The sequence below is a fragment of the Pseudomonas sp. MYb13 genome (genome assembly GCF_002980075.1).
GTDB lineage: Bacteria > Pseudomonadota > Gammaproteobacteria > Pseudomonadales > Pseudomonadaceae > Aquipseudomonas > Aquipseudomonas lurida.
This window is the reverse complement of sequence record NZ_PCQI01000003.1, coordinates 458,123-515,044: the sequence shown is the minus strand read 5'-3', so window position 1 is coordinate 515,044 and position 56,922 is coordinate 458,123. Positions and strand designations below refer to the sequence as shown.

Sequence of the window (56,922 nt, the reverse complement as noted above, 5' to 3'; positions counted from 1 at the left end):
CAACGGCAGGCCGGACTCGTCGGCGAGCAGCTTGGCGAATTCATCCGGGTGCTTGACCGCCCAATCGCGGGCCTTTTCATACGCGCCGAGTACTTTGGTGATGGTCTGCGGATGCGCCTTGGCGAACTGCTCGGTGACGCTGACCACGCCATAGCTGTTGAAGTCCTTGTTGCGGTACAGCAGGCGCGAACCGGCCTGGATTTCACTGGCGGCCATGTGCGGGTCGAGGCCGGCCCAGGCGTCCACGTCACCTTTTTCCAGGGCGGTACGACCGTCCGGGTGTTGCAGGTGCACCAGTTCCACATCGTCCTTTTTCAGCCCGGCCTTTTGCAGGCTGCGCAGGGTGAACAGGTACGGGTCGGTGCCCTTGGTGGCGGCGATTTTCTTGCCTTTCAGGTCGGTGACGCTCTTGAACGGCGAATCCTTGCGGACCACCAGGGCGGTCCATTCGGCGCGGCTATAGACGTACACCGACTTGATCGGGCTGCCATTGGCGCGACTGAGCACGGCAGACAGGCTGGCGGAGGAGGCGAAATCCACGCCGCCACTGTTGAGGTATTCCAGCGAGCGGTTGCTGCCCTGGCTCAATACCCAGCCCACCTTGGCGTGCGGCAAGGCCTGTTCCAGCCAACCGAAATGCTTGAGCACCAGGCTGACGGGCGAGTAATAGGCGTAGTCGAGATTGACTTCGGCGGGGTCGGTTTCAGCGGCATGGGCCAGTGGTTGCAGGCACAGGGCGAGGGCGCATGCGCCGAGTAAGCGTTGGGTGAAGGGTTTCATGGAACAGCTCCGGCAAGGCATTGAGAGAAGGCTTTTCTTATATTCAGAAAATTAAATGGCATGTTCCATCATGCTTTTCAGGAATATGCAGTCTCTGTGCCACCTGGCTCGGGCGTGTGTTTTCGGGGGTTTAGGCAAATAAAGCTGTAGCGGGAGAGGGCAAACTGTTGATCAGCTGTCGGTGGTGCAACAGCTTGCATATATCTATAAAGAATAAATAAAGAGTTATATATTCCTTTTAATGTCTTTGTGGATGGCGCATTTTGGGGGCCTGCGCATTCGTGCGGATTGACCCAACAGCCAAAAGGAAAGCCGACATGACCATTAAAGCGATCAACGTGCGCAACCAGTTCAAAGGCGTGATCAAGGAGATTCTGCTAGGGGAAGTGGTGTCGGAAATCGATGTGCAGACCGCGTCTGGCATCGTCACTTCGGTGATCACCACCCGTTCGGTGCGCGATCTGGAATTGAAAGTGGGCAGTGAAGTGATTGCCTTCGTGAAATCGACGGAAGTGTCCATCGCCAAGTTGTGAGCACACCTTGATAGGCGCAAGCCTTGGACTTTTTCCGACCTGAGCCCCCGGGTGGGTGAAGGCTCGGGTGTGTCCTGCAGCCAGGCCGCCGCCGGCCAGGTGTCGGATTTCTGTACGGCCTTGCTCGGCGCCCCCGGGTCGCACATTGGCGCGCCTGCTGTTGCTGGTTATGGCGATCAGCAAGAACAGTAACAGCAGGGTTTCGGCACTCGTTGCGAGACGTAGTGAGTCAGGCCTGGCGGTTGCGCAGGGCGCGTTCCATGCGTTGCAGGCCTTCTTCCAGCATCGACCGTGGGCAGCCGAAGTTCAGGCGCACGAACTGCTGGCTGTCATCACCGAACTCGATACCGGCGCTCAACCCGACCTTGGCCTGTTCCAGGAAAAACTGCTGCGGATCGTCCAGGCCCAGGGCGCTGCAATCCAGCCAGGCCAGGTAAGTGCCTTGTGGCGCATGCATGACGACACCGGGCAGGCGTGCCTGCACGGCATCGAGCAGGTAGTCACGGTTGTCTTGCAGGTACTGCACCAGCGCATCGAGCCATTCGCCGCACTGGCTGTAGGCGGCGCGGGTGGCTTCCAGGCCCAGGGGGCTGACGCTGTCGACCATGCCGCAACGCGCATGGTTGAAGCGTTCGCGGATCTCGGCGTTCTGTACCACGGCGAAGCAGGTCTTCAGGCCAGCCACGTTATAGGCCTTGCTCGCTGACATCAGGGTGATGGTGCGTTGGGCGATCTCGGGGCTGAGGCTGGCGGTGGGGATATGGCGGCGGCCGTCGAAGCACAGTTCGGCGTGGATTTCGTCGGAGATGATCAGCGTGCCGTTTTCCAGGCAGGCGTTGGCCACGGCCAGCAGTTCTTCCCGGGGGAAGACTTTGCCCACGGGGTTGTGCGGGTTGCTCAGCAGCAGCGCGCCGGCGCCGCTGAGTGCCTGGCGCATGGCCGGCATGGGCGTGAGGTATTCACCGTCGACCCGCTCGAAGGGGACCTCGATGCGCGGCAGGTTCCAGTGCCCGGGCGCCAGGCGAATCGGCCGGTAGTTGGGGGTTTGCAGCACCACCGCCTGACCCGGCTGCACAAACGCATGCAGCGCCATGTTGAAACCCGGCTCGACGCCAGGCAGGAACAGCAATTCATCCGGCTGCACGCGCCAGGCGTACTTGTTCCACAGATCGGCAATGATCGCCTCGCGTACATCCGGGCCGGCGACGCTGTAGCCCAGCACCTGCTGGTCCAGGCGTGCATGCAAGGCCTGCAGCACGGCGGGTGGGGCGGCGATGTCCATGTCGGCGATCCACATCGGCAACACGTCGTGCGGGTAACGGTTCCACTTGGTGCTGCCGGTGCCGAGGCGTGGGTGGATCGTGTCGAAATCAAAACTCATGGGGGGCTCGTATCAGGGTGTCAGGCGCAGGAATGGCGCTGATTCTAGCGCTATTATTTTTATAGGCCAGAGCTGATTGAGGCCGACAGTTGCCGAGGCGCCTGAGATCAACAGCAAAAGCGGATCAAAAGCAGCTTCGTCTGATGGATAGAGAACCCACTGTGGGAGATTGACAGTAAGAAACCGGTCAGCTCCAAGGCCACCGTGCTTGGTGGAGAGATCAATCACCTGCCTGCTTTTCTGTGGGAGCTGGCTTGCCTGCGATGCAGGCGACTCGGTCCATCAGGTACACCGGGTTGATGCTATCGCAGGCAAGCCAGCTCCCACCTTTGAACCGAGATCGATGCTAAGAAATCGGTCGGCACTGAGGCCGCCGTGCTTTTGATTTTGATCTCAGCCGCCGTGCGCCATGGATAGCGGGCGGCGGCGGCTCCACAAATCACTGTCGGATTATGGGCACACCGAGCCTGAAGCGAGGTGCCGAGTGTTGTGGCAAGAGCGTGTTGGTTACTTTTGCGCTGTTCAAAAGTGACCCGTCGTAAGGGCGGAACCAACCCCATTCTCCACACTCATCCAACCCCACAAGCAATAGGCCATCTATTCAGGCGCTGGTAGCGCTCCGCCGGTCAGCGCTTGACCGGCGTCGGCAGGGTCACGAGGTTGACGTAGCCATCCCAGAATTTCTTCTGGTCCACGCCGAACACCACCGTGGCCTTCTGCGTGCCTACCGGCGCGCCTTTCTGGTAGCCCAGTGCGCGGCCGTAGTCGGCGCCAAACGTGGCGTCTACATCCACCCACAAATCGCGGGATTGCGTGACGATCTGCGGGTCGACCAGGTACAGCGCCGGCAAGCTGTCCCAGGTGAAGCTGTGGTAGCTCGGGTCCTTGTCGAACAAGGGCCCGAATTCATGCGTGTACAGGTCGGCAATCGCGCCTTTCTGGGCGATCACGCGCTGGTACACCGACTTGTCGAAGGTGACTTTCTCGCACACATCATTGGGGAAGATCACGTGTTCGATAGGCGAGCGCAACACGATCTTCGCCGCCTCCGGGTCGAACCACCAGTTGAACTCCGCCGCCGGGGTGGTGTTGCCCGGAATCTCCAAGGCGCCCCCCATGTACACGATGCGCTTGATCAACGGCACGATGTCCGGCGCCGAGCGTATCGCCAGGGCGACGTTGGTCAGCGGGCCGACGGCGAGGATCGTCACCTGGTGCGGGTTGGCGCGCACGCTGTCGACAATGAACTGCGCGGCGGTCTCCTTGCGCAGTTTCGTGTGCGTGGCCAGGCCGTCCGGTGGCGCGACCAACTGTGAGGGTGAAGTGGGGCGCGGGTTTTTGAACGCCCCCGGCCAGCCGGAGCCGAACAGGGCTTTTTCTGCCTCGTAGGTGGCGTAGTCATGCAGCAGTGGGTAGGCGGCGCCGGAGTAGACGCCCACCTCTTTCTCCACGCCCATGCGTTCCACGGCCTTGAGGGCGTCGACCTGTTCCTGGTCGACCCAGGCGTTGCCGCTGACCAGGGTCATGCCCAGCAGTTCGATGCGTTTTTGCGCATGCAACTGGGCGAGCATGATGAAGGCCTGGCCGTCATCGTTGAGCACATTGAAGTCGGTATCGAAGATGACCTTTTCCGCCGCCTGCGCGGTGCCGGCACACAGGCCGACCGCGACAAGCAACGCACAGCGTTTCAAGAAGCCTTGCATGGTGATTCATCCGAATAAATTGTTGTTATCAACGGTTCACCAGTTTCGCCGGCAAGGCGATCACCAGGAAGCTGCTGAGAATCAGGCAGCCAGCAAAAAACCACAAGGCGCCAGCGCTGCTACCTGTGACGTCGATCGCAACGCCCATCAACGAGTTACTCACCAGCCCGGCGATATTCGCCAGCGAGCAGGCCAGGGCAAAGCCGGTGGCCGCCGCGGTGCCTTTGAGGAAGGTCGCCGGCAGGCTGAAGAACACGGGCACCGCGCCGATGATTGCCGCCGAGGCAATCGCGAACAGCGCCACGGTGGCCGCCACGTTGTGGGTAAAGAAAGTGCTGGTGGCCATGGCTGCCGCGCCGATGAAGAACGGCACGATGATGTGCCAGCGGCGCTCGCGGTGTTTGTCGGAGCTGGCGCCGATCAGCAGCATGCCAAGCAGTGCGGCGACACTTGGCAGCGCGGTGAGCACGCCGATGTGGAAGGTGTCGGTCACTCCGGCATTGCGGATGAAGGTCGGCATCCAGAAGCCCATGGCGTAGGCGCTGAGCAGGATCGAAAAGTCGATACCGCCGAGCATCCAGACCTTGAGGTTAAAGAAACCGTCGCGAAAGCTGTGCTTGCTGCCGGTGCCGTCGGCGTCATCCTTGCGCAATTCGTTTTCCAGCAGGGCCTTTTCCTCGTCCGAGAGCCACTTGGCTTGCTGGTAGGTGTTGGGCAGTGCCCAGAAGGTCAGCACGCCCAGTAACACGCTGGGCACCGCTTCGATCAGGAACAGCCATTGCCAGCCGCGCAGCCCGCCCATGTGGTCGAAGTGCCCCATGATCCAGCCGGACAGCGGGCCACCGATCACACTGGACAGTGGCAGGCCGATCATGAACAGCGCGATGATGCGCCCGCGTCGGTGAGTGGGGAACCAGGTGGTCAGGTAATACAGGACACCCGGCAGAAAGCCTGCCTCAGCCGCGCCGAGCAGAAAACGCAGGATGTAGAACTGGGTGGTGGAGGTGACCAGCATGGTGCAGGCCGAAAGCAGGCCCCAGGTGATCATGATGCGCGCGATCCAGATCTTTGCGCCGACCCGTTCCAACACCAGGTTGCTGGGGACTTCGAAGAGGATGTAGCCGACAAAGAACAGGCCGGCACCGAGGCCGAACGCGGTTTCGCTGAACTGCAATTGGTCGAGCATCTGCAGTTTGGCGAAGCCGATGTTGATGCGGTCGAGGTAGGCGGCCAGGTAGCAGAAGCACAGGAACGGAATCAGCTTCCAGGTGATCTTGTGGTAGAGCGTATTGACCGGGTCGGCGACGGTGGTCGCGGGCGCTGCATTCGCAATGGGCATTGGGTGTCTCCTGGCGGTGACTTATGGTTTTTATACAGCCGCTGTGTTCCAGCACTTCGGAGTGCTGTAGAAGCGACTTCCAAAGGCAGTGTCAGAAGACTGAGGCGGGGCTGCTGGAGGCAATCCATAGGGAAAACCGCGCTTCTATGGGGGCTGGCGTGCCTGCGATGGCATCGACGCGGTGTATCGGTTACACCGCAGCGTCTGCATCGCGGGCAAGCCCGGCTCCCATGGGGGGCGGTTACCAGCTTTGAATGCGTTCCAAGGCCGCGCCTCAGTTTTGTACAAGCCCGCGCTCTATGGCGCGGTTCTCAGTCGCGTCTTATTGCTCCCTGAATTTGCGCATCGCCTCCTGCTTGCTCACCACGTCGCCATACTTGCTGTCGATATCGAACAAGTTGGCTTCATGGGGGGCCGGGTGCCGGTCGCCGACGCATTCGCGCACGACGATGGTGCGAAACCCGTGTTGCACCGCATCCACCGCCGTGGCGCGGATGCAGCCGCTGGTGGAACAACCGGCCAGTACCACGGTATCGATGCCCTGTGCATGCAGCATCGGCGCCAGGCTGCTACCAAAGAATGCGCTGGCGTATTGTTTGGTGATCACCACTTCATCGACCTGGGGCAACACTTCGGCACAGAACGCGGCCAGTGGATTGCCTTCGACCATGTCTTTCATCACCGGGGCCTTTTTCACCCAGATCCCACCATCCGCGAAGTGGCCGGGATGGTAGCGGATATTGGTGTGGACGACCGCAATCCCGTGCTTGCGGGCAGTGGCCAGCAGCTCCACGCTTTCAGCCACGGCCGTGACCACGCCCGGCGCGAACAGCGGCGCGCCTTTGGTGGTGTAGCCCTGCATGAAGTCGATCATCAGCAGCGCGGCCTTCTTGCCAAAGCCGATGCGGTTGCCCCATACGCCCTGGTAGTTGGCGTCGGCGGATTGTTCGCTCATCGTTTCACTCCCCTCAGTAGGCGCCGGAAAGCAGGGCGCCAGCGCCCGGAACGATGGGTTCCAGGTCCAGGGCCTTGAGCATGGCGTAGGTGGTGGCGATGGCGGCGGTGAGCACCGGTTTGCCGGTTTGCGCCTCGACCTTGGCTACCACGGGCAGCGACTGCATCTGCACGCAGGCGGACAGCACGATCACATCGACGCCCTCCAGGTTCATCCCGGCGATGATGGCCGGCAGGTTGGCCGGGTCGTGACGGGCCACCTCGAGGTTGTCGGGGATCTCGAGGGCGCGCCAGTCCACCACCTCGAAGCCCTCTTCGCGAATGTAGTTCACCACCAGTTCGGTCAGCGGTTTCATGTACGGCGCGACAATCGCGATGCGCTTGGCGCCCATGACCTTCAGGCCTTCGATCAAGGCGCCCGCACTGGTGATCACCGGGGCGTTGGCATCGTTGTCGGCGGTGGCTTTGCGCAAGCGTTGTTCGGAGTTGCGGTGATAACCCAGCCCCATGGCCATGATCGCCACCAGGCACGCATAGCCCAGCACATCGACCTTGGCGTCGGACAGTTCGACGGCGCAACGGTCGGACTCGCCGTCCATGGCCGCCAGTTCTTCCTTGCGCACCTGCTTCATGCGCATGCGGCTGGAGTGAAAGGTAAAGCGCTCGGGGCGGATCGCCTGGCGTGCGGTGAGCATCGCCGGGATCTCGGTTTCCATGGTGGTGTTGGAACTCGGCACGATCTGGCCGATACGGTAGGGCTTCTGCATGGTGGTCTCCATGATTATTGTTCGAGGAAGTCGCCGAGGGCGTGGAAGAAACCGTCGAGGTCATCCCACGGAATCATGTGCCCGGCATTCGGCACGCGCGCGACCTGGATGCCCGGTTGCAGGTCCTGGATCTCGGCAATGTCTTCATCGAGGATCACGCCGCCGCGCCCGGCCACCATCAACAGGGCAGGGGCCTTGAGGTGGGGCAGGTCCTGGTGGAAGTCCACCGTGTGGAAGTCATTGAAGGCGCGCACGATGGCGGGCTCATAGCAGGTGTGCAGCCATTCGGCGCGCAGTTGCAGTTGCTCTGTGGTCCAGGTTGCGCAGAAGGCGCGCATCGCCTCGGCGTCCATGCCGACCTGGGATTGACGGATCGAGTCGACGTACCAGGGCAGTTTGCTCGGGTATTCGCGGCGGCCCGGGCCGGACACCGGCGGGTCGATCAGCACTACGCGGTTGACGCCCTGGGGATGCAGCACGGCGCTGCGCACGGCAAAGCGTGCGCCCATGGAGTGGCCGACCAGGTGGTAGCGTTGCAAATTCAGCGCATCGGCAAACGCGCCAATGTCTTCGGCGCAGGTGTCCGCACTGTAATCGAGGTCGGGGCCGGTCGATGACAGGCCGCGACCGCGCACATCCAGCACATAGGTATCGAACTGCGCGCCAAGGCGCTCGGCCACGAAGCCCCAGGTGATCGCCGGGCTGGTGATGCCGGGGATCAGGATCAGTGCGGGGCCCTTGCCGCCGTAACGCAGGTAATGTTGGCGAATGCCATTGGCCTGCACGTTGCCGCCGTAGAGGAAGGTGCTCACGCGGCCACCCCCGATTTCAGTTCCTGGGCATACAGGTCATAACCGTAGACCCAGGCCGGGTCTTCCTGGGTGCGCAACCAGGTGTTGGCGTTGGACACTGCCTGTACGCGGGACGCACGTTCCTTGCGGTTGGCCTCATACAACTGGAATGCGGTGCGATAGTCGCTGATGCCGGTTTCCTGCAGGCAGCGGGTGAGCATTGCCGCGTCTTCGATGGCCATGCCGGCGCCCTGGGCCATGTGGGGTTTCATTGGGTGGCAGGCGTCACCGAGCAACACCAGGCGGCCTCGGCTCCACAGCGGCAACGGGTTGCGGTTGCGCAGCGGCCATTTGGTCACGCTTTCGGTGGACTCGATCAGGGCCTGGACGGTGGGGTGGTAGCCCTTGAAGGCGTCGAACATCTCTTCGCGGCTGCTGTCGACGAACGCGCCCTGGAAGTCCCATTCGGCATGGGGCACGCCGGTGACGTAGTAGTACTCGTCGCGCTTGCCGGTGGTGTAGTAGACCATCATGTGGCGGTCTTCGGTCCACCACTTGATGCAGTCCTCGAACTTCAGGTCGTACTTGGCCAACTGGTCGCCGCGGATCAGTGCGCGGTGCGCGACCCAGCCGCTGTACAGCGGTTTTTCCACGCCCAGCAGTTCTTCGCGGATCTTGGAGTTGATGCCGTCGGCGCCGATCACGATGTCGGCATAGGTGACCATGCCGTCTGCGAAGGTCAGGCGCACCTGGGTGTCGGTTTCTTCGAGGGTTTCCAGGCGCTTGTTGAAGTGCAGGGTGCCCGGCTTGAGGGTCGACATCTGCAGCGCGTGCAGGTCGCCACGGTGCACGGTGATATAGGACGCGCCGTAGCCAGTAAGCGGGATACGCGAGAGGTAGTCGCCGGTTTCACCGCACCGGCTGAACCAGTGCTCGGGGTGCGAGCCCATCAGGTCAAGCTGCTTTTCGATGCCCATGCGGCGGAAGATTTTCATGATGTTGGGGCCCATGTGGATCCCCGCACCCAGCCGGGAGAACGCCGGCGCCTGCTCATAGACATCCACGTCGAAACCAGCTTGTTGCAACAGCGTGGCAGCGGCGGCGCCGCCGAGGCCGGCACCGACGATGGCGATTTTCTGAGTGCTTCCCATGGGGCGTGTTCCTCTCTCTTTTTGATTTTTGGCGGCGTCTGTCCGCAAGGTTTTTAAAGTGTATACGCTCATTTTTTCAAATGGGAAGCCCGTGAGCACAAATTTATTTTTTGGCCATATTTATCCCGTGTAACGTGATGTAGCCAATAAATACGAGGCTTGTTTCGATAGGTAACGTTTTGGCGCGCCGCTTGCAGTCTGCCTGCAATTCGGGTCTTATCATTATTAAATGGCGTATACGCTATAAAAATGCACTAGAGTGAAGCGCAGTGCTTGAACTTGGTGCAGGCCCACAGGAGACAGGAAAATGCCGGTAAGCGATTGCGAACTGACCCAGATGTTTGAACACGTGTTGACGCTGTCCAAGGTCGACCCGACCCAGAGCGTTGCCGTGCTCAAGAGCCATTACTCCGACCCACGCACCGTGCGGGCCGCGATGGATGCCGCACAGCGCCTGGGGGCCAAGGTGTATGCGGTGGAGTTGCCGTCGTTTAACCATCCGCGGGCGATGGGCAATGACATGACCGCCTACTGCGGCGACACTGCGCTGACCGGCAACATCGCGGCCCAGCGCGCCCTGGAGGCCGCCGACCTGATCGTCGACACCATGATGCTGCTGCACTCCCCGGAGCAGGAGCAGATCCTCAAGACCGGCACGCGCATCCTGCTGGCCGTCGAGCCACCGGAAGTGCTGGCGCGCATGCTGCCCACCGAAGAAGACAAGGTGCGCGTGCTGGCGGCAGAACAGTTATTGAAAAAGGCGCGCTCGATCCATGTGAAGTCCCGTGCCGGCAGCGACTTCCGTGCCGCGCTGGGGCAATACCCGTCGGTGACCGAGTACGGGTTTGCCGATGAACCGGGGCGCTGGGACCATTGGCCGAGTGGTTTCCTGTTCTCCTGGCCTAACGAAGAAACCGCCGAAGGCGTGCTGGTGTTGGACATCGGCGACATCCTGCTGCCGTTCAAGACCTACACCCGGGAGAAGATCACCCTGGAGATCGAGAAGGGCTTTATCACCAGCATCCATGGCGGTTTCGAGGCCGAGTACCTGCGTGACTACATGAAGTACTTCAACGACCCCGAGGTGTACGGCATCTCTCATATCGGCTGGGGCCTGCAGCCACGGGCGCAATGGACCGCCATGGGCCTGCACGACAAGAACGATGGCATGTGCATGGACGCGCGGGCGTTCTATGGCAACTTCCTGTTCTCCACCGGGCCGAATACCGAAGTGGGCGGGACGCGCAAGACGCCGTGCCACATGGACATTCCGCTGCGTAATTGCGATGTATACCTGGATGATGAAGCGGTGGTCATTGCTGGCGATGTGGTCGCCCCAGCGGCGTCCCGGGCACGCTGAATAAACCCGGTGGGCGCTGGCTTGCCTGCGATGAGGGCGTATCAGCCAGAGCAGTGGTTGCTGATGTACCGCTATCGCAGGCAAACCAGCACCCACCGATTGACCGTGCTTTTTCAGTGAGAAACTTGAGTCCGTTCCGTAAGCCCGCCATCATGCTTCCCCATCGCTAGCCACCCACCGAGCTTCGCCGTGCCTGATTCCTACGTCTTTTCTGAACAAGTTGGCCACCTGCTGCGCAAGGCGTACCAGCGCCACCTGGCGATCTTTCAGCAGAATGTCGGCGACTCCCAGCTCACCGCCGTGCAGTTCGTGACCCTGTGTGCGCTGCGCGATCACGGTGCAAGTTCGCTGACTGAACTGGTCAAGGCGACGGCGGTGGACCAGGCGACCATTCGCGGGATTGTCGAGCGGCTCAAGGCCAAGGAGCTGATCAGCCTCGAACCGGACCCGCAGGACAAGCGCAAAGTGGTGGTGGACCTGTCCCCCGAAGGTGCCGAGCTGGTTGCCCAGACCGCGCCGCGCGCCGCGCAGATCAGCGAATTGACCATGAGCAACCTCAACCCCGCCGAACGGGTCGCGGTGCTGTTCCTGTTGCGCAAGATGATCGACGACCCGCAGGAATAAGCGCGACTGGCACCGATTTTGCTCTGATTTGATGTAGTAGGCACTTCACTCGTCAAGTGTGTCGTGAGACCCCAGGTCCGCGACGCTTTTTTTTGACTGTTTCATGTAGTGTCCACTTCACCAACTGTTACGGGCGAAGCGAATGATCAGCCAGCACATCACGGTAGCGCTTCAAGTCAACGGGCATGTCAGCGACGTCAGCGCCATGGCGGACACGCCGCTGCTGCTGGTGCTGCGCAATGACCTGCAACTCAATGGCCCCAAGTACGGCTGCGGCCTGGGGGAGTGCGGTGCGTGCACCGTGATCATCGATGGGGTGGCTGCACGCTCCTGTGTCTTTCCACTGTCGGGTGCGGTGGGACGCGAAATCGTCACGCTCGAAGGCCTGGGTACGCGACAAGCGCCGCATCCCGTGCAACAAGCCTTTATCGATGAGCAGGCTGCGCAATGCGGCTATTGCCTCAACGGCATGATCATGACCACCAAGGCCTTGCTCGACCGTAACCCCAACCCCAGCGAAGCCGAGGTGCGCAACGAGCTGTCGGGCAACCTCTGCCGTTGCGGCACCCATATCGAAATCCTGCGCGCCGTGCTGCGTGCCGCCCGCCTGATGACCGTGGATTGATGACCATGACAGACACACCGCTTTCCCGTGACCAGTGGCTGGCCAAGGCCGGCGTCCTGTTGATCGTCGATGACGTGCTGCCGCCTTCGGGGCCGGTGGCCAAGGGCGGTACGCCCACTGTGAAACCCAAGGAACTGGGGCTGTTCATTGCGGTGAATGATGACGGGCTGGTGTATGCGTTCAACGGCCATGTGGACCTGGGCACCGGCATTCGTACCGCGTTGGCGCAGATCGTGGCCGAAGAGCTGGACCTGGCGATGGATCAGGTGAAGATGGTGCTCGGCGACACCGAGCGCGTGCCGAACCAGGGCGCGACTATCGCCAGCGCCACGTTGCAGATTTCCGCGGTGCCCCTGCGCAATGCGGCAGCCGAGGCGCGGCGGTTTCTACTGGCGCGGGCAGCGGGGCGCTGGGGTGTGAGCACCGCCAGTCTGACGGTGGATGCCGGTGTGATTCAGGCGGCGGACGGGCGCACCACCACCTACTGTGAGCTGGTCAGCGGCCAGCACGACCAATTGCGCATCAGCGGTGACGCGCCGTTGAAGGCCGTCGAGGACTATCGCCTGGTGGGCAAGGGCGCAGCACGGGTGGACATCCCCGGCAAAGCCACCGGTGAGCTGACCTATGTGCATGACATGCGCGTGCCGGGCATGCTCCATGGTCGGGTGATTCGCCCACCCTATGCCGGGCTCGATTGCGGGGATTTTGTCGGTAATAGCCTGCTGAGCGTGGACGAATCCTCTATCGCGCACATCCCCGGCGTGGTCGCGGTGGTGGTGATCCGTGACTTCGTGGGCGTGGTGGCGTTGCGTGAGGAGCAGGCAATCAAGGCCGCACAAGCCTTGCGGGTGCACTGGAAGCCCTGGAATAACGCCTTGCCGGACATGAGCGATGTCGAGCAAGCCATCCGGGACAACCCCCGTGTGCGCCGCACCGTTCTCGATCAGGGCACTGTCGATGAGGCCCTGGCCAATGCCAGCCAGCGCATGCCACGCAGTTACCTGTGGCCGTACCAGATGCATGGCTCGATCGGCCCTTCCTGTGGCGTGGCGGAGTACTCGCCGGCCGGCAGCCGGGTGTGGTCGGGCAGCCAGAACCCGCACCTGCTGCGCGCCGACCTGGCGTGGCTGCTGGAGTGCGAAGAAGGCCTGATCGATGTGATCCGCATGGAGGCTGCTGGCTGTTACGGGCGCAATTGCGCCGACGATGTGTGCGCCGATGCCTTGCTGTTGTCCCGTGCGGTCGGCAAGCCAGTGCGCGTGCAACTGACCCGCGAGCAGGAACACCTGTGGGAACCCAAGGGCACCGCGCAATTGATGGAGGTGGACGGCGGCCTCAACGCCGATGGCAGCATTGCCGCCTACGACTTTGAAACCAGCTACCCCTCCAACGGCGCGCCGACCCTGGCGCTGTTGCTCACCGGGCGCGTCGAGCCGGTGGCGGCGATGTTCGAGATGGGCGACCGCACCTCGATCCCGCCCTACGACATCGACAATGTGCGCGTGACCATCAACGACATGGCGCCCATTGTGCGCGCCTCGTGGATGCGCGGCGTATCGGCCTTGCCCAACACCTTTGCCCACGAGTCCTATATCGACGAACTGGCCTTCGCTGCCGGCGTCGACCCGGTGGAATACCGCCTGCGCTACCTCAAGGACCCGCGGGCCATCGACCTGGTGAAGTCCACCGCCGAACGCGCCAACTGGGCACCGCGCACCGCGCCGATGCAAACCGCCAACGAAGGCCCGCTGCTGCGTGGCCGCGGCTTTGCCTACGCGCGTTATATCCACAGCAAGTTCCCCGGTTTCGGCGCGGCTTGGGCGGCCTGGGTGGCGGACGTGGCCATCGACAGGCAGACCGGCGATGTGTCGGTAACGCGCGTGGTGATCGGCCATGATTCGGGAATGATGATCAACCCGGCCGGGGTGCAGCACCAGATCCACGGCAATGTGATCCAGTCCACCAGCCGTGTGCTGAAGGAGCGGGTAACGTTTGAAGAGTCGACGGTGGCGAGCAAGGAGTGGGGCGGCTATCCGATCCTGACCTTCCCCGAAGTACCTAAGATCGACGTGATGATGATGCCGCGCCAGGACCAACCGCCCATGGGCGCCGGCGAGTCGGCCTCAGTACCCAGCGCGGCGGCGATCGCCAATGCGATCTATGACGCCACCGGCATTCGTTTTCGCGAGTTGCCGATTACCCCGGAGCGGGTGCTGGCGGCGCTGAATGCCGCGACGCTGGGTGAGCCTGCCAAGTCGCCGCAAAAGCGCCGCAAGTGGTGGTTCGGCGCGCTGTTCGCCACCTTGGGCGCGGTGCTGGCGACGGCCTGGCCGTTTCACAATGAGATCGCACCCATTGCACCGCCCAGCGCCGGCACCTGGTCCAAGGCCACCCTGGAACGCGGGCGTTTGCTCGCAGCGGTGGGGGATTGCGCGGTATGCCACACCGCGCCCGGTGGCGCGACCAATGCCGGTGGGTTGGCCATGGAAACGCCGTTCGGCACGCTGTACAGCAGCAATATTACCCCGGACGTGAAGACCGGGATCGGCGCCTGGTCGTACCCGGCCTTCGAGCGGGCGATGCGCGACGGTATTGGCCGTGACGGGCGCAACCTGTACCCGGCGTTTCCCTACACGGCGTTTCGCAATATCAATGAGGCGGATATGCAGGCGCTGTATGCCTACCTGATGTCCCAGGCGCCAGTGAGCCAAGCGCCGACGCCGAATGCCATGCGTTTTCCGTTCTCTATCCGGCCGTTGATGGCGGGGTGGAATGCGCTGAATTTGCGCCGCGGTGAAATTACGCTGCAGCCTGAGCGCGGCGAGCAGTGGAACCGTGGCAATTATCTGGTCAACGGCCTGGGCCACTGCGCTGCGTGCCATTCACCGCGCAACTTGATGGGGGCGGAGAAGGGTGGAACGTCTTTCCTGGCGGGCGGGACAGTCGATGGCTGGGAGGCGCCGGCGCTGACAGGATTGTCCAAGGCGCCGACGCCGTGGACCGAAGACCAGTTGTTCACCTACCTAAGCACCGGCTATTCCGACGCCCACGGCGTGGCCGCAGGTCCGATGGGGCCGGTGGTCAGCGAGTTGTCGAAGCTGCCCAAGGCAGACATCCGCGCCATGGCGGTGTACCTGGCCTCGTTGAAGGGCGATGCGGCGGCCGAGGCCCAGGTGGCCGCCGCCGTTAGCGTGCCGAACCCCAATGGCCGGCGGGTGTTCGAAGGGGCGTGCAAGGCCTGCCATGCCGACGGCCTGGGGCCGAAGTTGTTGGGTGTGAGCCCGTCGTTGGCGACCAATACCAACGTGCACAGCGATCAGCCGGATAATTTGATCAAGGTGATTCTGCAGGGCATCAGTACGCCGGCGACCAAGGATCTTGGGTATATGCCAGGGTTCAGGGACAGTTTGTCGAATAGCCAGGTGGCGGATCTGGTGGCGTATCTACGCGGGCAATTTGCGCCGAATGCGCCGCAGTGGAACGGCTTGGAACAGAAGGTCGCCCACCTGCGCGCCAACCCCGGCACGCACTGATCGTTCAAGGCCTATGAGGACCAGATGTGGGAGCTGGCAAGCCAGCTCCCACAATGTGATCCGGTTTCTATAGTGGGATCGGTGTTACACCCCGCACCACCAAGTCACTGATAAACCCCAGCCAATCCTGCTGCTGCCCCTTGCCCGCCAGGTCTTCACCGAGGAACGAGCTGAGGGTGTGGCGGTTGGAGTTGTAGAAGTAGCACAGCGAGGCAATCATCAAGTACACATGCTTGAGGTCCACATCCAGGCGGAAAATCCCCTGGGCCTGGCCGGCTTCGATGATCGGCTTCAGCACGCCCACCGCTTCTCCCGACAACCTGCGCATCTCGCCGGATTGTTGCGCGTGCTTGCCCTGGTGCAGGTTCTCGATGCTCAAGATCGCCACGAACTCCGGGTGCTTGACGTAGTAATTCCAGATGAACGCGACAAGGTCGCGCAAGGCCTGCTCCGGAGCGTCCAGGTTCAGCTTTAGCGTGCTTTCGGCTTTGTTGAATTGCTCGTAGGTGTGTTCCAGCACGCAAACGAACAGGTGTTCCTTGCTGCCGAAATAGTAATAGAGCATGCGGTCGTTGGAGTCGGCTTCCTTGGAGATGGCGTCGACGCGCCCGCCGGAATAGCCGTCGCGGGTGAACACCTTGACGGCGGCCTGGAGGATCCGCGCTCGGGTCTGGTCGGCCTGTTGGGCGCGGATGCCGGTCTTCTTGATCGCCATATCAAAGTGCCTTGCAGGACAGTCAGGGCGCGAAATATAGCATGGGCTTTTTTCGGGCCGTTCTGTGACCGACAAGTTCTGTAACAAAAACGCCATCGCGCTGGGGATTGATTCCGTGACGGGCTATTTTGGTGCGTCTCAATAACTAGAGTAGCCATGGATGAAATACCAACCCTTCAGCCGTACCTTGATTGCCACAGCCCTGGTGTTGATGGTCAGTGGTGTGCAAGCCGCTTCCCAGGCCCCGGTGGCCGGTGAAAATGGCATGGTGGTGACGGCCCAGCATTTGGCAACTCATGTGGGTGTGGATGTGCTCAAGGCCGGTGGCAATGCGGTCGATGCGGCCGTAGCCGTGGGCTATGCGCTGGCGGTGGTGTACCCGGCTGCGGGCAACCTGGGCGGCGGCGGATTCATGACCGTGCAACTGGCGGACGGTCGCAAGACCTTCCTCGACTTCCGCGAAAAAGCCCCGCTGGCGGCCACCGCCAATATGTACCTGGATAAAGAGGGCAACGTCATCGAAGGCTTGAGCGCCAAGGGGCACCTGGCCGTCGGCGTACCTGGCACCGTGTCGGGGATGGAACTGGCCCTGAGCAAATACGGCACCCTCAAGCGCGCCCAGGTGATTGCCCCGGCGATCAAGCTGGCGGAAAACGGCTTTGCCCTGGAGCAGGGCGATATCGACCTGCTGCACACCGCCACCGGCGAGTTTGAAAAAGACAAGGACATGCGCGGGATCTTCCTGCACAACGGCCAGCCCATGCAGGTGGGCCAGAAGCTGGTGCAGAAAGACCTGGCCAAGACCCTAAAGGAAATCTCGGCCAAGGGCAGCGACGGCTTCTATAAAGGTTGGGTCGCCAAGGCCCTGGTGGACTCCAGCCAGGCTGGCAAAGGCATCATCACCCAGGCTGACCTCGACAAGTACAAGACCCGCGAGCTGGCGCCCATCGAGTGCGACTACCGTGGCTACCACGTGGTCTCGGCACCGCCTCCGAGCTCCGGCGGCGTGGTGATCTGCCAGATCATGAACATCCTCGAAGGCTACCCGATGGCCGACCTCGGCTACCATTCGGCCCAGGGCCTGCACTACCAGATCGAGGCCATGCGCCACGCCTACGTGGACCGCAACAGCTACCTCGGCGACCCGGATTTCGTGAAGAACCCGATCGAGCACCTGCTGGATAAAAACTACGCGGCGAAATTGCGTGACGCGATCGAGCCGCAGAAGGCCGGCGATTCCCAGGCGATCAAGCCGGGCGTGTCGCCCCATGAAGGCAACAACACCACCCACTACTCCATCGTCGACAAGTGGGGCAACGCGGTATCGGTCACCTACACCCTCAACGACTGGTTTGGTGCGGGCGTGATGGCGAGCAAGACCGGGGTGATCCTCAACGATGAAATGGACGACTTCACCGTCAAGGTCGGCGTGCCGAACATGTACGGCCTGGTCCAGGGTGAAGCCAACGCCATTGCGCCGGGCAAGGCGCCGCTGTCGTCGATGAGCCCGACCATCGTGACCAAGGACGGCAAGGCCGTGATGGTGTTGGGGACACCGGGTGGCAGCCGTATCATCACCGCCACCTTGCTGACGATCCTGAATGTCATCGACTACAAGATGAACATCCAGGAGGCTGTGGACGCGCCGCGCTTCCACCAGCAGTGGATGCCGGAAACCACTAACCTTGAGACCTTCGCGGTCAGCCCGGACACCCAGAAGATCCTCGAAAGCTGGGGCCACAAGTTTGCAGGCCCGCAAGATGCCAACCACTTGGCGGCGATCCTGGTTGGCGCGCCGTCCCTGGGCGGCAAGCCGGTGGGTAACAACCGCTTCTATGGCGCGAATGACCCGCGTCGCAACACGGGGCTGTCATTGGGCTACTGAGGCCTGATGCGCTACAAAATGCCGGCGCGGGCAAGTCCGCGCCCGCATCTGGAGGTGTGTGGGATTGAACATCCGCGCCTCTCCAAGGCTCTACCCCAAGAGCCCCGGCAGGACACCGCCCATGAAAGCGCTGAAAATCGCCACCTTCAACATCAACGGCATTCGTGCCCGGTTGCCGAACCTGCTGGAGTGGCTGGCGCGGGAACAACCCGACGTGGTGTGTCTGCAGGAGCTCAAGGCCCCGGAAAGCCTGTTCCCCTACGCCGATCTCGACACGGCCGGTTATGGCGCGATCTGCCTGGGGCAAGCGTCGTGGAACGGGGTGGCGATCCTGGCCCGGGATGCCCAGCCACTGGAGAGCCGGCGCGGTTTGCCCGGCGATGACGGCGACACGCAAAGCCGCTATATCGAAGCCGCCGTGCATGGCGTATTGGTCGGCTGCCTGTATTTGCCCAATGGCAACCCGCAGCCCGGGCCGAAGTTCGCGTACAAACTGGCCTGGTTCGAGCGGCTGATCGCCTATGCGAAGGCGCTGCAAGCCAGTGAACATCCGGTGTTGCTGGCCGGGGACTTCAATGTGGTGCCCACTGACCAGGATATCTACAACCCACGCTCCTGGCTCAAGGATGCCTTGCTGCAACCGCAAGGCCGCGAGGCCTACCAGCGCCTGCTTGACCAGGGCTGGACCGACGCCGTGCGCCATTTGTACCCCGATGAGCGCGTCTATACCTTCTGGGATTACTGGCGCCAGCATTGGCAGAAAAATGCCGGCCTGCGCATCGATCACCTGTTGCTCAACGCGGCGCTCGCGCCTTACTTGAAAGAGGCGGGCGTGGATGCCTGGGTGCGCAACGAGCCTCACCCCAGCGACCATGCGCCAACGTGGATTCAACTGGGGACGCGCAAAACGGGTTAACGGCTGCGGATCAGTTCAAGGGCTTGGGCCTTATCCAACGGGTGCTGCATACGCTGTGACAGACGCGCCACCGCTTGTTGACGCTCGCAGGCGATCACTGCTTCGACCTGATCGCCATGGCAGAGCAGGGCGATGAAATCATGCTGTTGCAGGTCGCCTTCCAGGTGCAACCGGTTCCAGTGCTGCGGGTGGCCGAGGACTTCGAAAGTCTTGTCGAAGTGGTAGGTCCAGAAGAACGGCACGTCGGCGTACGCCAGGGCTTCACCCAGCATGTTGCGCGCCGCCAGCACGCCGAGCTGCTGGGCCACGCGCCAGTGTTCGATGCGCGTGGGCTGGTGTTGCCATGGGAACGTCACGTTGTCGCCGGCGGCCCACAGTCCCGGTGCTGCCAGCAGGCAATCATCGACGACCAGCGAGTGGTCCTCGGCTTTCGTGACGCCTTCGACAAAGGCGGTGGCGGGTGTGACGCCGACGCCCACCAGCACCAGGTCGGCTGCCAGGCGATTGCCATTTTTCAACAGTACGGTACTGACGGCGCCATGCCCGTCCAGGCGCTCCGGCTCGGTGTTGCTGTGGAATATGACCCCGTTGGCCTCGTGCAATTGGCGCAAGGCGGCACCGATGCGCTTGCCCAGTTGCGCCGCCAGCGGGATGGCGTGGCGGCTGACCACTTGCACCACCAGGCCACGTTGACGCAAGGCTGACGCCGCTTCCAGGCCGATGAAGCTGTCACCGATGATCACCGCGCAGGTGGCCGATTCTGCGCTGGCGCTGATGCGCGCGGCGTCTTCGCGGCTGCGCAATACGAACACGTTGTTCAGTGCGGCGCCGGGAATATCCAGGGGCTGGGCTTGGCCACCGGTGGCGACCAGCGCGGCGTCGTAGTGGTAATGGCGACCGTCAGCCAACTCGATGCGTTTGGCGACGGCGTCCAGGCGTTGCACTTGGCCGTGAACATTCACCGCTTCGTCCAGCAGTGACGGGGTGTCATCGGCCGCCATTTCGCCGGCAATCACGAATTTGCTCAGGGCGGTGCGGTCGTAGGCCGGCCGCTGTTCGCGGTCGATCCACAGCAAGCGCCCGGCAAACCCGTGGCGCTTCAAGGCAGCCACGGCGGCGGCACCCGCGGCACCGGCGCCGATCACGGCAAAACAGCGAGCGTCTGCAGGGGGGGTTACTGACTCGGCAGTGAGGGGTTTGTCGCCGACGCTCACCACGCCATCGTGAACGTGCACCGGGTATTGCTTGAGCCCGACCAGTGCCGGTGGTTCGCGCACGGCCCCGCTGTCCACGGCAAACGCTGCCTTATGCCAGGGGCACACGATGTGACCTTTACAGATGACGCCTTCTTCCAGCGGCGCACCCGCGTGCGGGCAGTCCGCCTGGAAAGCCCGTATCTGGTCGCCGACGCGTACCAGCAGCAGGGGATGCGCCGCGGTCTGGACGCGAACACCCCGGTTTTCAGGCAAATTGATCAGGCGAGCAACGATGCGCACATTCATGGGCCAGTCTCCTTTAGAAGGTTGACTGGCGAGCAGGGCGATGGACTGCGTTGGCCCGATGGTCGGTCGCTAGGCGAGCAACCTCGCAACGGCGGCGAAGGCCGTGGCGCGGCGCTCTGCCCAATCCCCGCCTATCACCACCAGCGGTTGCCGGTGCTGCTGCATCCAGTCCAGGCTGGCCTGGAAAAACGCCTGGCGATCCGCCAGTTCCGGTTGGCAGCGCTGGCCGTCGGCGGTCCACTCCACATCATCCGGTGACAGCAGCAGGTGCAGGTCGTAGTGGCGTGCCAGCAGTTCACTGTCGAGCCAGGCCGGGTAGTCGCCGAACAGGGTCTGGCTCCAGAGTTTGTTGGTCAGCAGGTGTGTGTCGAGGATCAACAGCCGTGGCTGTCTGGCGCGGGCGGCGTCTTCCCAGGCCAGTTGGCCATGGGCGATGTCCGGGATGTCCGCCAGGCGGGTGTCGCGTTGATGGTGATCGATGAAATAGCGCACATATTCACCCACCATCAACCCGCCGAAATGCGTTTGCAGTTCTGCCGCCAGCCAGCTTTTGCCGCTGGATTCGGGGCCGGCCAGTACCACCACCTTCATGCGTGCAGCGCCGGGTCGGCACGCCATTCACGCCAGCCCTGCACGGCGATCACGGTGAACAGCGCGTAAAGCGCAGCGGTGAGGTAGAGGCCTTTGTAGAGGAACAGCCCGACGAAGATCACATCCACGGCAATCCACAGGGGCCAGCATTGCACGCGCTTTTGCGCCATCCACATTTGTGCCACCAGGCTGAACCCGGTCAGGGCGGCATCCAGCCAGGGCTGGGCGGCGTCGGTCCAGTGCGCCATGGCGGCGCCGAGCAGCAGGCTGCCGATTGCGCCCACCGCCAGGCTGGCAATGATGGCTGGCACGCCCAGGCTGGTCACCTGCCGACCCTGCTTGACCTCGCCGGCTCGGGTCCACTGCCACCACCCGTAGACTTGCAGGGCGGCGTAGACCACCTGCAAGAGCATGTCGGAATAGAGCTTCACGTCGAAGAACACCCAGGTGTAGAGCAACACCATCACCAACCCGATGGGCCAGCACCAGGGGTTCTGCTTGACCGTCAGCCACACGGCGATCACCCCCAGGGCGGCAGCGAACAGTTCAAGCCCGGACATGGTGGTTCCTTGGGAGAGTGGAAGAGGGCGGGGATTGTAACCAAAGATGATCCTTTGTAGGAGCTGGCTTGCCGGCGATGGCGGCCTTGAGTGTTGCGCCGTTCTCAAGGGCTTCATCGCCGGCAAGCCGGCTGCTAAGGGGGGTATCAGACTTTGAATGGGCGGAGGAGCTCATCAAGTTGTTCGCTCAGGCCGCGCAAATGCGCACTGGCTACGCTCGACTGCTCCGCCGCCAGCGCGGTGCTATGGGACAGGCCCGCGGCCTGGGTGACGTTCTGGTTGATGTCTTCGACCACATGGGCCTGTTGCAGGGTGGCGCTGGCAATCGAGGCGTTCAGGCCGTTGAGGTTGCGCAGGGCCTGGCCGATGGCAGTCAGGCTGGCGCCGGCCTGGCCCGCCTGTTCAATGGTCAGTTGCGACGCACTGTGGCTGTCGCTGATCACCTTGACCGCTGCTTCCGAGTGGCCTTGCAGGCGCTCGATCATGCCCTGGATCTCGGCGGTGGATTTTTGTGTACGCTGGGCCAGCAACCGTACTTCGTCGGCCACCACGGCAAAGCCACGGCCTTGCTCACCCGCACGCGCCGCTTCAATCGCGGCGTTGAGGGCCAGCAGGTTGGTCTGGTCGGCGATGGAGCGGATCACTTCGAGCACGCTGCCGATCTGGGTGCTTTCAGCCGACAGGGTGCGGATCACCTCCACCGCCTGGCTGATGGTGCCGGAGAGCTGGTCAATCTGCTGCAGGCTGCCGTCGATATTCACTTGGCCCTGTTGTGCCTGGGCCTGTGCGTCGCGCATTTCGCTGGCGGCGTGTTCGGCGTTCTTGGCCACATCCTGCACACCGTAGGTCACTTCATTGATGGCGGTCGCCACCAGTTCCATCTGCTGCGACTGTTGCTGGCTGCGGTCATGGGCCTGGGTGGCGTTGTTGCCCAGCTCCTGTGAAGACTGGCCCAGGGCATTGGCGCATACCTGCAATTGGCTCACCACCTGGCGCAGCTGGGCGGTAAAGCTGTTGAAGTGTCGGGACAGTTGGGTGACCTCGTCATGGCCATGAGTGTCGAGGCTGCGGGTCAGGTCGCTTTCGCCGCTGGCGATGTTGCCCATGGCGTTCACCGCCTCCTGCAACGGCCGCACGATGCTGCGTGCGATCAACGAGACCAGCAATGCCATGATCGCCGCGATACCCAGGCCGATGAACGAGGCTTTCCACACCTGGCCGCTGAACTCGGCCTGCACGTCATCCACATACACGCCGGAGCCGATAATCCAGCCCCAGGGTTCGAACAGCTGGATATACGAGGTCTTGGCCACCGGCGCTTCGGCTCCGGGCTTGGGCCAGCGATAGTTGACGATGCCGGCGCCCTTGGCCTTGGCCAGGACCACGAACTCGTTGAACACCGCAAACCCGTCAGGATCCCGGATGGCCGACAGGTTCTGGCCGTCGAGCTTGGGGTTGGCCGGGTGCATGATCATCACGGGCGTAAGGTCGTTGATCCAGAAATAGTCGTCATGGTCGTAGCGCAAGCCGCGCACCGCGCTCAAGGCTTGTTTCTGGGCGGCCTCGCGGGTCATCACGCCCGTGGTTTCGAGGCCGTGATAAAACGTCAGGATCCCGCTGGCAGTCTGGACCACATGCTGGGTCTGTTGGCGCTTGGCCTGGTACAGGTCGTCGTGAATCTGCTTGAGCATCAGCAAACCCAGGGCCAGCAGCATCAGCACGGCGACTATCAGGATCAGCCAGAGGCGCCGGCTGATCGACATATTGCGCAAACTGTTCATCGTCCTGTCACTCCGTGCTTTTTATAATTGTGGGGGGCTGCATCGACTTTTCCGCCTTGTCTGATAGGCTTTCGGCCTGCAATCGCAAAACCTGAGTACTGCCTGATTTTTCACGCAATTTTTGCAGGCCGGGGTTGAAACTCAACACCGGTGCCTTGTCGTCAGTGAACCACTAAAAAAGATTAACGAGGCATGCCGTTGAGCATGACCTTTGGGGGAAGCATGGATTTTTGGACCGCCATTCAGGCATTGATTCTTGGCGTCGTGGAGGGGCTTACGGAGTTCCTGCCGATTTCAAGCACTGGCCACCAGATCATCGTCGCCGACTTGCTCGACTTTACCGGCGACCGTTTCAACGCGTTCAACATCATCATCCAGCTGGGCGCGATCCTGGCGGTGGTGTGGGAGTTTCGCGGCAAGATTTTCGAAGTGGTCAGTGGCCTGCCGACCCAGCGCAAGGCCCAGCGGTTCACCGTCAACCTGCTGATCGCCTTTCTGCCGGCGGTGGTGCTGGGGGTGATTTTCGCCGACCTGATTCACCACTACCTGTTCAACCCGATCACTGTCGCCACGGCGTTGGTGGTGGGCGGCATCATCATGTTGTGGGCCGAGCGCCGCGAGCACGAAGTGCACGCCGAAACCGTCGACGACATCACTTGGAAAGACGCGCTCAAGGTTGGCCTGGCCCAGTGCCTGGCGATGATCCCGGGCACCTCGCGTTCAGGTTCGACCATTATCGGCGGGCTGCTCTTCGGGCTGTCACGCAAGACCGCCACCGAGTTCTCGTTCTTCCTGGCGATGCCGACCATGGTCGGTGCAGCGGTGTATTCGGGCTACAAGTACCGTGACCTGTTCCAGCCTTCGGACCTGCCGGTGTTCGCCATCGGCTTCGTGACTTCGTTCATCTTCGCGATGATTGCGGTCAAGGGCTTGCTCAAGTTCATCGCCAGCCACAGCTATGCCGCGTTTGCCTGGTACCGCATCGCATTCGGCCTGCTGATCCTGGCAACCTGGCAGTTCGGCTGGATCGACTGGGCGGCAGCCAAGGCATGATGATCCAGCACCCGCGCCTGAAGGCGGCGCTCTTTGTGTTGCTATGCGCAGCGCCGTTGTTGGGTTCGGTATTGGTGTGGCAGCGTGGCGAGACGGTGATCCCGCTGGCAGCCTATGGCGTGGTCAGCGTGATCGCGTTCTTCCTTTACTGGAGCGACAAGCGCAAGGCGCGCACCGACAGCTGGCGCACCCCGGAAAACATTTTGCACGCCGTCGAGCTGGCGGGCGGCTGGCCGGGAGCGCTGATCGCCCAGCAAGTGTTCCGGCACAAGACGCGCAAAGTGTCTTACCAGGTGCTGTTCTGGGTGATCGTGCTGCTGCACCAAGTGTTCTGGCTGGACCAGTTGTTCCTGGGCGGCACGTTATGGTCAGTCCTCTAGGCATAATTACCTACACAACTTTGTACCCCCCCTAACCACGATGCGAAGCGAGCTGCTCTTGCTCTGGCTCTCGCTCCAGCTTTTGATCCTAGGCGCCCCATCAAACACGCTGGCCGGAATTCGACAGGGATTTGGGGGGTAAACCGGCAGGGATGCCGGTTTAGCTGCCCCGCGCCATGGAGGGCGCGTGGCGGCGGCCCCCCAAATCCCTGTCGGATTGCGGGCACACCGAGCCTGGGCGAGGTGCCGAGTGTTGGGGCAAGAGCCCTTTTGGTGACTTTTGGCTGGGCCGGCATTCCGGGCTCTTTTCCAAAAGTTACCCGCCGTAAGGGCGGAACCCATAGCAGCCGTTGCCTAAATAACGGATATGTACCCGGTATGATCCAACATCCAGGTCGGCTGTCAGGCCGCCTTCGCGGGCAAGCCCGCTCCCACAGTTTTGGGTCGCGGGGTGACAGGCAGAGAGTGGTTGGCTGTCAGGGCGCCTTCGCGAGCAAGCCCGCTCCCACAGTTAGATCGCGGGATGACAGGCAGAGAGTGGTTGGCTGTCAGGGCGCCTCCGCGGGCAAGCCCGCTCCCACAGTTGGATCGCGGGGTGTCAGGAAGAGAGTGGTTGGCTGTCAGGGTGCCTTCGCGAGCAAGCCCGCTTCCACAGTTGGGTCGCGGGGTGACGGTTAGACAGTGGTTGGCTGTCGGGCCACCGGCGTGACAAAGCGCCCTCGGCACCGATACCTATGTCTCTAGAAGCAGGCCAACCTGAGTGCGCTTGGGCAGCTTGCTCACCACCAATTGGTGGGAACGCTGCAACAGCCCACGCAGTTCCTCGGCACCCAGCGGGTAGGGCGTGTTCATGATGACCCACTGCGCCCGCGCCAGGTAAGGCGCAGGGTGGATGCCCGGGCGATCGACATGCCCCAGGAACAGCTCTTTGTCGACCTTGAACGCCAGAGAATCACCGCGCAGGTTCTGCAGGGCAAACATCTTGTTGCCCGCAATGGAAAACACGCGCACGCCACCCCATTTGTAGTCTTCCCGTGCGCCGGGCAGGCTGAGGCAGAAGGTCGCGACTTGGGCTTCGGTCATCGTCATAGCAGGCGGTCTCCACAGCCTTTGAAGCCTTCTTCGAGGTAATCGATCCAGGCGCGAATGGCCGGCAATACACCACGGCGATGCGGGTACACCGCTTGCAGCCAGCCGCCCGGCAAAGACCATTCCGGCAGCAGTTGCACCAACCGGCCGCTGGCCAATTCTTCTTCACAGTACATCATCGGCAGCACGGTAAAGCCCAGGCCCATGATGGCGCTGGCTTTGCGTACGATGAAATCATCAATGCCGAGCCGGGCTTCCATCGCCAGGTCGTGGGCGTTGCCCTGGGGGTCGAGAATGCGCTGATGCACCAGGCGATCCGCCTCGAGCGCACCCAGGATCGGCAACTGCTTGAGGTCATCCAGGGTCGCCACCTGGCGCCCGAGCATGAGGGCAGGGCTGGCCACCAGCACAGTCTGGGCCTGACGCAGGCGCTTGGTGACCAGCAGCGGGTCCTCGTCGCCGAGTTCACGCACCCGCAGGGCCACATCGATGCCTTCGGCTACCAGGTCGACGCGGCGGTTGACCAGGGTCATCTCCAACTGCACCTGAGGATGGGCTGCGAGGAAGCCGGCGACCAACTCCGGCAGGATGTGCTGGGCCATACCCACCGGGCAGCTCACCCGCAGTCGCCCACGGGGTTCACTCGACATGCTGGCCACGGCCTCATCGGCCATTTCCGCCTCCAGCAGCATGGCCTGGCAGTGCCGCAGGTAGCGTTCGCCGACAGCGGTGAGGGTCAATTGGCGCGTAGTGCGTTGCAGCAGACGTGCGCCGAGGCGTTCTTCCAGCTCGGCAATGCGCCGTGACAGCCGCGACTTGGGTATTCCCAGCATGCGCCCGGCCGCCGCAAATCCACCTGCTTCGACGACTTTTGCGAAATAAAACAAATCGTTTAGATTGGTTGGGGTACCCGATTTCACTGAACAGAACCTTCCCGGCTGAGTAGCGTCGCAAGAGTGTACGATGAAAAAGGTTTCGCCCCTCAAAAACCCATCGCCGTATACCCCCGCAAGCTATGGAGCAGGCGTTGCTAGCGGTAGCCCGTTTGTACCTGCGTAAAAAACAATTAGCGTGGCGCCAGACTCTCCAGTAATTCCTCGGTGCGCCACATTCAGTGTTTCAGCAAGCGCGCCGCCTGTTTGCGCTACAATTTTTTCCCCACTGAGTTTGTTTTCGAGCGTTAAAGTCCCCTCCATAAGGTAGCCCGCGTTGGGTACCGAATGCGTGTGCCAATCCAGGGTTGTATGGGGAGGGACAGTTATCTTAATAACGGTTAGTTCCGGCTGTGATTGTGGGTAAGGTGCTAACTTGGTGCCTTCCCACGAGCAATCAGTCACGAGAATGACTTCAGCCTTTAGTGTGTTCGTATTGTTGTGTTGATGGTCGGTCACGGTGCGCCCCATTGGCAGTTATGATGGTGAGACAGGTCAACGTCTATTTAAAAGCGGTGTCGAACTTTTAAAGAGGTTTAGTTTTATAGTGAGGGGCTCCAGTTCTGAAGTTGGCAACGCTAAAAACACTCGCTTTTAGTAAGTGCTGCAACCGGGCGCAGTCTTGACGGATAAGTAGCCCGGAAACCGTAGTTGTTTTTCAACGCGCCGCAGCCAGGTACCTCGCTTGAAAAGCAACAGGAACCGAATATAATCATTTGTCTCTCGTCTGCCCCGGCAAGCCATAATGAAGGTTTTGGGTGCGTTTATCAGCGTAAATAATGACAACTGTAGGGTGCGAAAGTGACAGATTGTATGGGCGACCCTATTGAAATAGGTATTCTAGAATACGCGGGCTCGGCCAAATCCGTCATTTTCGGGCTGGTTGATATGTTTGATATTGCAAACAATGAATGCCGGGCGTTGAAAGACACTTCCAGGCGCTTGTTTAATGTAAAGGTACTTGAGCTCAGTTCAGCGGCCTCCCTGGCAGGTATAGACACCTACCGAAAACACAACCTGTCAGTGTTGATTATTCCGCCTACGTTGACCACGTTGCCGGACGACGATCAGGTCCGTGACTTATCGAAATTGATCCTGGACGTGCATCACACGGGGACGATTGTCGTATCTGTTTGCGGCGGCGCTTACTTATTGGCTGCCTCAGGCATAGCGTCCGGCCGTGAGATGACGACTCACTGGGCTCATCGGGATGTGCTGCAGCGAAAATACCCCGATATCACGGTTAACACAGAACAGCTCCTCATTGACGGCGGCGACATAATTACGGCAGGTGGGCTCATGGCGTGGACAGACATTGGGCTATTGTTAGTCGACCGTTACCTGGGCACTGATGTCATGATTTCCACATCAAGGTTCATGATATTAAATACTGCCGCCCGATCGCAGGTTGTATATTCGGGTTTTCATCCAGCGCTCACCCATGGCGATGCGGCCGTTCTGAAAGTTCAGCTTTGGATACACCGGCATGGCGGGCAAGGCGTTAATTTGCCTGACATGGCCGATCAGGCTGGCTTGAACTTGAGAACGTTCATTCGTCGGTTTTCATCCGCCACGGGTTTTAACCCTGGCGAGTATTGCCAGCGCTTTAGGATTTCGGCGTCACGTAACTTTCTTATGGTGCCCGGCTGTACCATAGAGCATGCCGCATGGCAGTGCGGCTATGGTGACGTCAACGCGTACCGGAAAGTATTCAAGCGCTATCTGGGCGTAACGCCAAGCGAATATAAAAGTCAGTTTTTGATGGCGAACACTACCGACACCCTACCCACCTAGCGTTCAGTGCGCTTCAACTGCCGTTAGCGCTCACTGACGACACAGGGCCTGAGACGCGAACGCCTATCAGGTGTGTGCTCTATTGCCGCCCCGTGCGGTGTTGATTAATAAATCAGAAACGTTGCCGTGTTGAATGCGCCTTTCATCGGGCCTGCCTTCAGCGTCGGCGTGTCAATTATTACCCGAACGTTGTCAGCTTTGGCGCTGGCTGACTGTACGCGTGATGGGCGAAATTTGAACCCTGCCGCACCGACTCACGGGTTCATCTTACCTTGTGGGAATTCCTTCCCAACGTCACCGGTGTTTATTCCAGTGTTATTTCAATCAAGAGAGAGGCGTTATGCATAACCAGAAAGCAGGTCGTGCCCGTGGGCAAATGATCAGTTTCCAACGACCCGACGGTGCAACTATCAATGGTTATCTGGCGAGTCCGGCAGTGTTGACCGGTGCCCCGGCTATTGTCGTGATTCAAGAGTGGTGGGGTATCAATGATCAGATTAAAGGCGTCGCGGATCGCCTGGCCGAGTGTGGGTACCGTGCGCTGGTACCCGATTTATATCGTGGCGCGTTAACGGTCGAAGAAGAAGAGGCTCATCACCTGATGAACGCGCTCGATTTCAGCGATGCCGTTTCCCAAGACATCAAGGGGGCCGTGCAATATTTACAGGCTGACTCGGACAAGGTCGCAGTGACCGGTTACTGCATGGGCGGCGCACTGACCTTTTTGGCCTTGAGCGCGATCCCTGAATTTGTCTGTGGTGCGGTGTGGTATGGGTTCCCGCCGCTTGAGTATCTCGACGCCTCAAAGATCAAAGCTGCATTGATTGGCCATTGGGCTACCCAGGACGCCTTCTTCAACATCGAAACCGTCGGCGAACTTGAGTCAACACTGCATGAAAACAACGTGGATGCCACTTTCTACACGTACTTGGCGCACCACGCCTTTGCAAACGAGGACGCGGTCGGCAACGGCCGTATTCCTGGCACCCAATACGATGCGACGTGGTCCGAAATGGCGTGGGACAGAACGCTGACATTTTTTGGCAGGAAACTATGGCTGTCATGACCCGCCTTTCATTCTCAATCACAGCAGGCATGCACGGATGTTGATCAGTGAGGCGGTGCTTGGTAGGTCCAGGAGTACAGGCGAAAGGGATTGGCAAGTACCTACATAACATTACAAACACCTCTCCACCCGACACATTGCAGATACATGGGCGCGATGTAATCGCCAACGCATCACCACTACAACAATAAACAGTGCCAACGACCAGTCGTTGGCTGGAGACTTTCCATGTCCCGAGTAATCCGACATGTCGGCTGGCTTGCAGTCGCAGCGCTCGGCGCCTTTGCCCTGGGTGTGATCGCGCTGCGCCGCGGCGAGGCCGTCAACGCTCTCTGGCTGGTGGTTGCCAGTGTGGCGATCTACTTGGTTGCCTACCGTTACTACAGCCTCTTCATCGCTAACCGTGTCATGCAACTTGACCCCACCCGTGCTACCCCTGCGGTTCGAAACAACGATGGGCTGGATTTTGTCCCCACCCACAAGAACGTCCTGTTCGGTCACCATTTTGCCGCCATCGCCGGTGCCGGCCCGCTGGTGGGCCCGGTGCTGGCGACACAGATGGGGTATTTGCCGGGAATCCTGTGGTTGATCGTCGGCGTAGTGGTAGCGGGCGCCGTACAGGACTTCATGGTGTTGTTCATGTCCATGCGCCGCAACGCCGCGTCCCTTGGGGAAATGGTGCGCGAGGAAATGGGCCGGGTACCCGGCACCATCGCCTTGCTTGGCTGCTACATGATCATGGTGATCATCCTTGCGGTGCTGTCGCTGATCGTGGTCAAGGCCCTGGCGGAAAGTCCATGGGGGATGTTCACGGTGATGTCCACCATTCCCATCGCGATGTTCATGGGTGTGTACATGCGCTACATCCGCCCCGGCCGCATCGGCGAAATCTCGTTGATGGGCGTGATCTTGCTGCTGAGTTCAATCTGGCTGGGCGGGCAAATCGCAGCTGACCCATATTGGGCCAAGGTGTTTACCTTCACGGGGACGCAAATTACCTGGATGTTGATCGGCTACGGTTTTGTTGCCGCGGTGACGCCGATCTGGCTGATCCTGGCCCCGAGGGACTACCTGTCGACGTTCCTCAAGATCGGAACGATTGTCGCCCTCGCGATCGGCATTCTGCTGACCCTGCCAGAGCTGAAAATGCCAGCCCTTACCCAATTTACCGACGGTACCGGGCCGGTCTGGAAGGGCGCCTTGTTCCCGTTCCTGTTTATCACCATCGCGTGCGGCGCCGTGTCGGGCTTCCACGCCCTGATTGCCTCCGGCACCACCCCGAAGATGCTCGACAATGAAGTCAACGCGCGCTTCATAGGCTACGGCGCGATGTTGGTGGAGTCCCTGGTTGCTGTGATGGCCATCGTGGCTGCGTCGGTGATCGAGCCAGGTGTGTATTTTGCGATGAACAGCCCGGCGGCGATTGTCGGCTCGGACGTGGCCACGGTGGCACAGACGGTTAGCAGTTGGGGGTTTGTGATCACGCCTGAAACGTTGCAAAGCGTGGCGCGAGACATCGGTGAAAATACCCTGTTGGCTCGGGCCGGCGGTGCGCCGACATTGGCCGTGGGGATCGCTCAGATCCTGCACAGCGTGTTGCCGGGCAAAGACACCATGGCGTTTTGGTACCACTTCGCAATCCTGTTCGAAGCGCTATTTATTCTCACGGCGGTCGACGCCGGTACCCGTGCCGGACGTTTCATGCTGCAAGACCTGCTGGGCTCGTTCGCACCGTCGCTCAAGCGCAGCGACTCGTGGGTCGCTACGTTTATTGGCACGGGGGGGTGTGTAGCGATGTGGGGATATCTGCTGTACCAGGGGGTTGTTGACCCTTTGGGCGGGGTCAACACGTTGTGGCCGCTGTTCGGAATCTCCAACCAGATGCTCGCCGCCATCGCGTTATTGCTGGGCACTGTGGTGCTGATAAAGATGAAGCGCCAGCGCTACGTCTGGGTGACTCTGGTGCCAGCGGCGTGGCTGATGCTCTGCACCACCACTGCCAGCCTGATCAAGCTGTTCGACACAAACCCGGCCGTGGGATTTCTCGCCCTGGCCCACAAATACCGTGATGCCCTGGCCGCTGGGCAATTGCTGGCGCCGGCCAAGGACATCGGCCAAATGCAAAACGTGATGGTCAACGCCTACCTTAATGCCACGCTCACCGTTTTCTTCCTCTGCGTGGTGATGAGCGTGCTGTTCTACGCGTTCCGGGTAGGTTGCCAGGCGTGGGGCAAACCGTCCCGCAGTGACAATGAAACCCCCTTTCAACTGTCGACAAACACGAGGTCTGCCCATGTCCAGTAGATGGCGTCGCAGCGTGAAGTTCGCGCGGGAGATGGCCCGCCTTATGGTAGGCGTACCCGATTACGATAATTACGTAAAGCACCGGACCCTCCACCATCCGGGGGAGCCGGTAATGAGTTATGAAGTGTTTTTCAGGGAGCGCCAGGAGTCGCGTTACAACAGTCGAAAGTGTACGACGCGGTGCTGTTGATCCGTGCGGAAGTTGGCAATGGTTTGCCGAGAGATAGTTCAATACAACGCGTATCTATTTATACAAGATCGCCGCCGACACCGATGAGCAGGCATGTCGTGATGCCGAGTGAAGTACGGTGTTAGAGCACGTTGCTACGCGTTTCCCTGTGGCAACTAAGTGAAACAGTGACCCGGCACATATCGCCACGCATTGGCGTGTCTGCAGGCATGACCGTGTGTTTTTTAACGAAGTACTTCCAACCCGAAGAGCAAAGGAACCATTGATGAAAAAGTTACTGACAGGTCTGACGCTTGTAGCCGCAATGATCAGTGCGGCCTCAGCGTTTTCTGCAACAGTCAAACCCACTATTGTGCTGGTGCACGGCGCGTTTGCCGACTCCAGTAGTTGGAATGGTGTCGTTGGCATTCTGGAGAAAGACGGGTACCCAGTGATCGCTGCCTCCAATCCACTGCGAACACTTAAAGGTGACGCGCAATCGGTGGCTGATGTGCTGGCCACTATCAAGACCCCTATCGTACTCGTAGGGCATTCGTATGGTGGCCCTGTCATCAGTGAAGCCGCCTACGGAAATCCGAACGTTAAAGCCCTGGTGTTTGTTGCTGCCATTGCGCCTGAGGCGGGTGAGTCTACCGCTGATTTGGCGGGTCGCTTTCCGGGTAACACCCTTGGGCCCACCCTTGCCCCGCCAGTGCCGCTGGCAGACGGTGGGAAAGATTTGTATATCCAACAAGACAAATTCCACGATCAGTTTGCCGCAGATGTGTCGAACGCCGAGGCGAAGTTAATGGCGGCGACCCAGCGTCCCGTGACCGTGGCAGCCTTGAATGAAGCGTCAAGCCAGCCGGCCTGGAAAACAATACCGTCATGGTTTGTCTACGGCGATAAAGACAAAAATATTCCTGCACAAGCTCAAGCGTACATGGCTGAGCGAGCACATGCCAAAAAGGTAGTTGTTGTTAAAGGCGCGTCTCACGTTGTGATGGTGTCCAACCCCAAGACAGTTGCAAGCCTGATTGAATCGGCCGCGTCGGCGAAGTGAAAGAGGTTGATGAAGGCGCTGGTGCTATCGCCATGAAGCGGCAATACGGATTTATCAGTGGTGCGTCGCGGGCGCCCTCACAAACGCATAAGCAAGTTAGAAACGAGCGTCATTAAAAACCGGAGAACGACCTTGAATACTGTAAAAAATAGAAAAGGCCCAGGCCAGTTGCGTGCACGTGCCTGCGTTATCGCCCTTGGATTACTTGCGTTGGCGGGCACGGCCTGTGCGGAAGAAGTAAAACCTGTAGCGAAGAGCTGGCAGACGGGGCTTCATCGTACTGATCTCATACAGCGCGATTTAGGTGTCGCTGATCGTGAAGTCGTTCAAGTTCGTGTTGACTTCGATCCGGGTGTGGTCTCCCCGAAGCATTCTCATCCAGGGGTTGAAGTGGCTTATGTTATCAGCGGCACTTTCGAGTATCAGCTCGAAGGGCAGCCGAACGTCATACTCAAGGCGGGGGATTCCTTATATATTCCAGAGGGCACGGTGCATGTCGCGACCAATATTGGCTCGACCACCGGCTCAGAACTGGCCACTTATATCGTCAAGAAGAACACCCCTCTCGTAATACTATCCAAATAGTCAATGCGACTAGCTACTTGAGGCCTTGTTTCAAGTAGCTAGCAGGATGTCGAGAGGCCTGCGCTGGCGACGACATCCAATTTTCCAAGAGGGTCCACTGTCCTTTCGGGTCCGTCATTGGCGAATGGTATTCGCCCAAGTGATGCCCACGTGGCGCTGAGCATCATCTGCGGGTTCAGACGCTTTCTTGTCTGCGTCACCGTTCATTGTCCTGCTGGCGGGACAAACAGTCACAATTAAACCCTCTAATCGTTTATTCGGATCATCTGTAGGATTAACTCCACTTGATCGCCACGTCGCGATCCTCACTTGGAGATCCCGCATGAAACTGTTGCATATCGATTCCAGCATCCTCGGCGACAACTCGGCTTCCCGTCAGCTCAGCGCTAGCGTGGTCAAGGCCTGGCAAGCGGCGGAGCCGGGTGTGGAAGTGACTTACCGTGACCTGGCCAGCGAAGGCATCAACCACTTCTCTGGCGCGACCCTGGGCGCCTTGGGTACCGCCGCTGAACTGCGTGATGCCGCGCAACAGCACGAAGCCGAGCTGAGTGCCTCGTCGCTGGCTGAGTTCCTCGCCGCCGATGCGGTTGTCGTGGGTGCGCCGATGTACAACTTCACCATTGCGACCCAATTGAAAGCCTGGATCGACCGCATCGCCGTCGCCGGCCAGACGTTCCGCTACACCGAAGCGGGTCCGGAAGGCCTGTGTGGCAACAAGAAGGTCATTATCGTCTCCACCGCGGGTGGCCTGCACGCCGGGCAAGCCTCCGGTGCCGCCCATGAAGGCTATCTGAAGTTGCTGTTCGGCTTCCTCGGTATCACCGATATCGAAATCGTGCGTGCCGAAGGCCTGGCCTATGGTGACGAAGTGCGCAGCAAAGCCCTGAGCGACGCCAACGCACTGATCAACGAACAATTGTTCGCCGCCGCGTAAGGCTTGTGTAAATTTCGCCTCTCCTCGGTTTCAATCTGAAGCCGGGCGCCTAAACTCTGTATTCTGCTCGCCTCAAAACGACCGGAGTACGGAGTTTTTTCGTTTGACCGCTGTCATTACTTTGGCCCAGGTTGTGCAAGCATGGGTTTAACAACCTGGACGTTTCTTCGATATGTCGGTTATCACGCAGCAAAGGTGGACATCCCCATGATGCGTCTTTGTGCTGTTATGGTTCTTTCCCTGCTCGGCGGCCTGATTTCAGTGCACGCCGCTCCTGCGCCTCACCCCCATTGGAGTGTGGGCTTCCATCGCATGACGTTTCTTGATCCGCTGGATCTGCAGCCGATGAAAGCGGTGGCCTTCTACCCCTCCACCGGCCTTGAGCACACCACGCAGCTGGGTGCTTACCACGTCGCTGCCACCGAAGACTCCAAGATCGCCATCGGCCGTTTCCCGATGTTGATGTTGTCCCATGGCAACACCGGCACGCCCCTGGCGCTGCATGACCTCGCCACCTCCTTGGCACGCAAAGGCTTTGTGGTGGTAGCGGTGCTGCACCCAGGCGACAACTACAAGGATCACAGTCGACTGGGAACGGTGAGCAACCTGTATGGCCGGCCGATCCAGATTTCCGAGGCGATCACCGCCACCCTGGGCGACCCGATGCTGTCGCCGTTCGTCAACGTCGACCAGGTTGGGGTGATCGGTTATTCAGCCGGCGGCGAGACTGCATTGATCCTGGCCGGTGCCAAGCCGGATTTCGACCGGCTGCGCCGTTATTGCCAGGAACGCCCGGAAGACCGCGACGCCTGCACCACCAAGGGCGAACTGGTGGTGGACCGCGACGACCTGCAACCGCAATCCGACCCGCGCATTCATGCGTTGATGCTGATGGCGCCGCTGAGCCTGATGTTCGGCCGTCATACCCTGGCGGACGTGCACGTGCCGGTGCTGCTCTACAGCGGCGACGGCGACAAGCTGGTGGCGGTAGACAAGAATGCTGCCGCCCTGGCGCGCAAACTGCCAGAGCCGCCAGACTTCAAGCTACTGGCCGGGGCAGGGCACTTCGTGTTCATGGCGCCGTGCGACAGCGACCAGTTGGCCGCGATGCCGGCGATTTGCACCGACGCTGACGGCGTCGACCGCGAAGGCATTCACCGTGACCTGATTTCCGAGGCGGGGCGTTTCTTCACCCACACCCTCGGCCAATCCACCCGTGCGGGTATGCAGACGGCCGATCAGTAAGCGCGACGCTTGAGCAGCAGGGTCAAGCCCAGGGCTGTGACCGATAGCAGGGCGGCGCAGAAGAAGATCCAGCCGTAGCCCAGGTTAAGGGCCACGGCGCCCATCAGCGGTCCGGCAATCGCCAGGGCCAGGTCAAAGAACACTGCATACGCGCTGAGCCCCGCGCCACGGCTGCTGTTGGGTACCTGCTTGATCGCCTCCACACCCAGCGCCGGGTACACCAGCGACAAGCCAAAGCCGGTCAGCCCGGCGCCAATCAAGGCCACGCCCGTGGAAGGTGCCAGCCACAGCAGGGCAAGGCCCAGGGTCTCGATGGTCATGCAGGCAATCGCCGCCCTGAAGCCGCCAAAGCGACTGATGGCCGAGATGAACACCAGCCGCGACAGGATAAAGCACACGCCGAATACCGTCAGGCAATACGCCGCGCCGACCCAGCCGCGATTGAGGTAGTACAGGGTGATAAAGGTGGTGAGGGTGCCGTAGCCAATCGAGGCCAGGCACAGGCTTGCGCCAAACGGCGCTATGCGCCCGAACACCGCCCAGAACGGCAACCGCTCGCCGCGCACCACCGGCACCGACGGCTTGTTGCGGATCAGCACCAGGCCCAGTGCGGACAACACCGCCAGCGCGATACCGAGGCTGTTGTAGCCATACTCGGCCACCATCACCACGCCAAGGGGCGCACCAATGGCGATCGCACCGTAGGACGCGATGCCGTTCCACGAAATTGACCGCGCCGTGTGCTCTGCGCCGACGGCGCCCATGCACCAACTGATGGTGCCCACGCCGATCAGCCCCTGCGCCACGCCCAGCAATAACCGGGCGACGACCAGGATGCCCAGGCTCAACGACGGCAGGCTGTCCACCAGCGTGGCAAAAAACGTCAGCACGCCACTCACGAGGATCCCGGCCAGCCCCAGCACAATCGCCCGCTTGGTGCCGACGGTGTCGGACATGCGCCCCGCCATGGGACGGCTGAGCAGGGTGGCCAGGTATTGGGAGCCGATCGTGATCCCGGCCACCACCGCGCTGAACCCCAGTTGTTCATGCACATAGCCAGGGATGACCGCGATGGGCAGGCCGATGCAGATAAACGCGATGAAGGTGTAGAAGACGATGGAGACGATCTGCAGGGTGATCGACAGGGAGCTGGGGGCGGCGGCAGGCATGGGCACTCGTTCGCGGGCGGGCGGTGCATGCATGATGGCATAACCCGTCTTTCTGTAGGAGCGAGCTTGCGCGCGAAATCGTCAACGATATCGCGGGGTCGCCTCGCTCCGTAGTTGAAAGCAAAAAGCCCCGTCGCAATGGACGGGGCTTCTTCTAGCAGCTTGCAGGTTGGCGCTAAAAGCTGCTGTTAAAACACGACGCCTTGGCTGCGCAGGTAGTCGTCATAGGTGCCGCTGAAGTCGATCACGCCGGTGGCGCTCAACTCGATGATGCGGGTGGCCAGGGACGATACGAACTCGCGGTCGTGGCTGACGAAGATCAACGTGCCCGGGTAGTTCTCCAGCGCCAGGTTGAGTGCTTCGATGGACTCCATGTCCAAGTGGTTGGTTGGTTCGTCCATGATCAGCACGTTCGGCTTTTGCAGGATCAGCTTGCCGAACAACATGCGGCCTTGCTCACCACCGGAGATCACTTTGACCGACTTCTGGATCTCGTCGTTGGAGAACAGCATGCGACCCAGGGTGCCACGGATCATTTGCTCGCCTTGCGTCCACTGGCCCATCCAGTCGAACAACGTGACGTCGTCTTCGAAGTCATGCGCATGGTCCTGGGCGTAGTAGCCCAATTCCGCAGCGTCGGTCCACTTGATGCTACCGGCGTCCGGGGTCAGTTCGTTGACCAGCGTGCGCAGCAGGGTGGTCTTGCCGATACCGTTCGGGCCGATGATCGCCACGCGCTCGCCGGCCTCAACCTGGAAGCTGAAGTCCTTGAACAGCGGCTTGCCGTCGAAACCTTTGGCCATGCGCTCGACGATGACCGCCTGGCGGTGCAGTTTCTTGTTCTGTTCGAAACGGATGAACGGGCTCACACGGCTCGAAGGCTTGACCTCGGCCAGTTGGATCTTGTCGATCGCCTTGGCGCGGGAGGTGGCCTGCTTGGCTTTCGAGGCGTTGGCCGAGAAGCGGCTGACGAACGATTGCAGTTCGGAGATCTGCGCTTTTTTCTTGGCGTTGTCCGACAGCAATTGCTCGCGGGACTGGGTCGCCACGGTCATGTACTCGTCGTAGTTGCCCGGGAACAGGCGCAGCTCGCCGTAGTCCAGGTCAGCCATGTGGGTGCACACGCTGTTCAGGAAGTGACGGTCGTGAGAGATGATGATCATCAGGCTGGAGCGCTGGGTCAGGATGTTTTCCAGCCAGCGGATGGTGTTGATGTCCAAGTGGTTGGTCGGTTCGTCGAGCAACAGCACTTCAGGGTCGGAGAACAGCGCCTGGGCCAGCAATACACGCAGCTTCCAGCCTGGCGACACTTCGCTCATCGGGCCGAAATGCTGTTCCAGGGGAATGCCCAGGCCCAGCAGCAGTTCACCGGCACGGGATTCAGCGGTGTAGCCGTCCATCTCGGCGAACTCGGTTTCCAGCTCGGCCACGGCCATGCCGTCTTCTTCGCTCATTTCCGGCAGCGAGTAGATGCGGTCGCGCTCGGCCTTGACCTTCCACAGTTCTTCGTGGCCCATGATCACGGTGTCGAGCACGGTGAATTCTTCGTAGGCGAACTGGTCCTGGCGCAGTTTACCCAGGCGTACGTTCGGCTCCAGCATGACCTGGCCGCCGGACGGATCGAGGTCACCACCGAGGATTTTCATGAAGGTCGACTTGCCGCAACCGTTGGCACCGATCAGACCATAACGGTTGCCAGCGCCGAACTTGACCGAGACGTTCTCGAAGAGCGGCTTGGCGCCGAACTGCATGGTGATGTTAGCTGTGGAGATCAATTACTTTACCTATCAATGGGTTGCGAGCGTGACGGCAGGGCCTTCAGGCATGCGTCAACAGCGACATCAAGGCGCGAAACCCGGTCGCTGAGCAGAAAATTGGGGATGTGTGTTGGAATTTGGCGCGCATTGTCGCATATGTCAGGCGACAGTTGTATGTCGAGCGAAGGAAGGTTTCTCCAACGTCTCCGGCATCGCCAGCCATAACAGCGCCAAGGCCGCTGCGGCCACACCGGCCAGGGTCAGGAACGCGGCGTTGTAGCCGGCCTGCTGCACCACGAAGCCGGCCAGGCTACTGCTCAGCGCGGCGCCCAGCCCGAATACCGTAGAGAGCGCGCCCAGGCTGACGTTGAAGCGTCCGGTGCCCTGGGTCAGGTCCTTGACGATCACCGGGAACAGTGCGCCGAAAATCCCTGCGCCAATACCGTCGAGCATTTGCACGGCTACCAGCCAGTAAGGGTCGCTGGACAAGGTATAGAGCACCCCGCGCAGTGGCAGGATCATGAAGCCAGCCAGCAGAAGGGGTTTGCGCCCCCAGATGTCGGCTTTCAGCCCGACCAGCCACGCCATCGGCACCATCACCAACTGCGCGGCGACGATGCATGCCGAGGTCAGCGGCGTCGCCATCTGCAGGTTAATCTGCGACAGCTTCTGGCTGACCAGCGGCAACATCGCCGCATTGGCCAGGTGGAACAGGGCGCAGCAGATGGCGAACAACAAGAGCGGGCGGTTCGCCAGCAACACCTTCATGCCTGAGGGTTGTTCATGATCGGTGTGATGCGCCGGGTCGAAACCTCGAGCCACATCGTGGTCGATCGCCTCGGCGGACACGCAACTGATCGCGCCGATACTGGCCAACGCCATGAAGGCCATCAGGTAGAACACCACGACTGGCCCAAACAGGTAAGCCAGGCCCCCGGCCAACAGCGCAGCCACGGCATTGCCGGCGTGATTGAACGTTTCGTTGCGCCCTGTGCGCCGGGTGAACGCGCGCGGCCCGGTGATGCCCAGGGAGATCGCGCTGATTGCCGGCGCGAACACCGAGGCGGCGACGGCGCTTGCCGCCTGGGTCAATGCCACCAGGCTGAAAGAGCTGACAAACGGCAGCAGCAGGCAACTGCCGGTCACCACGATAGCGGCCAGGGCAATGACTGCGCGCTTGCTTCGGGTACGGTCGATCAGCGCGCCTGCCGGACCCTGGGTGAGGAGGGCGGCGATACCGGCCAGGGTCATGACCACGCCGATACTGGCGGGGTCCCATTGATGTACGGCCAGCAGGTAGATAGCGAGGTAGGGGCCAAGACCGTCGCGTACATCCGCCAGGAAAAAATTCAGGCTGTCCAGGGACAAGGTGTTGCGCAGGTCGGAGTGTCTGGCCATGACGAAGTCTTCTGAGTTGGCGTCCAGGGACTGAACACTCACAGCGTTAATGACACGCAGGCGTTGCGTTTAGTTTCGCCCGTTAGTTAGGGTTTTAATCGGCGGGCACTTGGCTTATTTTCTGTGCCCCTGTATGGATTTTCTGGAGAAGCAATGGACATGCCCTCAGCTCAACAGGCGATTGCCAGCAACAAAGACGCCTGGGACCAATCTGCCAACCTGCACAAGACCACTGACACCTGGACCGCGCTGCTCAACAGTGTTGGCGACGCGGATTTCTCTTGCCTGGATCCCACGCTCACCGGCCTGCTGCAAGACGTCGGCGTGGCCGGCAAGGACGTGGTGCAATTGTGCTGCAACAACGGTCGCGAAAGCCTTTCATTGTTTGGCCTCGGCGCAGGTTCGGTCGTGGGGGTGGACCAATCGCAGGCGTTCCTGCAGCAGGCCCACGAGCTGGCGGCTGTCTCGCCGCACGAGCCTGAATTCATTGAAAGTGATATCCATCACTTGCCGCACTCTTTGCTCGGGCGCTTCGATATTGCGTTGGTGACCATCGGGGTGCTGGGCTGGATGCCGGATGTGGGCTCGTTCATGCGCCACGTTGCCAGCACGTTGAAACACGGTGGCACGCTGGTGATGTATGAAACCCACCCGTTCCTGGAGGTGTTCGACCCACGGGCGCAGAACCCATTCCTGCCGGCCAGTTCCTACTTTCAGCGCGAACCCTTCGTGCTGCAGGAATCGATTGTCTACGAGGGTCAGGGCGAAGTGGCTGGGCCCACGTCCTACTGGTACGTGCACACCCTGGGCGATGTGGTCAGTGCCGCGATCTCTGCGCACTTGCAGATCAGCCACCTGCAGGAATACCCCCATTCCAATCGCGAAGAGCTGTACGACCAGTACGAGCACCAGCCCGCACAACTGCCAATGTGCTTTACCTTGACCGCCACCAAACGTCCCGCTTGAGGCGCTTTTCCAAGGGCAAAAAAAAGCCCGCGGGGATAGGCGGGCTAAGGGATTCACTGGAGTAGGTAGGCTTTACCCTATAGACCCGAAAGTGAAGGGGTTGTGAAAATACTGTCGCAAGTTCGGATGGCGCATCGTTCAGGTACGCCGCACGAAAGTGCGCATGGTTTGACCTAGGCCAGTACTGAACGCGATTGGCCTTGGCATACTTTCATCCGCGGCAATGAACACGAACTCATCCCCTTCGAGGCGATAGCTGGCGGGTAGGTGCTTGCCTGCGTCATCCCCTATGGCGTCGATCCAGGTGATGCGCTTGGGAACGGTGCTGCTGTCCAGAAAAAACCGGCCAGCCAGTAACACCTCGCCGCTGACGGTCTTCACTTCGAAGCGGTCTCCGGTAATAGTAGTGAGTGCACCGGGAGCGCTGTGGGCATCGGGAGGATTGAGCACGCCGCTGTCTTCGAGGGCGACTTGCTCCCAGGCACCTTGAAGGGCCTGAATATCGGGGTCTGAGATAGATGACATACAAATTCCTTTTTGCTGAAGCGTGATCTGCCTGAGATGTAATCAGGTGTAGGAAAAATCTTATTTTTCAATTGTTAATGCTATTTCTCGTTACCACGACAGGCGATTGACGTTACCTTGCCTGGCCGCCGGGTAACGTCTTGTAACGGACCGTGTTTGCTCTGGGTGTCTGTCAGCAGTGACACCCTTGTAACTGAAATGAAAACCCTTGCTGCTTAGGATGGTGAGACTTCAATCAACAAGGGGGTCCATTGCTGTTAAAGGTCCTCTTGTACCGCGGGTCCGGACGTTGCCCTCTGTTTATTACGTTGTTATTCAGGTCTGTTGTTTATGGGCGCTGGATGTCAACTCATCAGGGCGTATGAATTTTGAACAACACTCCCCAGCTACACCAACACTTACCGTCGGATGAAATTGATCTCTTTGAACTGTTTCACGCGATCTGGAAGCAAAGAAAACAGGTCATCGGTTGCACCATTCTCGCAGGCCTTCTGGGAGTAGGCTATGCGTATCTGGCGCCGAAGGTCTACCAGGTCAGCAGTGTGTTGCGGCCTGCGGCAATCAATGAGCTCGATGCCCTCAACCGTTCGGAGGTCTACAAGTTGCCTGCGACCGATGCCCTGGCCAAAGTCGGCGCGCAGCTTGAGTCGTATGACGCCCGGTTGGGATTCTTCAGGGCCAACCCCGCGCTGTTCGAGGCCTTCCAGACACCTGGGCGAAGCCTGGAGCAGAGCTTCGAGGCGTTCAATCGCAACGCGGTCAACCTGGTCCTCCCGGATCCCAAGAAGCCCGGCTCACTCAACAATTACATCCGCCTGGAAATGCAGTACCCCAGTGGGGTTGACGGCGTAGCGATTCTCAATGGGTTCGTGGCCTACGCCATCGCGCAGGAACGCGATCAGGTGGGAGCGGACCTCAAGGTGATCGTCAACAACCGCCTGAACGAGCTCAAGGGCAAGATCGACGCAGCACGGGCCAATTACGAAACGGACAAGGCGTCGAAGATTGCCAGGCTGCTGGAGGCGGATAAGGTCAAGCGGGCCCAGTTGCAGGATGAGCTCACTGCCTTGCGCTTGCAGATGAAAATGCAGCGTATCAGTCGCCTTGCAGAATTGGACGAGGCTATCTCCATAGCCAAGTCCATCGGCATCAAGCATCCCACCACGCCTTCTGCAATGGGGGCTGATGCGTCCAATGGTTCCAGCCAGGTGATGCGTACCGAAGTCACCAATCAAAAAATCCCGCTGTACTTCATGGGCACCGACGCGCTGGAGGCCGAACGGGTGGCGCTGGCGCGACGCAGCAATGATGACTTCACCAACAGTCGGGTCGCCGAGATTGGCAAAGAATTGCGCATGCTTGAGGTCAATCGTGAAGTGGAGGTGCTCAAGAGCCGCAAGGACGAGGACATGTTCCTGCGAGACGTCGAACCACTCTGGGCCGAGGAAGCGCGACTGCGTGGCCTTAATATCGACATGAGCGCACTGAAACTGGTGACAGTCGATCGCCAGGCTCAAGAACCGTTGGCGCCGATCAAGCCTAGAAAGCCCCTGATCATCGCGTTGAGCCTGGTGGCAGGGCTAATGCTGGGGGTGTTGGTGGCGCTGATTCGGCATTTTGCGCAAGTGCGTCGGCAAAACGGGCCGCTTTCGGTACTCAATGAGCGTCAGTTGCCACGCCCATAGTAAGGGTTGAACGCGTCACGGGCGTGCCCCAGGGCAGGCCCGCTCAACACATTCATACGACAGCTTTTCACAATTCTTAGTTAACTTTTGGTTACAACCTGTGGCTAAATAACTGCCAATGGCCATAGGCCGGTGGTTAAACAGCCGGTTGTGCCGATTGTGTGAATTGTGATTTCAGGTGCTGCTATCCATCCTCGGCCGTTGTGGGCACGCAGGTGCAGCCTGTTCTCTTCTGACGTGTGACGAAATCCCTTGAAACTCATCATTGTAATTCTTTACGTTGCCTCGATTGCGTATGTTCACCTACGTGGCCGTGTGCGGCACAAGCTGAGCCGCCAGCTCAGCGATCATTCGACGTTCCTGGCACCGATCAACTGCTTTCTTTATCTCTTCTCCAAGCTGCCCAGTCGCCCCTATTTGTCACCCAGCGATTTCCCGGACCTGACGCCGCTGCAGGAATATTGGGAAGAAATCCGCCAGGAAGGCCAGAACCTGCTGCGCGCGGGTGAGATCAAGCGTTCGGATCAATACAACGACGTGGGTTTCAACTCGTTCTTCAAATCGGGTTGGAAGCGCTTTTATCTGAAATGGTATGGCGACAGCCACCCGTCGGCGATGAAGCTATGCCCGCGTACCACGGAGCTGGTGCAGAGCATTGGCTCGATCAAGGCTGCGATGTTCGCCGAGCTGCCGCCAGGCTCCAAGCTGGTGCGTCACCGCGATCCGTACGCAGGCTCCTACCGTTATCACTTGGGCCTGGATACGCCGAATGACCCAGGCTGCTACATCAACGTGGATGGCGAAAGCTATTACTGGCGCGACGGCGAGCCGGTGATGTTCGACGAGACTTACATCCATTACGCCGAAAACACCACCCAGCAGAACCGCATCATTCTCTTCTGCGACATCGAGCGTCCGATGAAGTACCGCTGGGCGGCTGCGTTCAATCGCTGGTTCAGCCGGACCGTGATGGCCGCCGCGGGCTCGCCCAACGATGCCGGTGACAAGACGGGTGGGCTCAACCGTGCGTTCACGCGCCTGTACAAGATCCGGCTTCGCGGCAAAGAGCTGAAAAAGCGCAACCGTACGCGCTATTACCTTGAAAAGTGGGCGATCTTTGCGGGTCTGGCAGCGATCTTCCTGCTGATCTGAAGACGCTGCGGGCGCCGTTCACTCGGGTGGATGGGCGCCCAGTTTGTCCCACATCTTCTTGCTGATCTTCTGTCGGTTGGCATAACCCGCCCAGGGATCGGCCTTCAAGCCCCTGACGCGTTGCGCCAGGTTGGCGACCGTCCATTGCTGGGCACTGCGTAACCCTTTCAATTCCTCGCGGCTGATCGGCACCGACACCGGTAGACCCGGGCGTGCCCGCACGGAGTACGCTGCGACGGTGCTGGCCCCGCGTGCATTGCGCAGGTAGTCGATAAAGATCTTGCCGACCCGATTCCTGGGCCCCGACGTCGCGGTAAACCGCTCGGGCAGTTGCGCCGTCATGAACTGCGCGATGGCCTTGGCGAATGCCTTGACGGTGTCCCAACTGTCCCGGCGCGCCAGCGGCACGACCAGGTGCAAGCCTTTGCCACCGCTGGTCTTGACGAACGCTTGCAGCCCCAACTCGTCCAGCACCGAGAGGGTCAACTGCGCCGCTTCGAGCATGGCTTTCCAAGGCAGCGCCGGGTCCGGGTCGAGATCGAGCACAAACAGGTCGGGGGTCTCGATCTTGTCCGTAGTCGAGCCCCAGGTGTGAAACTCTACGGTGCCCATCTGCACTGCGCCGATCAACGCGCCAACGCTGTCGATTTCCATCAGGCGCGCATGGCCCGGGTCGAGGGCCTGATCCAGTTGCTTGATGTTGGGAATAGCGAGACGTTCCGAGTGTTTCTGGAAGAACTGCTCGCCCTCGATGCCTTCCGGCGCCCTCAGTAGAGCAACCGGGCGATGGCTTAGGAAGGGCAGGATCCACTGGCTGATGCTGTCGTAGAACTGCGCCAGTTGTTGTTTCTGCGTGCCGCTTTGTGTGTCGATCACGCGGTCGGGGTGGGTGATATTCACCCCTGCGCCGGTTTTTTTCGTGGGCTTCATGGATTTGGCCGTTCGCGGTTGCTCATGAATGATCTGCGCGGCGGGTTTGTCCGTACGCATTCCGACAAACGCCGCCTGGCGGACCACGCCTTCACGGGTCCATTCGGCAAACTGCACCTCGCCAACCAACGTCGGCTCCACCCAGTGCACGCCGCGGGCTTGCGCACTGGTCAGGGGTTTTTCCAGAGGCGATACCTTGCGTTCCAGTGGCGTGAGTTGCGTGTAGATCGCTTTCAGTGACGCCTGATCGAAGCCGGTGCCCACACGCCCCGCGTACACCAGCCCGGAGTCGTCATTCACGGCCAGTAACAGCGCCCCGAAACCGCTGCGCGAACCCTGTGGCCGGGTGTAGCCGACAATCACGAATTCCTGGCGCAAACGGCATTTGAGCTTGATCCAGTCCGCGCTGCGACTGGACACATAGGGGCTGCCCAAGCGCTTGCCGATCACACCCTCCAACGCCAGGTCACAGGCACTTTCAATGATGTCGCGAGGGTGGGCGGTGAAGGCTTCCGAGAAACGCAATAGTTTGCTCCTGCTGCCGGCCAACGCGGCCTTGAGTGCAGCACGGCGATCCTCGACGGGCGCCTGGCGTCGATCCTGGCCATTGAGAAACGGCGCATCGAACAGGTAATAGACAATGTCCAGGCTGCGGCCGATATCAAAGGCATTTTGCAACGCCTGGAAATCCGGCAGGCCGTCGCCGTTGAGGCTGACCACCTCGCCGTCGAGCCAACTGTCCTTGAGCTTGAGGGCCTGCAGGGCCTTGGCCTGACGCGGTAGTCGATCGGTCCAGTCGTGGCCGTTGCGGGTGAACAGACGCACTTCGCCGTCTCGAATGCGTGCGAGCATGCGATAGCCGTCGAACTTGATTTCGTATTGCCAGTCGCCCTCCGGTGCGCGGTCCACCAGCGTGGCCAGTTGCGGGCTGAAGTCTTCTGGGAGGGGGGGCGCCGCTTTTTGCGGCTTGGCTTTGGCTTTGGCCTTTGGCTGGGCACGGGGCTTGCCGACCGAAGCGTCACTGACCACGCTATTCGGTTCGGCCTGGACGATATCGTAGTCATCGGCCGGGCGTGCCTGAGAGTCCTTCTCCTTGATCAACAGCCATTGTTCTTTATCGCCGCTGCCCTTCAGGCGCGTGCGCACCAGCGCCCAGTCGCCGGAAAGTTTCTCGCCGACCAGGGTGAACTTGAGCTTGCCAGCGGCGTAGGCCTTGTGTGGATCGTCGTGGGGTTGCCACACGCCACGGTCCCACACGATGACATCGCCTGCGCCGTATTGGCCGGTGGGAATACTGCCTTCGAAGCTGCCATAACTGAGAGGGTGGTCTTCCACGTGGACGGCCAAGCGCTTTTGCGCAGGGTCAAGGCTTGGGCCCTTGGGCACTGCCCAACTGAGCAACACGCCGTCGAGCTCCAGGCGAAAGTCATAATGCAGGTTGCGCGCGTCATGTTTCTGGATCACGAAGGACAGCGCTGACGCCTGGCGTTTGGCAGCAGGCGCGCTGCCTGCCGGCTCGCCAGTGATGCTGAAGTCGCGCTTGCGGTTGTACTCGCTCAGGGGCTTTGCCATGACTTATGAGGCCTTGGTGGATTTTTTCGCTGCGGGCTTCTTGGTGGGGTTACCCGCCAGGCTGCGCTTGAGCAATTCCGTCAGGTCGATCACATCGGCAGACTTGCGCTCGTCACTGTCTTCACGCGTTTCCACATCTTCGATCTTGCCGGCCTTGGCTTTCTTGGCCACCAGCGCCATGATTTTTTCCTGGAAACTGTCGCGGTATTCATCCGGCTGCCAGTCGGCACTCATGTCTTCGACCAGGCGCTTGGCCATGTCCAGCTCGCCTTTGGCCAGGCTGGGCTTGGTCACGTCGGCACCCAGTTCCAGCTCGTCCAGGCTGCGGACCTCGGCGGGCCAGCGCAGCATTACCAGTACCAACGCCGAGTCCAGCGGCATCAAGGCTGCCAGGTGCTGCTTGGTATGCAGCACCACATTGGCCAGGGCCACTTTACCGGTCTTTTTCAAGGTCTCCCTCAGCAGTGCATAGACCTTGCCTCCGCGCTTGTCCGGTGCCAGAAAATAGGGCGTGTCGATGTTCTGCAGCGGGATCTGGTCGCTGGCGACAAACGCGATGATTTCGATGGTTTGGGTCGACTTGGGGTGGGCCGAACGGATTTCCTCTTCGCTGAGCACCACATAGCGGCCTTTTTCGAACGCCACGCCTTTGACGATGTTTTCTTTCGTCACCTCTTTGCCGGTGGTCTTGTTGATACGCTTGTAGCCCACCGGGTCCATGCTGCGCTTGTCCAGCCAGTCGAAGTCAACGCCCTGCGATGAAGTAGCCGAGACCAGTGAAACCGGGATATGCACCAGGCCAAAGCTGATGGCGCCTTTCCATATTGCCCGTGGCATATGTGCGATTCCTTAAGTAGAGGCTGTGTTCTGGTGACTCGGACGCTGCGCGAAAAGTTTCCCCGAGCAGATGCGCGGACAGATCGTGTTACACCTGATGAGAAACTATTTAGTGTCGAAAGCCGAACCCAAGGCGTAGCGTGTTATCGAAAGCACGTACTCCTCGACCCAGAGAGGCTTTGTCATGAATAGCTGTGTGCGTCACGTTGCAGCGCTGGTAGCAGGCTTGGCCTTTGCGTCTATGGCCCATGCGCAAAACCTGCCCGGCAACAACACGTCCAACAATGGCCCGATCCACCGGGCCAACCCCAACAGCATGCAGGGCACCCAGCCCAATGCGCCGGCCATTCGCGGTATCCAGACCGGGCCGACCACGCGCACGCCCACCCTGGAGAACGGCGGCATTGGCAATAGTTACCCCAAGCGCGACGCCGCCCCCAGCCGCCCGACCACTGAAACCAAAGCCCCCACCTATGATGCCAACGGCAATCGCCGGTAAGGATGCAGCCCTATGTTTCTACGCAAAACCCTCCTAGCCGCCCTGTGTGCAACCTCGCTGCTACCGTTGACGGCCGCTTTCGCCGCCGATGCCCAGCAATTCCCCAGTGAACAAGGCAGTGTCACCGCGACCCCGATCGCCAAAGGCCTTGACCACCCATGGGCAGTGGCTTTCCTGCCGGACAAACAAGGTTTCCTGGTCACCGAGCGTCCCGGTCACCTGCGTTTTGTCAGCCCGGACGGCAAGCTCTCCGCGCCGCTGACGGGTGTACCCGAGGTGTGGGCCAAAGGGCAGGGCGGTTTGCTGGATGTGGTGCTGTCGCCGGACTTCAAGCAAGACCGGATGGTCTACCTTTCCTACGCCGAAGGTGGCGGCAAGAATGGGACGGCTGGGACTGCCGTGGGGCGTGGCCGTCTAGCCGCTGACCTCAGTGGCTTGACCGACTTCAAAGTGATCCTGCGCCAGGAGCCGAAGCTGTCCACCGGCAATCACTTCGGCTCGCGCCTGGCCTTCGACCGTGATGGCTACCTGTTCGTGACCCTGGGGGAAAACAATGACCGCCCGACGGCGCAGGACCTGGACAAGTTGCAAGGCAAGGTCGTGCGCATCTACCCGGATGGCCGGGTACCCGATGACAACCCCTTCGTCGGCCAGCAAGGCGTGCGGCCGGAGATCTGGTCCTACGGCCAGCGTAATCCTCAGGGACTGGCGTTGAACCCCTGGAGCGGAACGGTCTGGGAAAACGAACACGGCCCGCGCGGCGGTGATGAGATCAATATCATCGAGCGGGGCAAGAACTACGGTTGGCCGCTGGCAACCCACGGTATCAATTATTCCCTCACCCCGATCCCTGAAGCCCAGGGCAAGACGGTGGAAGGCACGGTACCGCCACATCACGTCTGGGAAAAGTCACCGGGCATCAGCGGCATGGCGTTTTACGATGCTGACCGTTTCAAACCCTGGCAGCACAACGTGTTCATTGGCGCGCTGGTTAGCCAGGAGTTGATTCGGCTGCAGTTCGATGGCGACAAGGTGATCCACGAGGAGCGCTTGCTGGGTGGCTTGAAAGCACGGATCCGCGACGTACGGCAGGGGCCGGATGGCTTCTTGTATGTGCTGACGGATGCGGACGATGGTGTGTTGTATCGCGTCGGTCTGAACCAGGACTGAAGGTCCAACAGGTCTGTAGAAGCCCCGCTTGCCGGTGACAGCGCCTTTAAGAGCGCTGTCGCTGGCAAGCTGGGCCCGACTGAAGCGGTTTACAAGCCCAGTTCGGAGAGCCCCGGATGATCATCCGGACGCCGACCGAGCGGCCAGTGGAACTTGCGCTCGCTTTCCTTGATGGGCAGATCGTTGATGCAGGCATAACGGTTGGCCATGAGGCCGTTCTCGTCGAATTCCCAGTTCTCGTTGCCATAGGAACGGAACCAGTTGCCCGAATCGTCGTGCCACTCGTAGGCATAACGTACCGCGATGCGGTTATCGGTAAACGCCCACAGTTCCTTGATCAATCGATAGTCCAACTCCTTGGCCCATTTACGCGTCAGGAAACCCTTGGCGTCTTCGCGGCTGTGAGCGAATTCGGTGCGGTTACGCCATTGGGTGTCGAGGGTGTAGGCCAGGGAGACGCGCTGCGGATCACGGGAATTCCAGCCGTCTTCGGCCAAACGCACTTTTTCGATAGCCGACGCGCGGGTGAACGGCGGCAGCGGAGGGCGTGTTTCTGCGGTAGATGACATTGGCATTTCCTCAACACATTAAGGTTTAGTTGGAAAGTGCGCGTACCTGCGCGTTCAAAGTCCCAATAACGTTCGCGCCATGCATTGCGCAGTATCGGCAGCGGTAGAATCGCCCATCACCAGGGCAACGGTGATGGCGCCGTCGATCAGGATCAGCAGTTGCGCGGCCTGCCGTTCGGGGTCGGAAGTGCCATGCGCTTGGCACAGTTCAAGGGCGTACTCGAACAGTTTCTGTTTATGGGCCTTGGCCAGCAGGCGCACCGGGTCCTGCGGGTCGCCGGTTTCGCCACTGGTATTGATAAAGGCGCAGCCGCGGAAATCCGCAGTGCCGAACCAGGCCTTGAGCGCGCTGAACAGCGCCAGCAGCCGCTCGCCAGTGCCTTCGTTGCGTTCCACTTCATCGCGCAGCCACTGCATCCAGCGCGCATCGCGACGTTGCAGGGCGGCAATCACCAATTCGTCTTTATTGGCGAAGTAGCGATAAATGCTTTTTCTCGAGACGCCGGCGGTTTTCACCAAAAAGTCCATGCCGGTGGCGGCGATGCCATGGCGATAGATCAGTTTTTCGGTGACATCGAGGATGATATCGCGGGTTTCATTGCTGGTCGTTAGGTGCATGGGATTGACAGTAGAACGATCGTTCTTCTTGGTCAATTAAATTTTTTCCATGCGGCACAACGAGACCTGAGCACCCCCATGGTGTAAGCTCGGGGACTCTTCGGATTCGACCCACTGCGAGCCTTATGCCGTCGTTCTTCAAACGCTCCCTGTTGCCCAAATTGCGCGGTTTCCCTCTTACTCCCGACGCCATTGACGTGCTGTCCGGCGCAGATGCTTATCGCCGTTGTCTGCTGGAGCAAATCGCCCAGGCCACCCGGCGCATCTACATCGTCGCGCTGTATCTGCAGCAGGATGAAGCGGGGCAGGAGATCTACGAGGCCCTGCACGCGGCCAAGGCTGCGCGGCCGGAGTTGGACATCGTGGTGGTGGTCGACTGGCTGCGCGCCCAGCGTGGTTTGATCGGCGCCGGCAAGCAGCCCGGCAATAGTGCCTGGTACCAGGCCATGACCCAAAGCCACGGCAGCGAAGTGCCGGTGTATGGCGTGCCGGTGCAAACCCGCGAACTGTTCGGCGTGCTGCACCTCAAGGGGTTCGTGATCGACGACAGCGTGCTCTACAGCGGTGCGAGCCTGAACAACGTGTACCTGCACAAGTTCGACAAGTATCGCTTCGACCGCTACCACCTGATCCACAGCAAGCCCTTGGCGGACTCGATGCAACACTTGGTGGAACACGGGCTTATTGCCTCCAAGGCGGTCAATCGCCTGGACCTGCCCAACCCACCCACCACGCGCAGTTTGCGCAATGACATCGGCGACTTGCGCAGCCGCCTCAAACACGCGGCGTATGACACCACGGCGGGGCAGTTGCCCAACGGCCATCTGTCGGTCAGCCCATTGCTCGGCGTTGGCAAGAACAACCCGCTGAACCGAGTCGTGCTCGAATTGATCGCCAGCGCCCAGCATCAACTGACCATCTGCACGCCGTATTTCAACCTGCCACTGCCAGTGACCCGTGAAATCAACCGTGCCCTGGCGCGTGGAGTGAAGATCGACATTATCGTCGGTGACAAGACCGCCAACGACTTCTACATCCCGCCGAGCGAGCCATTCAAGGTCATCGCGGCGCTGCCCTACCTGTACGAAATCAGCCTGCGACGCTTCGCCAAGCGACATCAGCCGATGATCGACAGCGGCCAGTTGAACCTGCACCTGTGGCGCGACGGCGACAACACGTACCACCTCAAGGGCATGTGGGTCGACCTGCGCTACACCTTGTTGACCGGCAATAACCTCAACCCGCGGGCGTTCCGCCTCGACCTGGAGAACGCCTTGTTGATCGACGATCCCCAGGGCCAGTGGTTGGAGCCGCGACGTGTCGAGCTGACGCAGATTTTCCAGCACACCACACGCATCGAGCGTTACCTGGATCTGCAGACGCTGCCGGACTATCCCGAGGCGGTCGGCAAGTTCCTGCGTCGGGTCAGCCGTGTGCGGATCGAGCGGTTGCTGTACCGGATCCTGTAGAAACCGCAGGCAAAAAAAAGACCCAGCCCCTTCAACCGGGCTGGGTCTTTTTTTGCCTATGGTTTAGTTCAGGCCCAGCTTGCCACGCAGGGTCGACAGGTCTTCAGCCAGGGTATTGACCGGACCCACCAGGGCCTTGCGGTCGTTTTCCTTGACCTTGTCGTAGGTCTCGAAGCCGCCATCCTTGGTCTTGTACTTGGCCAAAACCTTGTCCACGGTGGCGAAGTTCTTGTCGACCTTGGCCAGGAAGGCCTTGTCCTGCTTCTCGATCTGGCCACGGAACAGATCGACGATTTTCTTCGCGCCGTCGATGTTGCCCTGGAAGTCATACAGGTCCGTGTGGCTGTAGCGGTCTTCTTCGCCGGAGATCTTGGTGGCGGCGACTTCCTCCAGCAGCGCGGCGGCACCGCCCACGACTTTCTCGGGTGGGAAGGTCAGCCCGTCGACGCGGGTCTTGAGATCGTTGACGTCGGTGTTGAGCTTGGCGGTCAGGGTTTCCAGGCCCTTGGTGCTGTTCTGCGAGAACAGCGCGTATTCGATGCGGTGGAAACCAGTGAAGTCCTCGGCGGTCACGCCTTTTTCATGGTCGTCGACACGCGAGTCGATGGACGCATCGAGGTCGCTGAACAGCTCGGCGATCGGCTCGATGGACTCATAGTGCACACGGGTCGGCGCATAGAGCTTCTTGGCAGTGGCCAGGTCACCCTTGTTGATGGCGTCGGTGAACGCCTGGGTCTGGGTAACCAGTTCGCCGATTTCTTCGGTGACGTAGATCTTGTAGTCCGAGACCGGGCCTACCAGGTCCAGCGGCGCGGTAGCGGCGAATGCTGCAAGCGGCGAAAGGGTCATTAACAACGACAACGCAATAGTCGACTTCTTCATGGGACGGTATCCGCTCTGAGTGTTTTTTAGGTATGGGCAGTGGTTTGAGGATGCGTTGCAGCCAGCAGCGTGCGCCCAATGAAATCCTTGGGCCCGGTGACCCCCGGCAAGGTGAAGAAATACCCGCCGCCGACCGGCTTGAGGTACTCCTCCAGAGGCTCGCCGTTGAGCCGGGTTTGCACACTGATAAAGCCTTTCTCCAGGTCAGCCTGGTAGCAGATGAACAACAGCCCCATGTCCAGCTGACCGTTTTTGTTGACGCCGTTGGAGTAGTTGAACGGCCGGCGCAGGATCAGGTTGGCCTGGGTCTGCGGGGTGCGAGGGTTGGCCAGGCGGATGTGGGCATCGAGCTTGGTCAACTTGCCTTCCGGGTCCTTGCTGTAGTCGGGGACCTGGGTTTCTTTCTGGCCATCCATGGGCGCGCCCGTGGTCTTGACGCGGCCGATGATGCTTTCTTGCTCTTGCAGTGGCGTACGGTCCCAGCGCTCGACGAAGTTGCGGATGATGCGCACGGCCTGGTAGCTGCCGTTGGCCGCCCAGGCCGGTTCGTCGCTGCCAGGCTGTACCCACACAATCTGGTTCATGGCGGTCTCGTCGTTGGAGTTCGGGTTCGCCGAACCGTCACGGAAACCCAGGAAGTTGCGCGCGCTCTGGGCTGGCTCGCCAGGTTTGGCAGGCGCCTGGGGCGGCACGCTGCCTTCCTGCTTCCAGCGCACCAGCAACAGGTCGGGCAGGTTCTTCACGATGTCGCGCAGGGCGTGAATATTGGTGTCCGGGGTGTTGGAGCTGAATTGCAGGCTCAGGTCGCCGTGGCACTGCGCCGGTTCCAGCGCATCGTTGGGGAAACCGACCATGCGGCTCAGGCGCTTGGGTTTGGCTGCTGCGAGACCGAAACGCTCATCGAACAGCGACTCGCCGACGGACACCGTGATGGTCAGGTTGTCTGGCGTCACCACCGGGCCGAGGATCCCGGAGTCGGTGGGCGGCAGTTTCGGGTCCACTTGCGGCACGGTGCCGCCAGCCATCAGGAAGCTGATGCGCTCGTTGAGCGTGCGGAACAGCCGCTCCAGGCCCTCACGGTCACTGGCCAGTACGTCGAATGCCACGAGCATGCCGCACGCCGGGCGTGGAGTGACGATGCCGCTCTGGTGCTTGCCCAAGAAGTCATGGTGGTCCTGGGTCTTGTCGCTGCGTGGTGCGGTGGTGACTTGCTCGGCGGCGGCCGCCATGGCCGGGCAGGTCAGTGTGCTGCCGGCAATTGCCGCGCCGGTGGCGGCCATGCCCAGCAGGACACGGCGGCGTTGGAGGTCAAATTGTGCTGAATCGCTCATGTGTGCGGTCGTCTTCACTGCAGGCCGGAAAGGCCAAGGGCGGGGTCGATTCCATCGAGTGCAGCGGCCAGAGCCTTGGCCTTGTCGGCGATCTGCTTGCGCTGATCGGCGGTCACGCTGTCATAGGTGGCGTAGCCCTTGTCGACCTTGAAGCCCTGGAGTTCGGCATCAAAGGCGGCGAGGGCGCTGTCGACCTTGGGTAGCAGGTCGGCGGCGGATTTGGTCAGCAACGGGCGCATCAACTCCACGACCTTGTGGGCGGCCTCCAGGTTGGCGGCGAACCCATTCAGGTCGACGTGGCTGTAGCGTTCTTCTTCACCGCTGATGGCGCGCACATCGGACAGGCTGTTGAGGTTGCGCACCACGATGCTCACCAGTTGCTCCGGTGGCAGGGACTGGGCCAGCAGCTGTTGCTTGAGCGTCGTGACGTCGTTCACCAGGCGCTGTGCAACCGGAGCCAGGCCGTCGAGGCTGCGCTGTTGGAACAGGCTGTATTCCAGGCGATGGAAGCCGCTGAAGGCCGGGTCCTGTTCGCGCTTTTCAAAGTAATCGGCGCGGGCGTTGATGGCATTGTCCAGCTCAGCCAAGCGTTGCGAGGCCGGGGCCAGTCGCTGGTAAGCCTCGCGGGCGGGAACGTAAAGCGCTTGCGCCTGGGCCAGGTCGCCGCTGTCGATGGCCTGCTGCAAGGCGGTGGCGGCTTTGACCAACGCGCTGCCCTGGCTGCTCAAGTACACGCGAAACTCCGACAACGGGCCGATAAACGCCACCATCGACGGTTTGGCCTTGGCCTGCGCGTCGGACTCGGCGGTGGGCGTTACGTGCAAGGTGCCACGTGGGTTGCTCAGCAGGCCGCAGGTGATCGCGTAGTCACCGGGCAGCAGGTTGGCGTTGATCACCTGGCTCAGGCCGGGAGCGATGTTTTCACGCTCTTCGACGACGAGCACGCCATCGAGGATTTCCCATTCCACCGCACGATCAGAGCGGTTGATGATGCGGAAGCTGGCGCGGCCGGCCGGCACCGTCAGCTCATTCGGCTCGCAGGCGTGGCCATGAATGGTCACGGCGATCTCGTTGTGGTTGGTCTGGCGCTTGCTGGCCGCCAGTTGCGAGGCGTAATAGAACAGGCCACCGGCGGCGATCATCACGACCACCGAGCCCGCCACTGCCCAGCGCAGGGCGCGGGGTGGCGAAGCCGGTTGAGGAGTTGGGTTGGACAAGGGACGGTCCTTACTGGCTGGAAACGGAAGAAGACGATGCGACCGGCTTGGACGGCGCGGCGGGCAGGAAGAACATCACCAGGGCCACCACCAGGTAAATCAGGTAGGCGCCGAGGGTGCTGACGGTCGGGGCCTCCTGATAGCCGAACATGCCGGCGAGTACTGAGCCCAGCGGGCTGTCCATGGGCAAGGCGGCGCTGAAATCGAACAGCACGGTTTGCAGGTGATTCCACACGCCCGCCTCGTGCAGGGCCTGCACGGAATTGGCGAGGATGCCGGCGGCCACCACGAGGATAAACAGGCCGGTCCAGCGGAAAAACGCACCGAGGTTCAGGCGCATGCTGCCGGTGTAAATCAGGAAGCCGACGATGATTGCCAGGATCAAGCCGAGCAGGGCACCTATCGGTGCGCCCGGGCCCTCACTCTGCTGGAACACCGCCAGCAGGAAAAACACGGTTTCCAGACCTTCACGGGCCACGGCGAAAAACACCATGAGGATCAGCGCGGTGACTTGGTGTCTGGAGCCGGCCAACGCGTGATCAAGGGATTCGTGCAGGGAATGCTTGATCGACCGCGCCACTTTGCGCATCCAGAACACCATGGAACTGAGGATGCCCACGGCGACCAAGCCGACAATGCCTTCGAACAGCTCCTGCTGTTTTTGCGGGAATTCGGCGCTGACCAATTCCAGGCCACCACCGACCAGCAGGGCCAGCGCAGCGGCGAGGAACACCCCGATCCACACGGCAGGCATCCACTGCCCACGGCCGGTCTGTTGCAGGTAACTGGCGATAATGCCAACGATCAATGCGGCTTCAATGCCTTCGCGCAGCATGATGAGAAAAGGAACGAGCATTCGGCACCGCATCCAAACTAGATAGGAACCTAAGTTGTAACATAATGATACTCATTACTAAACAAGCAATCTTGACGTTTGCTGAACCCTGGCTGAACGGTGGTGGCAAATCGCGTCGCCCCTTATGATGCGTGCCATTCTCTGCACCCTTGGGCACCGATTCACCATGTCGGAAAAAGACACCATTTCCATTCACCTCGTACGCGAAGCCTTAT

52 protein-coding genes (2 of these 52 only partly in view) are annotated in these 56,922 nt (G+C 60.7%); 24 read left to right on the top strand and 28 right to left on the bottom strand.

Going from position 1 to position 56,922, the window contains the following annotated elements; translation table 11 throughout:
• Window positions 1–780, bottom strand: the 5' portion of a protein-coding gene (locus tag CQ002_RS09255; RefSeq protein ID WP_069023564.1) for an aliphatic sulfonate ABC transporter substrate-binding protein. The gene continues 177 nt to the left of window position 1, outside the view; 780 of the gene's 957 nt are visible here — the first part of the coding sequence; the start codon lies at window positions 778–780; its stop codon lies off the left edge, out of view.
• Window positions 781–1,097: 317 nt separating this feature from the next.
• On the opposite strand from CQ002_RS09255, the gene CQ002_RS09250 reads away from it, so the two are divergent.
• Entirely contained in the window at window positions 1,098–1,313 is a 216-nt protein-coding gene (locus CQ002_RS09250) for a molybdopterin-binding protein (protein ID WP_003173733.1), read from the top strand.
• Between the two features lie 229 nt (window positions 1,314–1,542).
• Here the strand turns inward: CQ002_RS09250 and CQ002_RS09245 are convergent, their stop codons facing one another.
• The 7 genes from CQ002_RS09245 to CQ002_RS09215 all read right to left on the bottom strand — a co-directional run bounded on the left by CQ002_RS09245 (window position 1,543) and on the right by CQ002_RS09215 (window position 9,399).
• Window positions 1,543–2,694, bottom strand: coding sequence for a MalY/PatB family protein (locus CQ002_RS09245; RefSeq protein WP_105162117.1), 1,152 nt, complete (start codon window positions 2,692–2,694; stop codon window positions 1,543–1,545).
• Window positions 2,695–3,320: 626 nt separating this feature from the next.
• The gene (locus tag CQ002_RS09240) at window positions 3,321–4,397 is read right to left on the bottom strand and encodes a nucleoside hydrolase (protein WP_105162118.1); all 1,077 of its coding nucleotides are present in this window, start codon (window positions 4,395–4,397) and stop codon (window positions 3,321–3,323) included.
• 28 nt (window positions 4,398–4,425) lie between these two features.
• Entirely contained in the window at window positions 4,426–5,736 is a 1,311-nt protein-coding gene (locus CQ002_RS09235; RefSeq protein WP_034108844.1) for an MFS transporter, read from the bottom strand.
• Between the two features lie 322 nt (window positions 5,737–6,058).
• Window positions 6,059–6,691 carry an N-carbamoylsarcosine amidohydrolase gene (locus CQ002_RS09230; protein WP_034108842.1) on the bottom strand — a complete coding sequence of 211 codons (633 nt, stop codon included), beginning with the start codon at window positions 6,689–6,691 and terminating at the stop codon, window positions 6,059–6,061.
• A gap of 13 nt (window positions 6,692–6,704) precedes the next feature.
• Window positions 6,705–7,457 (bottom strand): Asp/Glu racemase, encoded by a 753-nt coding sequence (locus tag CQ002_RS09225; RefSeq protein WP_105163123.1) that lies wholly within the window; start codon window positions 7,455–7,457, stop codon window positions 6,705–6,707.
• Between the two features lie 14 nt (window positions 7,458–7,471).
• Window positions 7,472–8,269, bottom strand: coding sequence for an alpha/beta fold hydrolase (locus CQ002_RS09220; protein ID WP_105162119.1), 798 nt, complete (start codon window positions 8,267–8,269; stop codon window positions 7,472–7,474).
• Window positions 8,266–9,399 carry an FAD-dependent monooxygenase gene (locus CQ002_RS09215; RefSeq protein ID WP_034108836.1) on the bottom strand — a complete coding sequence of 378 codons (1,134 nt, stop codon included), beginning with the start codon at window positions 9,397–9,399 and terminating at the stop codon, window positions 8,266–8,268. Before CQ002_RS09215 ends, CQ002_RS09220 begins: the two co-directional genes overlap by 4 nt.
• 307 nt (window positions 9,400–9,706) lie before the next feature.
• Here CQ002_RS09215 and CQ002_RS09210 point away from each other — a divergent pair, with 307 nt between their 5' ends.
• The 4 genes from CQ002_RS09210 to CQ002_RS09195 all read left to right on the top strand — a co-directional run bounded on the left by CQ002_RS09210 (window position 9,707) and on the right by CQ002_RS09195 (window position 15,541).
• On the top strand, window positions 9,707–10,759 hold the full coding sequence (locus CQ002_RS09210) for a 2,5-dihydroxypyridine 5,6-dioxygenase (protein ID WP_034108834.1): 1,053 nt from the start codon (window positions 9,707–9,709) through the stop codon (window positions 10,757–10,759).
• A gap of 189 nt (window positions 10,760–10,948) precedes the next feature.
• Window positions 10,949–11,383: a MarR family winged helix-turn-helix transcriptional regulator gene (locus CQ002_RS09205; RefSeq protein WP_034108832.1), complete on the top strand. Its 435-nt coding sequence runs from the start codon at window positions 10,949–10,951 to the stop codon at window positions 11,381–11,383.
• 142 nt (window positions 11,384–11,525) lie between these two features.
• Window positions 11,526–12,008, top strand: coding sequence for a (2Fe-2S)-binding protein (locus CQ002_RS09200; RefSeq protein WP_105162120.1), 483 nt, complete (start codon window positions 11,526–11,528; stop codon window positions 12,006–12,008).
• Between the two features lie 5 nt (window positions 12,009–12,013).
• A complete protein-coding gene (locus CQ002_RS09195; protein ID WP_105163124.1) occupies window positions 12,014–15,541 on the top strand; it encodes a molybdopterin cofactor-binding domain-containing protein in 3,528 nt (1,175 codons plus the stop codon).
• 67 nt (window positions 15,542–15,608) lie between these two features.
• Here CQ002_RS09195 and CQ002_RS09190 read toward each other — a convergent pair whose 3' ends face one another.
• The gene (locus CQ002_RS09190; RefSeq protein WP_034108828.1) at window positions 15,609–16,256 is read right to left on the bottom strand and encodes a TetR/AcrR family transcriptional regulator; all 648 of its coding nucleotides are present in this window, start codon (window positions 16,254–16,256) and stop codon (window positions 15,609–15,611) included.
• A gap of 160 nt (window positions 16,257–16,416) precedes the next feature.
• Here CQ002_RS09190 and ggt point away from each other — a divergent pair, with 160 nt between their 5' ends.
• Both ggt and xth read left to right on the top strand, forming a co-directional pair.
• A complete protein-coding gene (gene ggt / locus CQ002_RS09185) occupies window positions 16,417–18,141 on the top strand; it encodes a gamma-glutamyltransferase (RefSeq protein ID WP_105162121.1) in 1,725 nt (574 codons plus the stop codon).
• A 121-nt stretch (window positions 18,142–18,262) separates the two neighbouring features.
• Entirely contained in the window at window positions 18,263–19,057 is a 795-nt protein-coding gene (gene xth, locus CQ002_RS09180) for an exodeoxyribonuclease III (protein WP_105162122.1), read from the top strand.
• Here the strand turns inward: xth and CQ002_RS09175 are convergent.
• From CQ002_RS09175 to CQ002_RS09160, 4 genes are all read right to left on the bottom strand, one after another.
• Window positions 19,054–20,559, bottom strand: coding sequence for an FAD-dependent oxidoreductase (locus CQ002_RS09175; RefSeq protein ID WP_105162123.1), 1,506 nt, complete (start codon window positions 20,557–20,559; stop codon window positions 19,054–19,056). The genes xth and CQ002_RS09175 overlap by 4 nt on opposite strands.
• Before the next feature lie 69 nt (window positions 20,560–20,628).
• On the bottom strand, window positions 20,629–21,150 hold the full coding sequence (locus CQ002_RS09170) for an AAA family ATPase (RefSeq protein WP_034108821.1): 522 nt from the start codon (window positions 21,148–21,150) through the stop codon (window positions 20,629–20,631).
• Window positions 21,147–21,710, bottom strand: a complete 564-nt coding sequence (gene pnuC, locus CQ002_RS09165) for a nicotinamide riboside transporter PnuC (protein ID WP_034108819.1) — start codon at window positions 21,708–21,710, stop codon at window positions 21,147–21,149. Before pnuC ends, CQ002_RS09170 begins: the two co-directional genes overlap by 4 nt.
• Window positions 21,711–21,856: 146 nt before the next feature.
• Window positions 21,857–23,491 carry a methyl-accepting chemotaxis protein gene (locus CQ002_RS09160; protein ID WP_105162124.1) on the bottom strand — a complete coding sequence of 545 codons (1,635 nt, stop codon included), beginning with the start codon at window positions 23,489–23,491 and terminating at the stop codon, window positions 21,857–21,859.
• A gap of 222 nt (window positions 23,492–23,713) precedes the next feature.
• Here CQ002_RS09160 and CQ002_RS09155 point away from each other — a divergent pair, with 222 nt between their 5' ends.
• Complete coding sequence (locus CQ002_RS09155) at window positions 23,714–24,544, top strand: undecaprenyl-diphosphate phosphatase (RefSeq protein WP_034109370.1); 831 nt, start codon at window positions 23,714–23,716, stop codon at window positions 24,542–24,544.
• On the top strand, window positions 24,541–24,924 hold the full coding sequence (locus CQ002_RS09150; protein WP_069023543.1) for a DUF1294 domain-containing protein: 384 nt from the start codon (window positions 24,541–24,543) through the stop codon (window positions 24,922–24,924). The genes CQ002_RS09155 and CQ002_RS09150 overlap by 4 nt, the downstream gene beginning before the upstream one ends.
• Window positions 24,925–25,656: 732 nt before the next feature.
• Here the strand turns inward: CQ002_RS09150 and CQ002_RS09145 are convergent.
• From CQ002_RS09145 to CQ002_RS28140, 3 genes are all read right to left on the bottom strand, one after another.
• Window positions 25,657–26,013 carry an MmcQ/YjbR family DNA-binding protein gene (locus tag CQ002_RS09145; RefSeq protein ID WP_034103560.1) on the bottom strand — a complete coding sequence of 119 codons (357 nt, stop codon included), beginning with the start codon at window positions 26,011–26,013 and terminating at the stop codon, window positions 25,657–25,659.
• Window positions 26,010–26,933, bottom strand: coding sequence for a LysR substrate-binding domain-containing protein (locus tag CQ002_RS09140; protein ID WP_105162125.1), 924 nt, complete (start codon window positions 26,931–26,933; stop codon window positions 26,010–26,012). Before CQ002_RS09140 ends, CQ002_RS09145 begins: the two co-directional genes overlap by 4 nt.
• 93 nt (window positions 26,934–27,026) lie before the next feature.
• Window positions 27,027–27,404: a cupin domain-containing protein gene (locus CQ002_RS28140; protein ID WP_146117463.1), complete on the bottom strand. Its 378-nt coding sequence runs from the start codon at window positions 27,402–27,404 to the stop codon at window positions 27,027–27,029.
• Window positions 27,405–27,758: 354 nt separating this feature from the next.
• Here CQ002_RS28140 and CQ002_RS09135 point away from each other — a divergent pair, with 354 nt between their 5' ends.
• The 8 genes from CQ002_RS09135 (at window position 27,759) to CQ002_RS09100 (ending at window position 36,105) form a co-directional block, all read left to right on the top strand.
• Complete coding sequence (locus CQ002_RS09135) at window positions 27,759–28,739, top strand: GlxA family transcriptional regulator (protein ID WP_105162126.1); 981 nt, start codon at window positions 27,759–27,761, stop codon at window positions 28,737–28,739.
• A gap of 340 nt (window positions 28,740–29,079) precedes the next feature.
• A complete protein-coding gene (locus tag CQ002_RS09130; RefSeq protein ID WP_105162127.1) occupies window positions 29,080–29,805 on the top strand; it encodes a dienelactone hydrolase family protein in 726 nt (241 codons plus the stop codon).
• A 228-nt stretch (window positions 29,806–30,033) separates the two neighbouring features.
• A complete protein-coding gene (locus CQ002_RS09125; protein WP_105162128.1) occupies window positions 30,034–32,109 on the top strand; it encodes a carbon starvation CstA family protein in 2,076 nt (691 codons plus the stop codon).
• Window positions 32,099–32,299, top strand: coding sequence for a YbdD/YjiX family protein (locus CQ002_RS09120; protein ID WP_105162129.1), 201 nt, complete (start codon window positions 32,099–32,101; stop codon window positions 32,297–32,299). Before CQ002_RS09125 ends, CQ002_RS09120 begins: the two co-directional genes overlap by 11 nt.
• A 265-nt stretch (window positions 32,300–32,564) precedes the next feature.
• Complete coding sequence (locus CQ002_RS09115) at window positions 32,565–33,341, top strand: alpha/beta fold hydrolase (protein WP_034103551.1); 777 nt, start codon at window positions 32,565–32,567, stop codon at window positions 33,339–33,341.
• 189 nt (window positions 33,342–33,530) lie between these two features.
• On the top strand, window positions 33,531–33,926 hold the full coding sequence (locus tag CQ002_RS09110) for a cupin domain-containing protein (RefSeq protein WP_052211092.1): 396 nt from the start codon (window positions 33,531–33,533) through the stop codon (window positions 33,924–33,926).
• Window positions 33,927–34,248: 322 nt separating this feature from the next.
• Entirely contained in the window at window positions 34,249–34,860 is a 612-nt protein-coding gene (locus CQ002_RS09105) for an FMN-dependent NADH-azoreductase (protein ID WP_034103549.1), read from the top strand.
• Between the two features lie 207 nt (window positions 34,861–35,067).
• Window positions 35,068–36,105, top strand: a complete 1,038-nt coding sequence (locus tag CQ002_RS09100) for a dienelactone hydrolase (protein ID WP_069023935.1) — start codon at window positions 35,068–35,070, stop codon at window positions 36,103–36,105.
• On the opposite strand, the gene CQ002_RS09095 is transcribed toward CQ002_RS09100, so the two are convergent.
• The 3 genes from CQ002_RS09095 to CQ002_RS09085 form a co-directional block, all read right to left on the bottom strand.
• Window positions 36,099–37,274 (bottom strand): MFS transporter, encoded by a 1,176-nt coding sequence (locus tag CQ002_RS09095; RefSeq protein ID WP_034103544.1) that lies wholly within the window; start codon window positions 37,272–37,274, stop codon window positions 36,099–36,101. The genes CQ002_RS09100 and CQ002_RS09095 overlap by 7 nt on opposite strands.
• A 188-nt stretch (window positions 37,275–37,462) precedes the next feature.
• Entirely contained in the window at window positions 37,463–39,049 is a 1,587-nt protein-coding gene (locus CQ002_RS09090) for an ABC-F family ATPase (protein ID WP_010210624.1), read from the bottom strand.
• A 141-nt stretch (window positions 39,050–39,190) separates the two neighbouring features.
• Complete coding sequence (locus CQ002_RS09085) at window positions 39,191–40,429, bottom strand: MFS transporter (protein ID WP_105162130.1); 1,239 nt, start codon at window positions 40,427–40,429, stop codon at window positions 39,191–39,193.
• A 153-nt stretch (window positions 40,430–40,582) separates the two neighbouring features.
• Here CQ002_RS09085 and CQ002_RS09080 point away from each other — a divergent pair, with 153 nt between their 5' ends.
• Window positions 40,583–41,395 (top strand): bifunctional 2-polyprenyl-6-hydroxyphenol methylase/3-demethylubiquinol 3-O-methyltransferase UbiG, encoded by an 813-nt coding sequence (locus CQ002_RS09080; RefSeq protein ID WP_105162131.1) that lies wholly within the window; start codon window positions 40,583–40,585, stop codon window positions 41,393–41,395.
• 138 nt (window positions 41,396–41,533) lie between these two features.
• On the opposite strand, the gene CQ002_RS09075 is transcribed toward CQ002_RS09080, so the two are convergent.
• On the bottom strand, window positions 41,534–41,920 hold the full coding sequence (locus CQ002_RS09075) for a TIGR03067 domain-containing protein (protein ID WP_105162132.1): 387 nt from the start codon (window positions 41,918–41,920) through the stop codon (window positions 41,534–41,536).
• A 368-nt stretch (window positions 41,921–42,288) separates the two neighbouring features.
• Between CQ002_RS09075 and CQ002_RS09070 the strand changes: the two genes are divergently transcribed.
• Entirely contained in the window at window positions 42,289–43,605 is a 1,317-nt protein-coding gene (locus CQ002_RS09070; RefSeq protein ID WP_034103535.1) for a Wzz/FepE/Etk N-terminal domain-containing protein, read from the top strand.
• A gap of 252 nt (window positions 43,606–43,857) precedes the next feature.
• Window positions 43,858–44,757 carry a lipid A hydroxylase LpxO gene (lpxO, locus tag CQ002_RS09065; RefSeq protein ID WP_105162133.1) on the top strand — a complete coding sequence of 300 codons (900 nt, stop codon included), beginning with the start codon at window positions 43,858–43,860 and terminating at the stop codon, window positions 44,755–44,757.
• A gap of 18 nt (window positions 44,758–44,775) precedes the next feature.
• Here the strand turns inward: lpxO and ligD are convergent, their stop codons facing one another.
• Both ligD and CQ002_RS09055 read right to left on the bottom strand, forming a co-directional pair.
• A complete protein-coding gene (ligD, locus tag CQ002_RS09060) occupies window positions 44,776–47,259 on the bottom strand; it encodes a DNA ligase D (RefSeq protein WP_105162134.1) in 2,484 nt (827 codons plus the stop codon).
• A gap of 3 nt (window positions 47,260–47,262) precedes the next feature.
• Window positions 47,263–48,096 (bottom strand): Ku protein, encoded by an 834-nt coding sequence (locus CQ002_RS09055; RefSeq protein WP_105162135.1) that lies wholly within the window; start codon window positions 48,094–48,096, stop codon window positions 47,263–47,265.
• A gap of 184 nt (window positions 48,097–48,280) precedes the next feature.
• On the opposite strand from CQ002_RS09055, the gene CQ002_RS09050 reads away from it, so the two are divergent.
• Window positions 48,281–48,595, top strand: a complete 315-nt coding sequence (locus tag CQ002_RS09050) for a hypothetical protein (RefSeq protein ID WP_069023926.1) — start codon at window positions 48,281–48,283, stop codon at window positions 48,593–48,595.
• Between the two features lie 12 nt (window positions 48,596–48,607).
• Window positions 48,608–49,765 (top strand): PQQ-dependent sugar dehydrogenase, encoded by a 1,158-nt coding sequence (locus tag CQ002_RS09045; RefSeq protein ID WP_034103526.1) that lies wholly within the window; start codon window positions 48,608–48,610, stop codon window positions 49,763–49,765.
• An 89-nt stretch (window positions 49,766–49,854) separates the two neighbouring features.
• Here the strand turns inward: CQ002_RS09045 and CQ002_RS09040 are convergent, their stop codons facing one another.
• Window positions 49,855–50,334 carry a nuclear transport factor 2 family protein gene (locus tag CQ002_RS09040; protein WP_034103524.1) on the bottom strand — a complete coding sequence of 160 codons (480 nt, stop codon included), beginning with the start codon at window positions 50,332–50,334 and terminating at the stop codon, window positions 49,855–49,857.
• Between the two features lie 54 nt (window positions 50,335–50,388).
• Window positions 50,389–50,952: a TetR/AcrR family transcriptional regulator gene (locus tag CQ002_RS09035; protein WP_098467672.1), complete on the bottom strand. Its 564-nt coding sequence runs from the start codon at window positions 50,950–50,952 to the stop codon at window positions 50,389–50,391.
• 125 nt (window positions 50,953–51,077) lie between these two features.
• On the opposite strand from CQ002_RS09035, the gene pssA reads away from it, so the two are divergent.
• Window positions 51,078–52,421 carry a CDP-diacylglycerol--serine O-phosphatidyltransferase gene (gene pssA, locus CQ002_RS09030; RefSeq protein ID WP_034103520.1) on the top strand — a complete coding sequence of 448 codons (1,344 nt, stop codon included), beginning with the start codon at window positions 51,078–51,080 and terminating at the stop codon, window positions 52,419–52,421.
• 63 nt (window positions 52,422–52,484) lie between these two features.
• Here pssA and efeO (CQ002_RS09025) read toward each other — a convergent pair whose 3' ends face one another.
• The 4 genes from efeO (CQ002_RS09025) to efeU are packed head-to-tail and all read right to left on the bottom strand — an operon-like array spanning window position 52,485 to window position 56,707.
• Window positions 52,485–53,303, bottom strand: a complete 819-nt coding sequence (gene efeO / locus CQ002_RS09025; RefSeq protein ID WP_069023924.1) for an iron uptake system protein EfeO — start codon at window positions 53,301–53,303, stop codon at window positions 52,485–52,487.
• 26 nt (window positions 53,304–53,329) lie between these two features.
• Window positions 53,330–54,634 carry an iron uptake transporter deferrochelatase/peroxidase subunit gene (gene efeB / locus CQ002_RS09020; RefSeq protein ID WP_105163125.1) on the bottom strand — a complete coding sequence of 435 codons (1,305 nt, stop codon included), beginning with the start codon at window positions 54,632–54,634 and terminating at the stop codon, window positions 53,330–53,332.
• 14 nt (window positions 54,635–54,648) lie between these two features.
• Window positions 54,649–55,851, bottom strand: coding sequence for an iron uptake system protein EfeO (gene efeO, locus CQ002_RS09015; RefSeq protein ID WP_105162136.1), 1,203 nt, complete (start codon window positions 55,849–55,851; stop codon window positions 54,649–54,651).
• 10 nt (window positions 55,852–55,861) lie between these two features.
• Window positions 55,862–56,707, bottom strand: a complete 846-nt coding sequence (gene efeU / locus CQ002_RS09010) for an iron uptake transporter permease EfeU (protein ID WP_034103514.1) — start codon at window positions 56,705–56,707, stop codon at window positions 55,862–55,864.
• Window positions 56,708–56,873: 166 nt separating this feature from the next.
• Between efeU and CQ002_RS09005 the strand changes: the two genes are divergently transcribed.
• Window positions 56,874–56,922, top strand: partial view of an AraC family transcriptional regulator gene (locus CQ002_RS09005; protein ID WP_098467673.1) — the start only. 974 nt of this gene lie beyond the right edge of the window; only the first 49 of its 1,023 coding nucleotides appear in the window; the start codon lies at window positions 56,874–56,876; the stop codon falls past the right edge of the window.

Coding starts and splice junctions, on each gene's coding strand:
- CQ002_RS09080 (WP_105162131.1), top strand. CDS start 40,583: ATGGACATGCCCTCAGCTCAACAGGCGATTGCCAGCAACAAAGACGCC.
- ligD (WP_105162134.1), bottom strand. CDS start 47,259: ATGGCAAAGCCCCTGAGCGAGTACAACCGCAAGCGCGACTTCAGCATC.
- CQ002_RS09035 (WP_098467672.1), bottom strand. CDS start 50,952: ATGCACCTAACGACCAGCAATGAAACCCGCGATATCATCCTCGATGTC.
- CQ002_RS09160 (WP_105162124.1), bottom strand. CDS start 23,491: ATGAACAGTTTGCGCAATATGTCGATCAGCCGGCGCCTCTGGCTGATC.
- CQ002_RS09230 (WP_034108842.1), bottom strand. CDS start 6,691: ATGAGCGAACAATCCGCCGACGCCAACTACCAGGGCGTATGGGGCAAC.
- CQ002_RS09085 (WP_105162130.1), bottom strand. CDS start 40,429: ATGGCCAGACACTCCGACCTGCGCAACACCTTGTCCCTGGACAGCCTG.
- CQ002_RS09175 (WP_105162123.1), bottom strand. CDS start 20,559: ATGAATGTGCGCATCGTTGCTCGCCTGATCAATTTGCCTGAAAACCGG.
- CQ002_RS09155 (WP_034109370.1), top strand. CDS start 23,714: ATGGATTTTTGGACCGCCATTCAGGCATTGATTCTTGGCGTCGTGGAG.
- CQ002_RS09040 (WP_034103524.1), bottom strand. CDS start 50,334: ATGTCATCTACCGCAGAAACACGCCCTCCGCTGCCGCCGTTCACCCGC.
- CQ002_RS09150 (WP_069023543.1), top strand. CDS start 24,541: ATGATGATCCAGCACCCGCGCCTGAAGGCGGCGCTCTTTGTGTTGCTA.
- CQ002_RS09190 (WP_034108828.1), bottom strand. CDS start 16,256: ATGGCGATCAAGAAGACCGGCATCCGCGCCCAACAGGCCGACCAGACC.
- CQ002_RS09250 (WP_003173733.1), top strand. CDS start 1,098: ATGACCATTAAAGCGATCAACGTGCGCAACCAGTTCAAAGGCGTGATC.
- CQ002_RS09135 (WP_105162126.1), top strand. CDS start 27,759: ATGGGCGACCCTATTGAAATAGGTATTCTAGAATACGCGGGCTCGGCC.
- efeO (WP_069023924.1), bottom strand. CDS start 53,303: ATGAAGAAGTCGACTATTGCGTTGTCGTTGTTAATGACCCTTTCGCCG.
- CQ002_RS09240 (WP_105162118.1), bottom strand. CDS start 4,397: ATGCAAGGCTTCTTGAAACGCTGTGCGTTGCTTGTCGCGGTCGGCCTG.
- efeU (WP_034103514.1), bottom strand. CDS start 56,707: ATGCTCGTTCCTTTTCTCATCATGCTGCGCGAAGGCATTGAAGCCGCA.
- CQ002_RS09125 (WP_105162128.1), top strand. CDS start 30,034: ATGTCCCGAGTAATCCGACATGTCGGCTGGCTTGCAGTCGCAGCGCTC.
- CQ002_RS09170 (WP_034108821.1), bottom strand. CDS start 21,150: ATGAAGGTGGTGGTACTGGCCGGCCCCGAATCCAGCGGCAAAAGCTGG.
- pnuC (WP_034108819.1), bottom strand. CDS start 21,710: ATGTCCGGGCTTGAACTGTTCGCTGCCGCCCTGGGGGTGATCGCCGTG.
- CQ002_RS09195 (WP_105163124.1), top strand. CDS start 12,014: ATGACAGACACACCGCTTTCCCGTGACCAGTGGCTGGCCAAGGCCGGC.
- xth (WP_105162122.1), top strand. CDS start 18,263: ATGAAAGCGCTGAAAATCGCCACCTTCAACATCAACGGCATTCGTGCC.
- efeB (WP_105163125.1), bottom strand. CDS start 54,634: ATGAGCGATTCAGCACAATTTGACCTCCAACGCCGCCGTGTCCTGCTG.
- CQ002_RS09225 (WP_105163123.1), bottom strand. CDS start 7,457: ATGCAGAAGCCCTACCGTATCGGCCAGATCGTGCCGAGTTCCAACACC.
- pssA (WP_034103520.1), top strand. CDS start 51,078: ATGCCGTCGTTCTTCAAACGCTCCCTGTTGCCCAAATTGCGCGGTTTC.
- CQ002_RS09115 (WP_034103551.1), top strand. CDS start 32,565: ATGAAAAAGTTACTGACAGGTCTGACGCTTGTAGCCGCAATGATCAGT.
- CQ002_RS09215 (WP_034108836.1), bottom strand. CDS start 9,399: ATGGGAAGCACTCAGAAAATCGCCATCGTCGGTGCCGGCCTCGGCGGC.
- CQ002_RS09100 (WP_069023935.1), top strand. CDS start 35,068: ATGATGCGTCTTTGTGCTGTTATGGTTCTTTCCCTGCTCGGCGGCCTG.
- CQ002_RS09105 (WP_034103549.1), top strand. CDS start 34,249: ATGAAACTGTTGCATATCGATTCCAGCATCCTCGGCGACAACTCGGCT.
- CQ002_RS09145 (WP_034103560.1), bottom strand. CDS start 26,013: ATGACGATGACCGAAGCCCAAGTCGCGACCTTCTGCCTCAGCCTGCCC.
- CQ002_RS09050 (WP_069023926.1), top strand. CDS start 48,281: ATGAATAGCTGTGTGCGTCACGTTGCAGCGCTGGTAGCAGGCTTGGCC.
- CQ002_RS09075 (WP_105162132.1), bottom strand. CDS start 41,920: ATGTCATCTATCTCAGACCCCGATATTCAGGCCCTTCAAGGTGCCTGG.
- CQ002_RS09245 (WP_105162117.1), bottom strand. CDS start 2,694: ATGAGTTTTGATTTCGACACGATCCACCCACGCCTCGGCACCGGCAGC.
- CQ002_RS09095 (WP_034103544.1), bottom strand. CDS start 37,274: ATGCCTGCCGCCGCCCCCAGCTCCCTGTCGATCACCCTGCAGATCGTC.
- CQ002_RS09130 (WP_105162127.1), top strand. CDS start 29,080: ATGCATAACCAGAAAGCAGGTCGTGCCCGTGGGCAAATGATCAGTTTC.
- CQ002_RS09120 (WP_105162129.1), top strand. CDS start 32,099: ATGTCCAGTAGATGGCGTCGCAGCGTGAAGTTCGCGCGGGAGATGGCC.
- ggt (WP_105162121.1), top strand. CDS start 16,417: ATGAAATACCAACCCTTCAGCCGTACCTTGATTGCCACAGCCCTGGTG.
- CQ002_RS09200 (WP_105162120.1), top strand. CDS start 11,526: ATGATCAGCCAGCACATCACGGTAGCGCTTCAAGTCAACGGGCATGTC.
- CQ002_RS09055 (WP_105162135.1), bottom strand. CDS start 48,096: ATGCCACGGGCAATATGGAAAGGCGCCATCAGCTTTGGCCTGGTGCAT.
- CQ002_RS09210 (WP_034108834.1), top strand. CDS start 9,707: ATGCCGGTAAGCGATTGCGAACTGACCCAGATGTTTGAACACGTGTTG.
- CQ002_RS09045 (WP_034103526.1), top strand. CDS start 48,608: ATGTTTCTACGCAAAACCCTCCTAGCCGCCCTGTGTGCAACCTCGCTG.
- CQ002_RS09235 (WP_034108844.1), bottom strand. CDS start 5,736: ATGCCCATTGCGAATGCAGCGCCCGCGACCACCGTCGCCGACCCGGTC.